The 56,125-nt window shown below is 61.6% G+C and carries 52 protein-coding genes, 6 pseudogenes, 1 riboswitch and 1 other annotated feature; of the genes and pseudogenes, 21 read left to right on the top strand and 37 right to left on the bottom strand.

Annotated elements, in window-relative coordinates:
- Positions 1–396: 396 nt before the first annotated feature.
- Together NKJ55_RS24575 and NKJ55_RS24580 are read right to left on the bottom strand one after the other, a co-directional pair.
- Positions 397–789: a GFA family protein gene (locus NKJ55_RS24575; RefSeq protein WP_352452141.1), complete on the bottom strand. Its 393-nt coding sequence runs from the start codon at positions 787–789 to the stop codon at positions 397–399.
- 167 nt (positions 790–956) lie between these two features.
- Positions 957–1,805 carry a beta-keto acid cleavage family enzyme gene (locus NKJ55_RS24580; protein ID WP_352452142.1) on the bottom strand — a complete coding sequence of 283 codons (849 nt, stop codon included), beginning with the start codon at positions 1,803–1,805 and terminating at the stop codon, positions 957–959.
- 96 nt (positions 1,806–1,901) lie between these two features.
- On the opposite strand from NKJ55_RS24580, the gene NKJ55_RS24585 reads away from it, so the two are divergent.
- The 10 genes from NKJ55_RS24585 to NKJ55_RS24630 all read left to right on the top strand — a co-directional run bounded on the left by NKJ55_RS24585 (position 1,902) and on the right by NKJ55_RS24630 (position 13,852).
- On the top strand, positions 1,902–2,807 hold the full coding sequence (locus tag NKJ55_RS24585) for a MurR/RpiR family transcriptional regulator (protein ID WP_352452143.1): 906 nt from the start codon (positions 1,902–1,904) through the stop codon (positions 2,805–2,807).
- The gene (locus tag NKJ55_RS24590) at positions 2,804–4,135 is read left to right on the top strand and encodes an aspartate aminotransferase family protein (RefSeq protein ID WP_352452145.1); all 1,332 of its coding nucleotides are present in this window, start codon (positions 2,804–2,806) and stop codon (positions 4,133–4,135) included. Before NKJ55_RS24585 ends, NKJ55_RS24590 begins: the two co-directional genes overlap by 4 nt.
- Before the next feature lie 93 nt (positions 4,136–4,228).
- Positions 4,229–5,182 (top strand): TAXI family TRAP transporter solute-binding subunit, encoded by a 954-nt coding sequence (locus NKJ55_RS24595; protein ID WP_352452198.1) that lies wholly within the window; start codon positions 4,229–4,231, stop codon positions 5,180–5,182.
- Positions 5,183–5,239: 57 nt separating this feature from the next.
- On the top strand, positions 5,240–7,840 hold the full coding sequence (locus tag NKJ55_RS24600) for a TRAP transporter permease (protein ID WP_352452146.1): 2,601 nt from the start codon (positions 5,240–5,242) through the stop codon (positions 7,838–7,840).
- Positions 7,841–7,928: 88 nt separating this feature from the next.
- On the top strand, positions 7,929–8,834 hold the full coding sequence (locus NKJ55_RS24605; RefSeq protein ID WP_352452147.1) for a DMT family transporter: 906 nt from the start codon (positions 7,929–7,931) through the stop codon (positions 8,832–8,834).
- 147 nt (positions 8,835–8,981) lie between these two features.
- On the top strand, positions 8,982–9,701 hold the full coding sequence (locus tag NKJ55_RS24610; RefSeq protein ID WP_352452148.1) for a FadR/GntR family transcriptional regulator: 720 nt from the start codon (positions 8,982–8,984) through the stop codon (positions 9,699–9,701).
- A 51-nt stretch (positions 9,702–9,752) separates the two neighbouring features.
- Complete coding sequence (locus NKJ55_RS24615) at positions 9,753–10,727, top strand: sialic acid TRAP transporter substrate-binding protein SiaP (RefSeq protein ID WP_502894239.1); 975 nt, start codon at positions 9,753–9,755, stop codon at positions 10,725–10,727.
- 96 nt (positions 10,728–10,823) lie between these two features.
- Positions 10,824–11,396, top strand: a complete 573-nt coding sequence (locus NKJ55_RS24620) for a TRAP transporter small permease (protein WP_352452149.1) — start codon at positions 10,824–10,826, stop codon at positions 11,394–11,396.
- Between the two features lie 3 nt (positions 11,397–11,399).
- Positions 11,400–12,806, top strand: a complete 1,407-nt coding sequence (locus NKJ55_RS24625) for a TRAP transporter large permease (RefSeq protein WP_352452150.1) — start codon at positions 11,400–11,402, stop codon at positions 12,804–12,806.
- Positions 12,803–13,852 (top strand): L-idonate 5-dehydrogenase, encoded by a 1,050-nt coding sequence (locus NKJ55_RS24630; protein ID WP_352452151.1) that lies wholly within the window; start codon positions 12,803–12,805, stop codon positions 13,850–13,852. The genes NKJ55_RS24625 and NKJ55_RS24630 overlap by 4 nt, the downstream gene beginning before the upstream one ends.
- Positions 13,853–14,040: 188 nt before the next feature.
- On the opposite strand, the gene NKJ55_RS24635 is transcribed toward NKJ55_RS24630, so the two are convergent.
- From NKJ55_RS24635 to NKJ55_RS24690, 12 genes are all read right to left on the bottom strand, one after another.
- Positions 14,041–14,349 carry a type II toxin-antitoxin system RelE/ParE family toxin gene (locus NKJ55_RS24635; RefSeq protein ID WP_352452152.1) on the bottom strand — a complete coding sequence of 103 codons (309 nt, stop codon included), beginning with the start codon at positions 14,347–14,349 and terminating at the stop codon, positions 14,041–14,043.
- Positions 14,346–14,606, bottom strand: a complete 261-nt coding sequence (locus NKJ55_RS24640; protein ID WP_352452153.1) for a CopG family ribbon-helix-helix protein — start codon at positions 14,604–14,606, stop codon at positions 14,346–14,348. The genes NKJ55_RS24635 and NKJ55_RS24640 overlap by 4 nt, the downstream gene beginning before the upstream one ends.
- A gap of 448 nt (positions 14,607–15,054) precedes the next feature.
- Positions 15,055–16,797 (bottom strand): relaxase/mobilization nuclease domain-containing protein, encoded by a 1,743-nt coding sequence (locus NKJ55_RS24645; protein ID WP_352452154.1) that lies wholly within the window; start codon positions 16,795–16,797, stop codon positions 15,055–15,057.
- The gene (locus NKJ55_RS24650) at positions 16,794–17,045 is read right to left on the bottom strand and encodes a hypothetical protein (RefSeq protein ID WP_156937256.1); all 252 of its coding nucleotides are present in this window, start codon (positions 17,043–17,045) and stop codon (positions 16,794–16,796) included. The genes NKJ55_RS24645 and NKJ55_RS24650 overlap by 4 nt, the downstream gene beginning before the upstream one ends.
- Positions 17,042–17,830, bottom strand: a complete 789-nt coding sequence (locus tag NKJ55_RS24655) for a lytic transglycosylase domain-containing protein (protein ID WP_352452155.1) — start codon at positions 17,828–17,830, stop codon at positions 17,042–17,044. The genes NKJ55_RS24650 and NKJ55_RS24655 overlap by 4 nt, the downstream gene beginning before the upstream one ends.
- A gap of 262 nt (positions 17,831–18,092) precedes the next feature.
- Positions 18,093–18,419 (bottom strand): DUF736 domain-containing protein, encoded by a 327-nt coding sequence (locus NKJ55_RS24660; protein WP_023674284.1) that lies wholly within the window; start codon positions 18,417–18,419, stop codon positions 18,093–18,095.
- Between the two features lie 45 nt (positions 18,420–18,464).
- A complete protein-coding gene (locus tag NKJ55_RS24665) occupies positions 18,465–19,025 on the bottom strand; it encodes a S26 family signal peptidase (protein WP_352452156.1) in 561 nt (186 codons plus the stop codon).
- Complete coding sequence (locus tag NKJ55_RS24670; RefSeq protein WP_352452157.1) at positions 19,022–19,453, bottom strand: replication initiator protein A; 432 nt, start codon at positions 19,451–19,453, stop codon at positions 19,022–19,024. The genes NKJ55_RS24665 and NKJ55_RS24670 overlap by 4 nt, the downstream gene beginning before the upstream one ends.
- A 17-nt stretch (positions 19,454–19,470) precedes the next feature.
- On the bottom strand, positions 19,471–19,761 hold the full coding sequence (locus NKJ55_RS24675; RefSeq protein ID WP_023674287.1) for a helix-turn-helix transcriptional regulator: 291 nt from the start codon (positions 19,759–19,761) through the stop codon (positions 19,471–19,473).
- Positions 19,762–19,875: 114 nt separating this feature from the next.
- Positions 19,876–20,400: a DUF2285 domain-containing protein gene (locus NKJ55_RS24680; RefSeq protein WP_352452158.1), complete on the bottom strand. Its 525-nt coding sequence runs from the start codon at positions 20,398–20,400 to the stop codon at positions 19,876–19,878.
- Between the two features lie 46 nt (positions 20,401–20,446).
- Positions 20,447–20,632, bottom strand: coding sequence for a transcriptional regulator domain-containing protein (locus NKJ55_RS24685; protein WP_352452199.1), 186 nt, complete (start codon positions 20,630–20,632; stop codon positions 20,447–20,449).
- A 169-nt stretch (positions 20,633–20,801) separates the two neighbouring features.
- Positions 20,802–21,080 carry a DNA -binding domain-containing protein gene (locus tag NKJ55_RS24690; protein ID WP_023674289.1) on the bottom strand — a complete coding sequence of 93 codons (279 nt, stop codon included), beginning with the start codon at positions 21,078–21,080 and terminating at the stop codon, positions 20,802–20,804.
- A 126-nt stretch (positions 21,081–21,206) separates the two neighbouring features.
- On the opposite strand from NKJ55_RS24690, the gene NKJ55_RS24695 reads away from it, so the two are divergent.
- The gene (locus NKJ55_RS24695; RefSeq protein ID WP_023674290.1) at positions 21,207–21,422 is read left to right on the top strand and encodes a helix-turn-helix domain-containing protein; all 216 of its coding nucleotides are present in this window, start codon (positions 21,207–21,209) and stop codon (positions 21,420–21,422) included.
- Positions 21,423–21,614: 192 nt separating this feature from the next.
- Here NKJ55_RS24695 and NKJ55_RS24700 read toward each other — a convergent pair whose 3' ends face one another.
- From NKJ55_RS24700 to NKJ55_RS24730, 7 genes are all read right to left on the bottom strand, one after another.
- A complete protein-coding gene (locus NKJ55_RS24700) occupies positions 21,615–21,944 on the bottom strand; it encodes a DUF736 domain-containing protein (RefSeq protein WP_352452159.1) in 330 nt (109 codons plus the stop codon).
- A 195-nt stretch (positions 21,945–22,139) separates the two neighbouring features.
- Positions 22,140–22,382 carry a hypothetical protein gene (locus NKJ55_RS24705; protein ID WP_352452160.1) on the bottom strand — a complete coding sequence of 81 codons (243 nt, stop codon included), beginning with the start codon at positions 22,380–22,382 and terminating at the stop codon, positions 22,140–22,142.
- A gap of 415 nt (positions 22,383–22,797) precedes the next feature.
- Positions 22,798–23,733 (bottom strand): SLOG family protein, encoded by a 936-nt coding sequence (locus NKJ55_RS24710; RefSeq protein WP_352452161.1) that lies wholly within the window; start codon positions 23,731–23,733, stop codon positions 22,798–22,800.
- 314 nt (positions 23,734–24,047) lie between these two features.
- Positions 24,048–25,094, bottom strand: coding sequence for a DUF7146 domain-containing protein (locus tag NKJ55_RS24715; RefSeq protein ID WP_352452162.1), 1,047 nt, complete (start codon positions 25,092–25,094; stop codon positions 24,048–24,050).
- The gene (locus tag NKJ55_RS24720; protein ID WP_352452164.1) at positions 25,094–29,452 is read right to left on the bottom strand and encodes a strawberry notch-like NTP hydrolase domain-containing protein; all 4,359 of its coding nucleotides are present in this window, start codon (positions 29,450–29,452) and stop codon (positions 25,094–25,096) included. The genes NKJ55_RS24715 and NKJ55_RS24720 overlap by 1 nt, the downstream gene beginning before the upstream one ends.
- A gap of 362 nt (positions 29,453–29,814) precedes the next feature.
- Complete coding sequence (locus NKJ55_RS24725; protein WP_352452165.1) at positions 29,815–31,935, bottom strand: ParB/RepB/Spo0J family partition protein; 2,121 nt, start codon at positions 31,933–31,935, stop codon at positions 29,815–29,817.
- A gap of 237 nt (positions 31,936–32,172) precedes the next feature.
- Positions 32,173–33,114, bottom strand: coding sequence for an ArdC family protein (locus NKJ55_RS24730; RefSeq protein ID WP_352452166.1), 942 nt, complete (start codon positions 33,112–33,114; stop codon positions 32,173–32,175).
- A 508-nt stretch (positions 33,115–33,622) separates the two neighbouring features.
- On the opposite strand from NKJ55_RS24730, the gene NKJ55_RS24735 reads away from it, so the two are divergent.
- On the top strand, positions 33,623–34,054 hold the full coding sequence (locus tag NKJ55_RS24735; RefSeq protein WP_352452167.1) for an excisionase: 432 nt from the start codon (positions 33,623–33,625) through the stop codon (positions 34,052–34,054).
- Positions 34,051–35,109: a tyrosine-type recombinase/integrase gene (locus NKJ55_RS24740; RefSeq protein WP_352452168.1), complete on the top strand. Its 1,059-nt coding sequence runs from the start codon at positions 34,051–34,053 to the stop codon at positions 35,107–35,109. Before NKJ55_RS24735 ends, NKJ55_RS24740 begins: the two co-directional genes overlap by 4 nt.
- A 228-nt stretch (positions 35,110–35,337) precedes the next feature.
- Here the strand turns inward: NKJ55_RS24740 and NKJ55_RS24745 are convergent.
- The 8 genes and pseudogenes from NKJ55_RS24745 to NKJ55_RS24780 form a co-directional block, all read right to left on the bottom strand.
- A pseudogene (locus tag NKJ55_RS24745) lies at positions 35,338–35,481 on the bottom strand (ribosome small subunit-dependent GTPase A); the annotation flags it as partial.
- The gene (locus NKJ55_RS24750) at positions 35,477–36,238 is read right to left on the bottom strand and encodes a hydroxymethylpyrimidine/phosphomethylpyrimidine kinase (protein ID WP_352452200.1); all 762 of its coding nucleotides are present in this window, start codon (positions 36,236–36,238) and stop codon (positions 35,477–35,479) included. The pseudogene NKJ55_RS24745 and the gene NKJ55_RS24750, both read right to left, overlap by 5 nt.
- Complete coding sequence (locus tag NKJ55_RS24755; protein ID WP_352452169.1) at positions 36,229–36,834, bottom strand: thiamine phosphate synthase; 606 nt, start codon at positions 36,832–36,834, stop codon at positions 36,229–36,231. The genes NKJ55_RS24750 and NKJ55_RS24755 overlap by 10 nt, the downstream gene beginning before the upstream one ends.
- Entirely contained in the window at positions 36,831–37,604 is a 774-nt protein-coding gene (locus tag NKJ55_RS24760; RefSeq protein ID WP_352452170.1) for a thiazole synthase, read from the bottom strand. Before NKJ55_RS24760 ends, NKJ55_RS24755 begins: the two co-directional genes overlap by 4 nt.
- Positions 37,605–37,607: 3 nt before the next feature.
- Positions 37,608–37,805 (bottom strand): sulfur carrier protein ThiS, encoded by a 198-nt coding sequence (gene thiS, locus NKJ55_RS24765; protein ID WP_031253541.1) that lies wholly within the window; start codon positions 37,803–37,805, stop codon positions 37,608–37,610.
- On the bottom strand, positions 37,774–38,775 hold the full coding sequence (gene thiO / locus NKJ55_RS24770) for a glycine oxidase ThiO (RefSeq protein ID WP_352452171.1): 1,002 nt from the start codon (positions 38,773–38,775) through the stop codon (positions 37,774–37,776). The genes thiS and thiO overlap by 32 nt, the downstream gene beginning before the upstream one ends.
- On the bottom strand, positions 38,772–40,607 hold the full coding sequence (gene thiC / locus NKJ55_RS24775) for a phosphomethylpyrimidine synthase ThiC (protein WP_352452172.1): 1,836 nt from the start codon (positions 40,605–40,607) through the stop codon (positions 38,772–38,774). Before thiC ends, thiO begins: the two co-directional genes overlap by 4 nt.
- A 105-nt stretch (positions 40,608–40,712) precedes the next feature.
- Positions 40,713–40,829: riboswitch (TPP riboswitch) on the bottom strand.
- 182 nt (positions 40,830–41,011) lie between these two features.
- Positions 41,012–42,556, bottom strand: a complete 1,545-nt coding sequence (locus NKJ55_RS24780; RefSeq protein ID WP_352452173.1) for a Fic family protein — start codon at positions 42,554–42,556, stop codon at positions 41,012–41,014.
- Positions 42,557–43,698: 1,142 nt separating this feature from the next.
- Here NKJ55_RS24780 and NKJ55_RS24785 point away from each other — a divergent pair.
- Complete coding sequence (locus tag NKJ55_RS24785) at positions 43,699–44,139, top strand: YybH family protein (RefSeq protein ID WP_352452174.1); 441 nt, start codon at positions 43,699–43,701, stop codon at positions 44,137–44,139.
- A 968-nt stretch (positions 44,140–45,107) separates the two neighbouring features.
- Here NKJ55_RS24785 and NKJ55_RS24790 read toward each other — a convergent pair.
- Positions 45,108–45,353, bottom strand: a complete 246-nt coding sequence (locus NKJ55_RS24790; RefSeq protein WP_352452175.1) for a DUF6074 family protein — start codon at positions 45,351–45,353, stop codon at positions 45,108–45,110.
- A gap of 451 nt (positions 45,354–45,804) precedes the next feature.
- Between NKJ55_RS24790 and NKJ55_RS24795 the strand changes: the two genes are divergently transcribed.
- Entirely contained in the window at positions 45,805–46,587 is a 783-nt protein-coding gene (locus tag NKJ55_RS24795) for a cysteine hydrolase family protein (protein ID WP_352452176.1), read from the top strand.
- Positions 46,588–46,614: 27 nt separating this feature from the next.
- Here NKJ55_RS24795 and NKJ55_RS24800 read toward each other — a convergent pair.
- The 3 pseudogenes from NKJ55_RS24800 to NKJ55_RS24810 all read right to left on the bottom strand — a co-directional run.
- A pseudogene (locus NKJ55_RS24800) lies at positions 46,615–46,758 on the bottom strand (transposase domain-containing protein); the annotation flags it as partial.
- A gap of 114 nt (positions 46,759–46,872) precedes the next feature.
- Positions 46,873–47,091 (bottom strand): annotated as a pseudogene (locus NKJ55_RS24805) (tyrosine-type recombinase/integrase); the annotation flags it as partial.
- A 390-nt stretch (positions 47,092–47,481) separates the two neighbouring features.
- A pseudogene (locus tag NKJ55_RS24810) lies at positions 47,482–47,988 on the bottom strand (IS3 family transposase); the annotation flags it as partial.
- Positions 47,752–47,868: a sequence feature (AL1L pseudoknot), on the bottom strand. Its footprint overlaps the pseudogene before it by 117 nt.
- Positions 47,989–48,131: 143 nt before the next feature.
- Between NKJ55_RS24810 and NKJ55_RS24815 the strand changes: the two are divergent.
- Positions 48,132–48,683, top strand: a complete 552-nt coding sequence (locus NKJ55_RS24815; protein ID WP_352452177.1) for a hypothetical protein — start codon at positions 48,132–48,134, stop codon at positions 48,681–48,683.
- A gap of 383 nt (positions 48,684–49,066) precedes the next feature.
- Here the strand turns inward: NKJ55_RS24815 and NKJ55_RS24820 are convergent.
- Both NKJ55_RS24820 and NKJ55_RS24825 read right to left on the bottom strand, forming a co-directional pair.
- Positions 49,067–49,275 (bottom strand): annotated as a pseudogene (locus NKJ55_RS24820) (IS66 family transposase); the annotation flags it as partial.
- Positions 49,276–49,473: 198 nt separating this feature from the next.
- Complete coding sequence (locus NKJ55_RS24825) at positions 49,474–49,800, bottom strand: hypothetical protein (protein WP_352452178.1); 327 nt, start codon at positions 49,798–49,800, stop codon at positions 49,474–49,476.
- Between the two features lie 497 nt (positions 49,801–50,297).
- Between NKJ55_RS24825 and NKJ55_RS24830 the strand changes: the two genes are divergently transcribed.
- A complete protein-coding gene (locus NKJ55_RS24830) occupies positions 50,298–50,597 on the top strand; it encodes a DUF1236 domain-containing protein (RefSeq protein ID WP_352452179.1) in 300 nt (99 codons plus the stop codon).
- Positions 50,598–50,830: 233 nt separating this feature from the next.
- The gene (locus tag NKJ55_RS24835; protein ID WP_352452180.1) at positions 50,831–51,088 is read left to right on the top strand and encodes a hypothetical protein; all 258 of its coding nucleotides are present in this window, start codon (positions 50,831–50,833) and stop codon (positions 51,086–51,088) included.
- Between the two features lie 77 nt (positions 51,089–51,165).
- Here the strand turns inward: NKJ55_RS24835 and NKJ55_RS35670 are convergent, their stop codons facing one another.
- Positions 51,166–51,399, bottom strand: coding sequence for a type II toxin-antitoxin system VapB family antitoxin (locus NKJ55_RS35670; protein ID WP_502901454.1), 234 nt, complete (start codon positions 51,397–51,399; stop codon positions 51,166–51,168).
- Positions 51,400–51,886: 487 nt separating this feature from the next.
- Between NKJ55_RS35670 and traG the strand changes: the two are divergent.
- Positions 51,887–53,302 (top strand): annotated as a pseudogene (traG, locus tag NKJ55_RS24840) (IncP-type conjugal transfer protein TraG); the annotation flags it as partial.
- A gap of 193 nt (positions 53,303–53,495) precedes the next feature.
- Here the strand turns inward: traG and NKJ55_RS24845 are convergent.
- Complete coding sequence (locus NKJ55_RS24845) at positions 53,496–53,807, bottom strand: hypothetical protein (RefSeq protein ID WP_352452181.1); 312 nt, start codon at positions 53,805–53,807, stop codon at positions 53,496–53,498.
- A 443-nt stretch (positions 53,808–54,250) separates the two neighbouring features.
- Here NKJ55_RS24845 and panB point away from each other — a divergent pair, with 443 nt between their 5' ends.
- Together panB and panC are read left to right on the top strand one after the other, a co-directional pair.
- On the top strand, positions 54,251–55,087 hold the full coding sequence (gene panB / locus NKJ55_RS24850) for a 3-methyl-2-oxobutanoate hydroxymethyltransferase (protein ID WP_352452182.1): 837 nt from the start codon (positions 54,251–54,253) through the stop codon (positions 55,085–55,087).
- The gene (gene panC, locus NKJ55_RS24855) at positions 55,084–56,052 is read left to right on the top strand and encodes a pantoate--beta-alanine ligase (protein WP_352452183.1); all 969 of its coding nucleotides are present in this window, start codon (positions 55,084–55,086) and stop codon (positions 56,050–56,052) included. The genes panB and panC overlap by 4 nt, the downstream gene beginning before the upstream one ends.
- Positions 56,053–56,125: the final 73 nt, after the last annotated feature.

Below are 56,125 nucleotides of genomic sequence, written 5' to 3' on the forward strand. Positions count from 1 at the left end.
CCTCCACTCCAGCCAGCATCTTGAATCACAAAACCGACTGATCCGGAATCCCCTTCGATTCCGTCAAATCAGGAACCGCTCTAGCCTGTGATCATCGTTTCGAGGCGGCGGGCCACTGGACCACGACAGAGCCATTCCACGACGCTGCGCTGCCTGGGCATTTCGTTGATGGCTTCCGCAAGGCCGATCTTCCAGCGTGACCTCCTAAACGGCCAGCATTGAACGCGGCGCTCTGTACAAAGCCTGCGTCAGGATCGCGACGATGAATCCCATCCCCTGCGATCCTCCTCTAAGGTACGGCGCCTTGGCTGTCATGGGTCGCCTTAGGCGCTCACGAATGCGCCTCTGAAACTCCGTGTTCTGATGTCGTTGCCTCCTCGGCACGGTTGGTGCGACCTATTCCTCAAAGCGACCCGTGGCGTCACGATCGCGCTCGTATCGTCTGGTGAGCGGAAACGGCGGCAACCAGGACTCGCGTCGGATGATCCAGCTTTCGTAGGTTGGCATCAGTTGGTCAGGCGCATCCAGGGACCCCAGGTTTACTTCGATTTCGTCTGCGGTGCGTCCGAAAACGGAGGAGCCGCAGCGGGGACAGAAAAACCGCCCGGCGTAGTCGCGTGTTTCGCCGTCGATCGTCACCGCATCCTCAGGAAAAATCGCGGAAGCGTGAAAAAGGGCGCCATGATGCTTGCGGCAGTCAAGACAGTGACAAAGGCCGACCCGGTATGGGCGCCCTGACGCGACAATTCGGACGTTGCCGCACAGGCAACCGCCGGTGAATCGGTCCATGCTGCGTCTCCTCCAAAATCAAGCGGCCGGAATGGTTACAACGACCGGCACTGTTGTTGCAATCGCCGCGCCGCGGGCGGGGACACGTCGTTCTTCCGTGGCGACGACATTGCAGCCGCCTCTCTATGCCTTGCGCGAGCTTGCCGCCGAAAATAGGCTTTGGTTTGTCATATGGAACGAAACGGCGCGTTCCATTGAGCCGCCAACTCGGCGGCCGAGGCGATCTTGACGCCGCAGTCGGCGAGTATGCGTGCGACGGTCGCTACCAGTTCGGCGTTGGACGAGGCTATGCTGCCGTCCGGAAGGAAAAGATTGTTTTCGAAGCCGACCCGGACATGGCCGCCAAGCAACGCGGCGGCGGTCACGCACGCCGCTTCGTTGCGGCCGAAGGCGCAGACGCTCCAATGGTCGAAGCGCGGCATGTTCGCCGCTAAGAACGGCAGGAGATCGGCAGGTACGGATGTCTGTCCCGGCGTGTAGCGGCCCAGCACGTAGAGAACCGGTATGCTTGCCCAGGGGATCAGTCCGCGCTGCTGCATGTCCGAAAGCCTGACGGCCTCCTCGGGCGAATAGAGGATGATCTGCGGCGCAACCCTCTCGGTGTGCAGCCAGGCCATGAAGCGCACAAAGGCGAGTTCCGATCCGGCATCAGGAACGATTTCGCGAAGCGCCAGCGAGACAGCTTGCGGCTTCACATCTTGTACGACGGCCATCTGTTGGGCCGGCGAATAGATACCGAGCGCTTCGGAGGTGATCTGAATTATCAAGCGGTCGCCGGCAGCACCGCGGATGGCGGCGATCGTCGGGCGGTAGGCGTCGGCGTTGAGCAGATGATTGCCGCTTCTGTCGCGGACATGGACGTGGATCATAGCCGCACCGGCATCGGCGCATTCCGCGGCCGTCCTCGCAAGTTCGGCTGGTGTCAGCGGAATCGCCGGATGGTCGGCCTTGCTGCGACGTCCCCCGTTCGGGGCGACGGCTATGGCGATGCGGTCGAGACCATGGGCCGGCTTCATGGGGACGTTCTGTGAGTGACAAGATTCATATGAATCAACCTTTGATCACACTGAAACAGACGTTGCAATCGCTGGTCTGGCGAGCTAGCAATATCCATGGACCAGGGAGAGCTTGCTGGACAGATCGTCACTGCCTTCGACGGCATGTCGGCGCAGCTTCGGTCCGCTGCGCGCTATGTCCTTGATAAGCCGTATGATGTCGCGCTGTTGTCTATGCGCGAGCAGGCCCGGCACGCAGGAGTGCAGCCGGCGACGATGACGCGGCTGGCCCAGCATCTCGGCCTTGATGGCTACGAGACCGTACGCGATATTTACGCCGCCGCGATCCGGGACGGCGAAATCGGTTTCGCCGGCAAGGCGGGCCTTCAGGTGGCCAGCCAAAAGCTCAAGGGCGACCACGCGCTGGCGGCCGATATTCTGGATTCGATTTCCAGCCAGCTTTCCCATCTCGCCGAAGGCAGGTCGATCGACCGTCTGGTCGAGACGGCCAGGGCGCTGAGTGCGGCAAGGCGCGTCTATTGCCTCGGCCTGCGCTCGAGCCACGCAGTCGCCTGGCATCTGCATTACATCCTGTCGCTGATCGGCGAGAAGTCGGTGTTGCTGCACGGCATCGGCGGAACCGATGGCGACGCTCTGGCCCATGCGACCAAGGACGACGTGCTGATCGCCGCCAGCGTCCTGCCCTACACGCGCTTCACCATCGAACTTGTCGAGTACGCTGCCGGCCGCGGCGTACCGGTCATTGCGATCACCGACAGCGGGGTAGCGCCCTTGGCGCTGCTTGCCGATCACCTAGTGGTCGTGCCGACGGGCAGCCCGTCCTTTTTCCATACTATGACGCCAGCTTTCATCGTTGCTGAGATCCTCGGTGCTCTTGTCGCAGGGCAGGCAGGCGAGGGCGCCGTTGAGTCGCTGCGACGTTTCGATGAGCAGGGCGCCGCTCTCAAGACCCATCTGAACCAACGTCCGCCGAAGAAAATGCCCATGAGGGACCGTCGATGACACACATTCTTCATCGAACCATCCACTCGACGCTGCCGGTCGCCATTCGCGGCCAAGGCATCGAACTGTTCGATGCCGAGGGCAAGTCCTATATCGACGCGTCGGGCGGCGCCGCCGTGTCCTGTCTCGGCCACGGCCATCCCGACGTGATCGCTGCACTGCACGCCCAGCTTGAACGCATCGCCTACGCCCACACCAGCTTCTTCACCACCGAGGTGGCGGAGCGCTTGGCGGATCGGCTGGTCGAGGACGCGCCGAAAGGCTTGGACCACGTCTATCTAGTCAGCAGCGGCTCGGAGGCGGTCGAGGCCGCGCTCAAGATGGCCAGGCAATATTTTGTCGAGAAGGGCGAGCCGCAACGGCGCCATCTCATCGCACGCCGGCAGAGCTATCACGGCAATACGCTCGGCGCTCTTGCCACCGGCGGCAACGAATGGCGGCGCGCCCAGTTCAGGCCGTTGCTGATCGAGACCCACCATATCGACCCCTGTTACGCCTATCGCTATCAAAAGCATGGCGAAAGCGACGAAGCCTATGCGGCGCGCGCCGCCCAGCAGCTCGAAGACAAGATCCTAGAACTCGGCCCGGACGAGGTCATCGCCTTTGTCGCCGAGCCGGTGGTGGGTGCCACGCTCGGCGCGGTGCCGCCGGTCGCGGACTACTTCAAGCACATTCGCGCGATTTGCGACCGCTACGGCGTGCTGCTCATTCTCGACGAGGTGATGTGCGGCATGGGCCGTACCGGCACGCTGCATGCGTGCGAGCAGGACGGCATCGCTCCCGACCTGCTGACCATCGCCAAGGGGCTCGGCGGTGGCTACCAGCCGATTGGCGCGGTGCTGCTCGGCCGGCATATCTTCGATGCCTTTGCCCAAGGCTCGGGCTTCTTCCAGCATGGGCATACCTATATGGGCCATCCAATGGCAGCGGCGGCCGGCCTTGCCGTGCAGGAGGTCATCCGGCGTGACGGTCTGCTCGACAACGTCAGCGCAATGGGCGCGCAGCTGGACGAACGCCTGCACCAACGCTTCGATAACCACCATCACGTCGGCGACATTCGCGGGCGGGGTCTATTTAGGGGAATCGAGCTGGTGGTTGATCGCGCCAGCAAGGAACCATTCGACCAGAGGCTTGAACTCAACGCCCGCATCAAGCGCGAAGCAATGGCCCGCGGCCTGATGATTTATCCGATGGCCGGGACGATTGATGGTGTGCGGGGCGTTCATGTGCTTGTGGCGCCGCCATTCATCATTTCCAAACAGGATATCGATCGGATCGTCGAACGGCTCGGTGAGGCGATCGACGCTGCGATCGCTTCAGCGGCCTGACCCGCACGACGCGGACCGCCTCAACCAGTTCCAACGCGTCATCGGCGACGGGCCGGGACACCCACCAGAGAGGTAGCAACCATGTACAGTTCAATGAAAACCCTGATCGGCGCGGCGGCCTGCATGCTGCTGGCGCTGCCATCCGTCGGAGCCGAGCAGCGCTTCGTCACGGTCGGCACCGGCGGGGTCACCGGCGTCTACTACGCCGTCGGCGGCGCCATTTGCCGACTGATGAACAAGGACCGGCAGAAAACCGGCATCCGATGCTCGACGGAGTCGACCGGCGGTTCGGTCTTCAACGTCAACTCCATCCAGACCGGCGACCTCGATTTCGGCTTGACCCAATCGGACGTCCAGTACCAGGCCCATGAGGGGACCGGAAATTTCGACGGCAAGCCGTTCAAGGATCTGCGGGCCGTGTTCTCCGTCCATCCCGAGCCGTTTACCGTGCTAGCGCGGCCGGACGCCGGCGTCACCAAATTCGAGGATTTCAAAGGCAAACGCTTCAACGTCGGCAATCCCGGGTCAGGCACCCGCTCGTCCATGGAGGAGTTGCTCAAGCAGATGGGCTGGACGCTCGGCGATTTCTCGCTTGCCGCGGAGCTGAAGGCGGACGAGCAGGGCAGCGCGCTGTGCGACAACAAGATCGACGGTTTCTTCTACGGCGTCGGTCATCCTTCCGCCGCGATCCAGGATCCGACCACGGCCTGTGGCGCCAAACTCATCCCGCTGACCGGTCCGGCAGTGGACGCGCTGTTGGCAGCTCATCCGTACTATTCAGTCGCCACCATCAAGGGCGGCATGTACGCCAACAATCCGGACGACGTGACGACATTCGGCGTCCGCGCGACAGTGGTGACGAATGCCAGCACGCCCGATGAGGTGGTCTACGAACTGGTGAAGTCGGTCTTCGAAAATTTCGACGACTTCAAGAAACTGCATCCGGCTTTCGCCAATCTCGATCCCAAGGAGATGGTCAAGACCGGTCTGTCGGCGCCAATGCATCCGGGCGCGGAGCGCTATTACAAGGAGAAGGGCTGGCTCTGAGGCCTTCAATGCGAGGCGCCACAGGCGCCTCGCATCGCAAAATAATTGTAGGGAACGATGACAGATCAAAGCCAGCGGGCGGCAGGGCCTGACCAACCCGTTATCGACATTGACAAGCTTAGCGAGATCGTCGCCGAGGCCGACACCGGTGGGCGCAAGCCGACCGGCCGCACCGCGAAGCTGATCCTCGGCGTATCGCTGGCATGGTCGCTGTTCCAGCTCTGGTATGCCTCGCCCCTTCCGTTCATGCTCAATTTTGGTGTCGTCAGCGACGGCATCGCCCGCTCCATCCATCTGGCCTTCGCCCTGTTTCTGGCGATGCTGACGTTTCCGGCCTTCAAGACCTCGTCGCGCAGCCGGGTGCCGCTGCCCGACTGGGTGCTAGGCATCGCCGGGGCGGCGTCCGCCCTCTATCTGTTGGTCTTTTACAGCGATATCGCCCATCGGCCGGGCCTTCCTACTACGGCTGACCTGATCGTCTCGATCGCCGGCGTCCTCATCCTGCTCGAGGCCGCCCGTCGCGCCGTCGGGCCTGCCATCACCGTCATCGCGGCGATCATGCTGATCTATATCTTCGCCGGGCCTCACCTACCTGGCCTGCTCGGCCACAAGGGCGCGACGTTATCGCGCGCAGCCTCGCAGATGTGGCTGACGTCGGAGGGGGTCTTCGGTGTTGCCCTCGGTGTGTCCACCAACGTCGTCTTCATGTTCGTTCTGTTCGGAACATTGCTGGAGCGCGCCGGCGCCGGCGGCTTTTTCATCCAGCTTGCCTTCTCGCTGCTCGGCAAATACCGCGGCGGTCCGGCCAAGGCCGGTGTCGTCGCTTCCGGCCTGACCGGCATGATTTCCGGGTCGTCGATCGCCAATGTCGTGACCACCGGAACCTTCACCATCCCGCTGATGCGTCGCGTCGGATATTCTGCGGTGAAGGCCGGCGCCATCGAATGCGCGGCCGGCGTCAATGGTCAGCTGATGCCTCCGGTGATGGGCGCCGCCGCGTTCCTGATCGCGGAATATGTCGGCATCTCCTATGCCGAGGTGGTCAAGCACGCCTTCTATCCGGCGCTGCTAACCTACGGCTCGTTGTTCTACATCGTCGATATCGAAGCGATGAAGACGGGGATGAAGGGCCTGCCGTCACGCAGCACGCACTCCGCATTTCAGGGTGCGCTGCGCGGGCTGATGGGCATATGCGGCTTCATCGTCCTCGCAGGGGTTGTCTATTACGGCATTGGCTGGACGAAGATCGTTTTCGGCGCGGCCGCGACCTGGATGATCACTGCCGCGCTGATCGCCGTTTACATCGGCCTTGTCGCCTACCGGGCGCGTTATCCCGACCTGCCGCTGGAGGATCTGGAGGGCGAGATCGTCAGGATTCCCCACTTCGGCGAGACGGCGCGCACCGGCCTGCATTTTCTGCTGCCTGTGATCCTGCTGATCTGGTGCCTGATGGTGGAGGAGTTGTCGCCCGGCCTGTCGGCATTCTGGGGCGCTGTCGCCCTTATGGCGCTGATCGTCACGCAGCGGCCGCTCACCGCCTTTTTCCGCAAGGACCGAGCGCTGGCGCAGCATTGGCTTCACGGTTTCGACGATCTGGTCGGTGGCCTGTCCACCGCCGCACGCAACATGACGACGGTCGGCATTGCCACTGCGACGGCCGGCATCATCGTCGGAACGGTTCTGCTCACGGGCATCGGGCTGGTAATGACCGAGCTGGTCGAATTCATCTCGGGCGGCAGCTTCATCGTCATGCTTTTGTTCACCGCGGTGATCTGCATCATTCTCGGCATGGGCATGCCGACCACTGCAAGCTATGTCGTCGTCGCCACCTTGATGGCGCCGGTCATCGTCGATTTGGCGGCGCAGAACGATCTTGCCGTGCCGCTGGTCGCCGTCCACATGTTCGTTTTCTATTTCGGGCTGATGGCGGACGTGACGCCGCCAGTGGGCCTGGCGGCTTATGCTGCTGCGGCAATTTCCGGCGCCGATCCGGTGAAGACCGGCATTCAGGGCTTCAAGTACGAGATCCGTACCGGCCTGCTGCCGTTCATCTTCATCTTCAACACCGGACTGCTGATGATCGATCTCGAAGGTCCGTTCGATTTCGTCGCGATGGTGGTGACATCGACGCTGGCCATGGTCTCGTTTGTAGCAGCGACGCAGAATTGGATGCTCGTGCGCAACCGCTGGTACGAGACGATTGCGTTGCTTGTGGCCTGTTTCATCTTGTTCAGGCCAGGATTGTTGCTCGATCAGGTGAGTGAACCGTATCGGGCAGTACCCGCCACCGAACTCAGCCGTATCGTCGACGAGACGGCCGAGGGAGGCGCGGTTCGCTTGCGCCTGACGACACTGAACCTCAACGGCGATGAGATATCGAAGCTGGTTCGGCTGCAGCTCGGGCCTGCAAATTCATCGGCCGAACGACTGAAGGCTGCGGGCCTGGACGTCAGTGCGCTTGGCGATAGCGTGACGGTCGGCGTCGTGCGACTGGGCAGCCAGGCGGCCAAATTCGGCCTGCAGCCCGGCGACGAAATCAACCAGGTGCTAGTCCCGGCGGAACGGACGTCGCGCTATTGGTTCGCCATTCCGGCTCTGCTGTTGCTCGGTCTCGTCGTCTGGGGCCAGAAGCGGCGAAGGCGGACGGTTGGTCTGTAAACGTCTTGTGAGCGGAAGCGTCTTGGCCAGCATGTCGGTAGCAAGAGAACCAAACGACGCCCCGGAGCCGGCTAACGCGGAAATGCGCATGCCGACGCGCGACCGCCCCTTCGAACCCGTCGACTACGGGCTTTACGCGCTGACGGTCATTGCCTGGAGCGCATCGTGGTTCGCGATCGAGCTTCAGGTCGGCAGCGGCGTGTCGAACGAGGTCAATCTGGTTTGGCGCTTCGCCATCGCCACGCTGCTGATGTTTGCCTGGGCAGGTTTTTCCGGCCGGCGTCTCCGCTTTTCGATCACCGATCATCTGCGCTTTGCAGTGCTCGGCATCCTCATCTTCTCGTCGAACTTCCTGTTTTTCTATTATGGCGCCGGCTATCTCGTCAGCGGCTTGCTCTCGGTCGTCTTCTCGCTCGCCTCGGTAATCAACATGCTGCTCGGTGCCTTGGTCATCGGCGAGCGCCCGGCGCCGCGCATTCTCGCCGGCGGCCTCATCGGCTTCGCCGGAATAGCGCTGATGTTCTTTCCCGAAATCGCCGCCAACGGGCTTTCCGGCGGCACGTTGGTGGGCCTTCTTCTGTGCCTCTGCGGCACGCTGAGCTTCTGCGCCGGCAATCTCGTCTCCGTCGCAAACCAGCGCCGCGGCCTGCCGCTCGTTTCAACGAGCGCCTGGGGCATGCTTTATGGCACTCTGTGGTCGACGTTCCTGGCCTTCCTGCTTGGTGAGCCGTTCGTGTTCGCGACGACGGCCTCTTATATCGGCTCGCTGGTCTTCCTCGCCGTCATATCGACCGTCGTGGCTTTCGCCGCCTACCTGACGCTGCTCGGACGCATTGGCGGCGCCCGCGCCGGCTATGCGACCGTCATATTTCCCGTCTTTGCGCTTTTGATCTCCACGGCGCTGGAAGGCTATGCCTGGACTGCGTACGCGATCATCGGGCTCGTCCTCGTCGCCGCCGGGAACGTCCTGGTCATTCGCGGAGGACGGCGCTGACGCATGGAATGCTTGCGCAATGCCGCCGCGTTCCGGTTGTGCGGGCCGCGGTTCTATCGAGCTTGACTCTCCGCATGCTCTGTCTAAGCTGCGGTCAATGGGTCAGACCAATGTACCAGGGTTGGCCCGGGAGGGAACTAAACGCGCATGCCGATCCAGGCCGTTGAACCACGCCGGCTTTACCGACAGGTCGCCGATCAGCTCAGGCAGCTGATCGATGCCGGCGAGTTTTCCGTCGGCGACCGCCTGCCAACCGAGCGGGATCTGGCCGATCAGCTCGGAATTTCCCGCCCGACAGTCCGTGAAGCGCTGATAGCGCTGGAGGTCGAAGGCCGCATACGCATCCGCGTCGGCTCGGGTATCTACGTCACCGATCCGCCGAGCGCCGCCGCCTCCGAACCCGAAGTCGAGGAAGGCCCGTTCGAGCTGTTGCGCGCGCGCGAATTCGTCGAAGGCGCGATCGCCGCCGAAGCGGCCCTCCATGTCCGGCCTGCAGATATCGAACGGCTCGACGACGTGCTGCGCCGGATGGAGGCCATGCGCCACCCCAACAAGATGACCATTGCGCTCGACCGGGAATTCCACACCGCTGTCGCCGGCATTCTCGAGAACGCGGTGCTGGTGCGCTTCATCGGCGAGCTTTTCGACCAGCGCATGAACCCGTACTTCGAACGCCTGTCGATCTATTTCGAGACCAGCGATTCCTGGCAGGTCGCGGCAAAGGAACATCGTGCCGTGCGCGATGCAATTGCCGCGCGCGACCCCGAGCGGGCCAAGGCCGCCATGCAGCAGCATCTGCGCCAGTCGCAAATCAGATTCTCACGCAATTTCGATGAGAGAGCCGCAGCCAAGGAGGTTGCGGAATAGCAGTTGGCCGGGGGGAGATCCGGCCGTCAAGTTCAACCAGGGAGGAATTAGATGCTGAGAAAATACGCAGTTCTGCTCGGTGCGATCGCCGCAATTGCCATACCCATGGCGTCGGCCTCGGCGGAAACGGTCCTGAAATGGGCACATGTCTACGAGACGACGGAGCCCTTCCACACCGAATCCGTGTGGGCTGCCGACGAGATCAAGAAGCGCACCCAGGGCCGCTACGCCATCGACGTCTATCCGGCCTCGCAGCTTGGCAAGGAAGCAGACATCAACCAGGGCCTGATGCTCGGCACCGTCGATATCATCATTTCCGGATCGAGCTTCGCGGCGCGCGAATATCCACCGATCGGCGTCACCTATTTCCCATACACTTTCCGCGATGCCGACCATCTGCTGAAATACACCAAGAGCGACGTCTACAAGGCCCTGACCAAGGGCTATGAGGACAAGACCGGCAATCATATCGTCGCCACCACCTATTACGGGACGCGGCAGACCACCTCGAACCGTCCGATCGCCAAATGCTCCGACATGCAGGGCCTGAAGATGCGCGTTCCCGACGTGCCCGCCTATCTGGCCATGCCGCGTGCCTGCGGCGCCAACACCGCGCCGATCGCCTTCGCTGAGGTCTACCTGGCCCTGCAGAACGGCACGGTCGAGGCCCAGGAGAACCCGCTGACCACCATCGAGGCGAAGAAATTCTACGAGGTGCAGAAGAACATCGTGCTGACTGGCCATATCGTCGATCATCTCAACACCATCATATCGGCGTCGCGCTGGGCCTCGCTTTCCGACGAGGACAAGAAGATCTTCACCGAGGTGATGCAGGAGGCCGCCGCCCGCGCCACGGCGAAGATCGTCGCCCGCGAAAAGGAACTGGTGCAGGTATTCAAGGACCGCGGCATCACCGTAACCGATGTCGACCGTGCCGACTTCGAGAAGAATGTGCTGGAGAAGGTCACCTTCGAGGAGTTCGGCTACAACAAGGCCGATTGGGAAGCGATCCGCGCCATCAAGTAGGGCATCGGGAAATCGGATGCTCAACCAAGAGAATAGGGCGGCAATCGGATTCCTTTCCAATCCTTGACGACCCACCAGCTTCGGGAGCCCGCGCCAATGGCCGAGGAACACCACACCAAGATCACCGTCGAAGAGATCGCGCACGCCTTCGAGGAGGTGCCGGTCGACGTCGACCTGTCGGACCACGGTATCGAGGATTGGGTCACGCTTGCCGTGTTCTGGGGCATGGTCGTCTGTGTCTTCCTGCAGTTCTTCACCCGCTATGCGCTGAACAACAGCTTTGCCTGGACCGAGGAGATCGCCATCAACGCGCTTGTCGTCGTTGTCTTTCTCGGTGCCGCCATGTGCGTGCGCCTTTCGCGCCATATCCATGTCGACGTGCTTTACCACTATCTGCCGGAGCGTGTCGGCCGCTGGCTGGCGCTCGCCGTCGATATTGTCCGCATCGCATTCTTCGCCTACGGAACATGGCTGATGTGGCGCTACGTCACGATCGTGGCGCATGAGCGCATGGTCACCGTCAACCTGCCGCGGCGCTGGTTCTTCTACGCCGTACTGGCCGGGTTCGTGCTGATGCTTCTGCGCTCGATCCAGGTCTTCATCGGCAATTACCGGCGCGGCTATTCGGTGCTCGAGCGTCCTGGTGCGTTCGAGACGGCGGGGGTCTGAGCGATGCTGCTTCTGGTCGGGGGCTTTCTTGTCCTGATGCTCATCGGCGTGCCGGTCGCCGTTTCGATGGCGGCCGCGTCGATCCTATACCTCGTCATCTACGGCGTCGCGCCCGATATCATCGCGGCCCAGCGCATGATCGCCGGGGTGGAGAGCTTTCCACTGCTCGCCGTGCCCTTCTTCATTCTGGCCGGCAACCTCATGAACATCGCCGGCGTCACCGGGCGCATCTATTCCTTTGCCCTTGCCCTGGTCGGCTGGATGAAGGGCGGCCTGGCGCAGGTCAACATCATCGGATCGGTGATCTTTTCCGGCATGTCGGGCACCGCGCTCGCCGACGCCGCCGGTATCGGCACCATCGAGATCAAGGCGATGAAGGACCACGGCTATCCCATCGACGCCGCGGTTGGCGTCACCGCCGCTTCCGCCACGCTCGGGCCGATCTTTCCGCCCTCGCTGCCCTTCGTCATCTACGGCATGATGGCCAATGTCTCGATCGGTGCCCTGTTCATGGCCGGCATCCTGCCCGGCGTGGTCATGACCGTGCTGATGATGATTACGGTTGCCATCTTTGCCTACAGTCGCGGCTGGGGTTCCGACACGCCTTTCGAGCTTCGGCGGCTGGCCGAAGCGGCGGGCGAGGTGCTGGTGGTGGCTGCCTTTCCGATTGGCTGTTACGTGCTTGTGCAGCTTGGCCTGTCGATCAACATCGCGGTCGGCATCGCGCTGCTGGTGCTGATCGCGGCGGACTGGTATTTCGATTTCTCCGCGGTCATGGCGCTGATGACGCCGGTCATCCTGATTGGCGGCATGACGATGGGCTGGTTCACGCCGACCGAGGCGGCGATGGCGGCCGTGATCTGGTCGCTTTTCCTCGGGCTGGTGCGCTACCGCACGATGACGCTGCGTTTGCTTGCCAAGGCCAGCTTCGACACGATCGAAACGACCGCCTCGGTGCTGTTCATCGTTACCGCCGCATCGATCTTCGCCTGGCTGCTCACCGTCAGCCAGGCAGCACAGCTGTTTTCGAACTTCATTTTCGCGCTCACCGAAAACAAGTGGGTCTTCCTGATCCTGGTCAACATCCTGATGCTGGTGGTCGGCTGCTTCCTCGATACGATCGCCGCGATCACCATTCTGGTGCCGATCCTGCTGCCGGTCGCCGCCGTCTACGGCATCAACCCGGTGCATTTCGGTCTGATCATGACGCTCAACCTGATGATTGGGCTTTTGCACCCGCCGCTCGGCATGGTGCTCTTTGTGCTGTCGCGCGTCGCCAAACTCTCGGTCGAACGCACCACCATGGCGATCCTGCCGTGGCTGGTGCCGCTTATCGTGGCGCTGCTTCTGATCACCTTCATACCCGCCATCACGCTTTGGCTGCCGACCGAGATGGGCTTGATCCGGTGAGCGGCCAGGTGATTGCCGCGACGCTGTTCGGCCCGCAGGACCTGCGCGTCGTGGAGCGTCCGCTTGAACCGCTGGCACCAGGTATGGTGCGGGTGCGCTTTGGGGCAGGGGGCATCTGCGGCTCCGACCTGCATTATTTCCGCCATGCCCGTACCGGCGACTTCGTCGTCACTTCGCCGCTTGTCCTCGGCCACGAAATCTCAGGCGAAATCGTCGAGATCAACGGCGCCGCGCCCGGTCTGGGCGTCGGCGACCACGTCGCGGTCAATCCGTCGCGCTGGTGCGGGCATTGCGCGCGATGCCTGGAAGGCCGCGCCAATCTCTGCGAAAACATCTATTTCATGGGTTCGGCATCGAAGACGCCGCATATGCAGGGCGGCTTCGCCAGCCTGTTCGACGCCACGCCCGCGCAATGTTTCAAGGTTCCATTTGATGTGGCCTACCAGGCGGCCGCACTTGCCGAGCCGCTGGCGGTCAGCCTGCACGCCATCGCGCGGGCGGGCGACATCAGGGGCCGCAACGTCATCCTGTTCGGTGCCGGCCCCATCGGTCTCTTGGCCATGCTCGCGGCCAGGCTTGCCGGCTGCGCTGAGCTTACGGTCGCCGATATCGCCGCCGCTCCGCTCGCCTTCGCCCGCCGGCTTGGCGCCGACAGGACGATCGACCTTTCCAGCGGCGACGCCGAGCTCCAGGCGCTTGCTGCCGGCGGTTCGCTTGATGTGGCGTTCGAGATTTCAGGCACTGCCGCCGGCCTTGCCGCGGCGATCGCCAGTGTCCGGCGCGGCGGCACGGTGGTCCAGGTCGGCAATCTTCCCGGTGGCCAGATCCCGCTGCCTGCCAATGCGGTGATGGCCAAGGAGATCGACCTCAAAGGCACCTTCCGCTTCGGCACGGAGTTCGGCCGGGCGGTCGATCTCATCGTTTCGGGGGAGGTGGATGTCCTCAAGCTGGTGACGGCGGAGCGCACGCTTTCCGCCGCCCCAGACGCGTTCCGTCTTGCCGCCGACCGTTCACAGAGTGTCAAGGTCGTGCTGACCGCCGACTGAATCGTGGTTTTGCCAGATCGTTAGTAGCCATAACTCATTGCGAACGGACGAAACTCAGAACGTGCTCGACGTATATGCTCCCACCCAGGTCTCCGGTTAAACTCGGGAGCAATACCCGGCAGCTTGCTGTCAAAATTGTTGGCAGCAAATCCGCTCGCGATTAAAGCCCCTTCGTCGCGAGATTTCGCTCAGTTCGGCCATTCCTCGTCCTGCCAACCGCGCGCTGCGTGGATCCCCCCCAAAATTGAAATGCTTTCCCGGCCGCCCTTGGCGGTCACGGCATAAGCGATGATGTAGGGCAGGCGACTCACAGGCTTTTCATAGGTGCCGGATACACGGCCGGGTCGCCCGGTTGCCATTTCCCCAAGCGCGGCCCCTGCGTCCAGAATCCGGTCTGCTACCAGGCGCGCAGCGCGCGGATTATCCTGCGAGATATAGGCGATCTGTTCCTTGATGTCGTCCAGCTCACCGCGAGACCACTGAACGGCTCGCGTCACACCTTGCGGCCCGTGCCGGCATCAATCGCAGCATAAATTTCTGCCATAGCCTTATCATGAGACACGATGCGCCCAGCTTCGACATCAGCAAGGCCGCGCTTGATACCTTCAATGATTTCAAGCTCGCGATCGACATACGCTGCGACGGCTTCACCTGCGAGGAACGACTTGCTACGCCGGGTGTCGGTTGCGATCCGGTCGAGCTTTTCCTTTACATCGGGACTGACGCGAATTGTCATAGTGGTGCTAGCGGCCATAGCGGTGTCCTGTGTTGATCTGTGTACACCTTAGCACAGAGCGCCGCGCTGGTCCATTATCCCTTGACCGCCGAGCCGACGATCGAATCCACGAAGAAGCGCTGCAGGAAGGCGAAGAGCATCAATGGCGGCAGCACGGCGAGCGTGGCGCCGGCCATGACAAGTCCTGTATTGAGGGCGCCTCTGTTGTAGCTGAGCAGGCGGCTGAGGCTAATGACGATCGGATAATCCTCTGCATTGCCCTGCAAAACTGTCAGCGGCCACAGATAGCTGTTCCAATGATAGACGAAGGCAAACAGCGCCAGTGCCGCGATCGCGGGCGCCAGACTGAATCGAGGATGCGCAAAGTCCCTGTTTTTTGCCAGGCAATCGGCGCTTCACTGTGCGGGTACAAATAGAATGTGCGACCGTGCTGGCTTCCCAGCATCAGAGCATACGCCTGTAACCTTCATAGCCCGATGCCGCGCTTCTTTCCCAGGTTCCAATCCACGCCCCCCGTATCCGAGCACACGACCCCGATGACTTGATTACCCAATCGCTTTTCGAGCGACGGCGACCAGGGCACGAGCTTGAATTCGAGCCCATTGTCGATCATCGCGAGCCGGCCTGAAGCCAGCGAGAAACGCCGCCGGTAAATCCCAGCCACATGATCGCCGTTGGCAGCCTTCGTGAATGAGAGGCCCGTCTCGGCGGCGAGGCGGGCACCGAGCGATTCCACCTCATGATCGTGTAGAGTATCGATCAGATTGCGCACAAGAATGACGCGCTGTCCCTCGCGCCTGGCCAGATCGCGGCTGACAAGGTGGTCGACCCGATCTTGCAGTGCCTGTCTTACGTCCCTGCCAAAGCCGCCGTCACCGAATTCGGCAGGCTCGCGTGCAACGAGTTGGCGATCGAGCCAAGTCGCGCCGGAAGCATGGACCTGCTGTTCGATTGAGAGGTCGGAGCGGACCGCGAGCGTGACCCGGCCACCGCCATTTGCACTCGCATCGCGGCACAACTCCACGACCGAGCCCGGGTCGGAGTCTCCGGCCGCATCAGGGTCATGGAAGCGAATGTGGTGCGTGCGTCCATCAATGCCATCGACGATGGCATAGGCCGCGCCGCGCCGTTCGTCATCAAGGCCGCCTTCGAGCAGTCGGCCGATCACGGGCGCATCAATCTTTTCGGCGGCCAGCACATAGTCGGCCGTCCCTTTTTCTAGCCCATGCACAGTGAGGCTGCGGTGCATGCGCTTGATGATGTCGCCGCGTTCACCGAGGGTGCGCAAAGTGGCCTCGGCCTCTTCGACCACCATCCACTGGCCGGGACGGATCTCGTTCGCGAGGCCCAGGCTTTCCAGTTGCCGCAGCCGGCCGACTTTTAGCCCCAGGAACTCGTCGGGCCGGCGATCAGGGTGTGGCGCGAGATCAATGATACCATGACGGTCGGCGTCACGAACAAGCTGGCGATCGAGCTGCGTCCAGCGCTCAGTGTCGACCTGGTGCTCGATGGCCTGGCGGATGTCGAGGTCCGTGCGGAGCCCAAGCGTCTGGGTGAGAATGTCGCTCGCCCGATCGCGCATGCCCTGGCGGATGTAGTCGCGCGAGATGACAAGGCTCTCGCCATCGTCGGCAACGCCGCGAACGAGGATGTGAACGTGCGGATGTTCGGTGTTCCAGTGATCGACGGCTATCCAGTCGAGCTTCGTGCCGAGGTCGCGCTCCATGTCGACCATCAGGTCACAAGCGAAGTTCTTGAGGTCGCCGAGCTCCATTGCATCCTCCGGCGAAACGATGAAACGGAAGTGATGCCGATCATCCTTGCAGCGGTCGCAGAAGGCGTCATGATCTGCATCTTTGGTGTCGGGACCGAACATCCTCGCCTTCTCACCGTCACGTGTAACACCTTCGCGGCGAAGATATTTGAGATGGGTGGCGAGTGGCGCAGACCCTCTGAACTGCCGTACCACACGGGTCTTGACGACGGCGCCGCGTGAGCTGTCAGAGATGAGGCGACTGGCGCGGATGCTCGCTGACCTGCCGCGGCCAAACGTTGAAGCTCGCGGGGAGGTGATCCGACCCTCGCGTGTAAGGTGCCCGCCGGCGCGCTGTGTGGCCGCAAGAGCCTGGAAGATGAAGGGTCGTGCGCGCTGGCCGGCGCGGGAGCGGATGCGACCGGGGCGGACGCGAAAGCTATCGTCACGCTTCATGCTAGACGGCCACGAGGTGCGGTTTCCATTGAAAGACTGAAAAATTGGGAATAGCGCACATCGCTGATTGTGCCAGCACATTGCGAAATGAGACGAAAATCGTAAGGAAAACAATCGGCCGAACCGAGCCGCACCTCGCGGCCCTTTATCCTGCCAATCTCTCTGTTCTCATCCACAGCCAACCCTTCCGCCGCAATTTCCGCGACGGAACAGGCCGGAATGCAATTGAGGAGGAACGTGGCGATCATCGCGATATGGCTAAAGAGGGTTGAGCGAATAGGCCGGAAACAGCGTGGTTCGATTGGAAATCGGTTTCACTCGGCCGTGGCTCGATCGCGGTCAGGTCCGCAACAGGATTGCCCATTGGCGACCCCATTGCGGACGAATGAATCGCCGCAAAGATCGTCTCGCCATAACCATTGCCATCCGATGCAGTGGCGTTCCGAATGTCATGGGGATGCGCAAAGATCGTTGCACGGAGCGAGCTGGCTCTGCCCCTTCCTTGCCGCGCGCGCCGCGGACTGAGAACTGCACCATCGAGCAGCGGCGCGAGTTTCCTGACGTAGTCGACCGTCTCGCGTGGCAGCGGACGGCCGGTTAAGAGATGTTCGGTGTACCGACCAGGACCGGCATTGTAAGCGGCAAGAAAGCCGCTGCGCCCGAAGCTGTCGAGCATTTCGCGAAGATATGCTGCACCTGCAAGAATGTTGTCACGCGGTTGATAGGGATCGTCACCGAGACGGTATTTGATGCGCAGTTCTTCCCACGTCGCCGGCATGATCTGCATCAAGCCCATTGCGCCCTTGCTTGAAAGCGCACGAACATCGCCGACGCTCTCAACATGCATGACGCCGCGCAGCAACCGCTCTGGAATGGCGAAGCGTTTTGACGCTTCTCGAATATGCCGCGACCACGGGCCAGCCGACAAGATCGTCGACTCGGAGTGCGCCGGCCGTTCACCATGAGAGGAAGCCGCTGCACCAGTTTCGGGCGCCACGAAGCCAAGCATGACACATGCGGCAAACGTCGTCATGCCTCTGTGGGCTGCATCCCGCAGACCGCAGAACCGATGCGCCGCCAGCCTGCGACGGTGTTCGCTTCCGTTAAGGGCAGGGGCTCGCCGATCGAACCGGCTTTGCCAAAACTGTGATGAAATCGGCGTCCGCAACCACAAGCAAGTGTCAGGCCCCCTCTGGGCTGCGTCGCGGGCGGTCGGGTCGAAGGGTTTGACCGGCGCGCAATGGATCAAAAGGGTTGCCGAGAAAGATTCGTCGAAGGGCTCCAGAAGCATCTGTTCAGCCTCGCCCGTCGCGCTTCGATGATCGGTTCCAGTGCAGGCTCCAGACGCTGTTCTCTGCATCGGACCGGAACAGCTTGGCGCGGATCGGCTGCGTAAAGGACGGGTCGTCAATTGAGACGGAGAGGTAATCCCCAGCCTTGTCTCCGGCGCGGTCCCAAGCCGCACCGACCGCCATCCCTTCGCAATAGATCAGATGGTCGGGCGCGTTTTCGGTTTTGGATTTCTCGGCAGGCAGAATGGCAATCTTCGCCTCGATTGTTAGCGTGGAGAGATTGCCGAAGAAGCCGTCATCATTGCGCGTGAAGGTTCCGATCTGGGTCATTGCAGTGCTCCTTTCATGGGTGTTAGTGCGCGCCGAGCCGAGCCGTCACGGCTCGCTAGCAAGGGGATCGTTGGTGATATCCAGCACCGGAGTGGTGCGCTCCGTGGTCCAGACGGGAACCGCACGGCCAACGATCGATGAGAGCGGGAGCGGGCCGAAATAGCGGCTGTCAAAACTGTCGGCTGCACCCGGGTTCATAAGGAAGACGTCGGCCTCGGCAATGTCGCGGCAGCCCTGCCAGATGGGCAGGGCTCGACCGCGCCTGTCACGCTCGCGCGCATGTCCATACGTCTTGCCGTTGACGATGATGGTTGTGCCTTGGCGACAGACGGTTGCGCCCCCGAGTGCCAAAATACGCTTCAGGAGCGGCACATTTTTCGGCAGATACCCGCGTCTTGCCATGAAGGCCGCCAATGGCTCGGGCGGCATGATGACGGCGATATTGGCAATACCGATTTTGTCGGCCGGCTGGACGCGATAGAGCCCGACGGGGATGCTCGCCGATGCATTCCAGATGGACAGCGGCGGATGGCTAATCCATGCCGGCGCCGCGGCGAGCACTACGCCGCCAACCATCGTGGCGATGATCTTTGTGCGCTTGCTCATGACCCGATCCCGGGGCGCAGCAGGCAAGTTTTACGACGCTTGGCCGTGTATGGACTCGGCTGCTCGCGTGCGGCTATCCGGCTGTGGACGTGCCGCCGTTTACGCGGCGACATGAAGGTCAGGGTTTGCTGCTGTTTCGCCGCTACCAGGCGGCGCGGTTGCAATCTCCTGGCTTGCGCGTGGATGGTTTGCGACGCAGCCCAGACCAGGATGGTAGCGTTCCAAATCGTTGCCATGCCGTGCACACCTGCCGCCTCAACGCAGGTCGATTCTTCGCGCGCATGAGAGTGGATCGGTGTCAGGTGGCGGGATTTCACCAACAAGACGAGCTGCCACGCCACGACGTCCCGCGTGCCGGGTGGAGGGAAGCCGGATGAGGGGACATGAGGCAGCGCAAATTGCTGCTGAACGGTCTCGCGATACTGCATTTTCGGTGCGCCACAGATCAGGAGCTGCGGTCGCGCCTGCCGACATAGGCGGGCGCGCGGGCTGCATGGGGTTTTGCCGGCGGAACATAGGTCGCGTTGGCATCGCTGGTGGAGGTGCGTGCGCCCAGCTCTATCCAGGCGTGCAGGTCGTTGATGTCGTAGAGAACGCGCCCGCCGACCTTTCGGTATTTTGGGCCGGTGCCGTAGGTCCGGTGCTTTTCGAGTGTGCGGGCGCAGAGCCCGACGATGGGTGCTGCCTCCTTCGTGCGCAAATACTTTTGGGGCGCGTCCGCGGGACCCTTCGACATCGCTCGATCTCCATTCGGTTCTGCTGTCGTCCTGGCCTGCCGGGACGCGCGAAGTGGACCATGATCGAAATGAGGAAAGGCGAGGGAGGGCAAAGATTGGGGGGCGCGTTTTTGCTACCCCGAAGAAGGACTTCGGCGGCCGGACTTTTCGCTGCGGTTGTGGGGGTAGAAGAGAAGATCGCGATAGCCGCCGGCGACTAAAAAAGCTGCACGGCGTAAGATAGCTCGGACCTTGTGGCGGAGGTGATGATCACGCCAATCTCGCGGCACAATCGGCTCTTGCGAAAACAGCACCTCCGCGAGCTGACGATAGGTTGCACCCGTGCGGTGACCATCATGTGCGCGTAAATTGAGGATATGCCTGGTCTTGGTCTGTTGCGGCAGCGCGCCGTAAGATGGACTGGCTGCCCGGCCGTTCAGTGCGCGCCAGAACCGGCGCGCTGCATCGAGCCGCGTCTCGAATGCAGCATCGAGCGGCAGAAGGATAGCGTTGAATTCACCTGCGCGGTCATCAGCGACGAGATGACTTTTCCCAATTAAGGTAGACCAAATAATGTGAAGGCCTTCGTCCTGCGGCCAAACGCTGGCTCCGGCAAGGCTGGAAGGTCGAACTGTTTGATGGGATGCAGATACCCGCATGACCCGGAGCACGCGCGGCGAGGCCTGTTCCGTCCAGATGATATTGTCAGCTTTCGGAAGTCCGGCACCGGCAGTTTTGAAATCGCGCGCCCCAACGGGCGGCGAGATCGGGCTGACCGGCAGGTTCTCCAGAACCAGCGAGTTGCGATGCAAGCTGGCTGCACTCTGCCACGAATTCGTCATTCCGGATCAGATACTCGGCAGCGAACTCCGTAGCCTGGTAGCTGCACATGTGTGCATACGCCGCCGGATCGGTCCAATCGCCTTGCACTGTTCCTGTCCTCTCCGCGTACCCGGATGTGAGGCGTCGGCATCAACATTCCCGGCGGATAAGGAAGTTGAATAGTTGGAGAGTCGGCAAACCATTATGCTGACTCAGCAAAGTGGAGCGCCGGCCCGCGTCAGTGCGGAGCGCCGCCAGCGAGAAGATATCGGTAGCCGCTGGTCGTCATCCATCGCGCGCGGGCAAGATGGGTCTCCCAGGACCGGAACGCTCGTTCCGGCTCCTGCTCCGGGTCTATATGCAAGACGATCCTGGCCACCTCTCGCCAATCGGCATCTTCCGCTGCCGCGTCAAGGAGGCGAATGTAGGTGAGCAGACGCTCCTCGTCATAGCCGGTCAGGACCGGGGCATCCGGCGCAATGTCGGCGACATCAGGATCGAGCAGCGGTTTAAGCATGGTATTTGACCGTTCATATTTCGATCGCGATCTCGAAGGAGCCGTCCTTTAGATCGAGCACCAATCATAGCGAATAGGAACGATCATTCCTAGAACGATAGTTCCCTTTCTGGTCCCTAATCCGTCATGAATCTCAAGGAGATCATGGCGGCCAACATGCGTCGTCTGCGCCATGACCAGAACGTGACGCAGGAGGAACTGGCCGCCCGCTCTGGACTGAGCATGCGTTACGTCGGATCGATCGAGCGCGCTCGGGTCTCGGCCAGCATCAGTGTTCTTGGGAGGATCGCAACTGCGCTGAATGTGGACCCATGCGAGTTGATCAGAAAATCGGCACCGTGAGTTGACGCGGGAAACACCGCGAATTTTCGATGATCGGCGAGGCAACATGCAGGAATGAAGTCTCCAGTCGCGAACACGACAGGTAGTCGCCCCAAGTCCGACGGAGCTGGTTGCGCAGCGACTGCGCTCATCTTGTCGTGAAAAGGAGGACGGCCCCGCCCTGTTCGTCCGGGCGGAGCCTTGGTCGGGGCCTTACTCCGCGTTGCGGCGGCCGTTGGGGCGCGACCAGATGAGGCTGTAGCCTTCGCCTTCTTCATCGTTGAAGAGGTTGGCGTAGATCGGAGCAGCGAAGCTCGGATCGTCCAGCTTCACGCCGAGATAGTCGCGGCCGTCATTGGAGCGCTTGGACCATGCGGCGCCGATCTCGACCCGCCCGACGAAGACACGGTGGCTGGGGGCGCTGTCGCCAGAGCGGTTGGTCTCGGGCACGACCCGGACGTTCTTGGTCTGGAGCGAGAGAGTGACGATTTCGCCGGTGAACTCGTTGTTGCCGGTCCTCTTGAAGGTTCCGATTATCGCCATGAGTTTTCTCCTTGAACTCTGTTTCGAGCCCGCACCATTGCGGCCTCGATGGCGATCGGCGGGCCGGAGGCGATCGACGCCGCATCGCTTGCGACCGCAGCGCCAGCGGAGGATGGCAGCCAAGCGACTTTGTTGTTTGGCGAGGAATGACGGCGCAGCCGGCAGGGGAAGAAAGTCGATCGGCGCCATTGCGGCTTAGGCGATCGAGGCGCAGCCGACCTTCGGCCAGATCAGCCCATTAAAGAGGCCGTTTGGAGCGGCCCACCAGATAGAGACATCAACGGAGAACCTGGCGATACCGTCGCTGGCGAAATCCCGGCTACGACGATCACCGGCGTCGATGCTCCTCTGTACAGGCATCGCGAAGTCGCAAGCTGTTGTCGGCACCGCGCTTAAGACACGCACGTGATGGTCAAAGTCACGGCTGACGTGCATCACCGGATATCCGCTATCTTTGGAACGAGACGGCACGCCGTGGTGGATTCGAACTGTGCGTCGCGCGATGCCGTGTCAGCGACAACGCTAACAATGTGACGGCCGGTCAGAAAAAAGCATCCTGCCCACGCCGGTTGTTCTGTGAGTTCGCCCAGATCCAGCCCTGTTCGGTTGAACGGGCGTCGTTATTCGCAGCTGTGATGCCAGCTGCGACGCAGCTGAAACGTTGACGGCAAGCGTGACGGCGTCGCGCGCCTTTGCTAGAGCGCGCGGACTTGAGTATCGCAAAAGACGGGCGGCGCCGGGAGCCGGAGATACGGCATCCCGGGCCAAGCACTCCAGCGAGCTGCAAATACAGTATGCGCTGCCCGACCGCGGCCGTATCGTACAATCGAAAAAAGGTAGGGGCGGGCAGCGCTTACGCGCCGCCTCCCTTGGGGCGGAAGTCGAGGACTGGGATGCCGAGCTTCTTTGCCTTGTCTGCAAGATTGTCCTGAATTCCGGTCCCGGGAAAGACGATGACGCCTATTGGCAGTACCTCCAGCATTGCGTCATTGCGCTTGAACGGGGCGGCTTTGGCATGCTTTGTCCAATCAGGGGCAAAGCCGATTTGGGGTACCTTGCGGTGGTCTGCCCAACAGGAGGCGATCTTTTCGCCACCCTTCGGCGATTTCCCATGCATCAAGACCATGTCGGGATGCCTGGCGTGGACCTGGTCGAGCTTGGCCCAGATCAGCTGGTGGTCATTGAAGTCGAGCCCAGCGGTGAAGGCGATTTTCGGGCCAGGTGGCAGAAGGACTTCCTGCGAGGCGCGTTTCTTGGCGCTGAGAAAGTCGCGGCTGTCGATCAGCGCAGAGGTCATGTTGCGGTGGTTGACCATCGATCCGCTGCGCGGTCGCCAACTCGATCCGGTGTGGCGCTCGTAGTGATCCGCGGCCTGATCACGCATCAGTTCGAAGGCGCTTTGGCGTTCGATCAGCGTCTGCCCTTCGGCCGTCAGGCGTTCCAGCTCGACGGATTTCACTTCGCTGCCGTCCTGCTCACGCTGGCTGCGGCGTTGCGCCTGCTCGTTGTGGTCGAGTTCGCGCTCGATCCGATCTGCGGCGCGGTGAAAGATGTTGACGGTCGACCACAGAAGATCGTCGAGATCGGGCTCGAGGCGAGTGTCTTGCAGTGCCACGATGAGGGCGTCGAAGATGTCGGCGATCGCGCCGGCGACGCAGTGGCCCTCTGGAAGCGGTCGAGGATCAGGCTCATCCGCGAAGGGTCGGTAGCCATAGAGCTGGAGTTCGGTGAGGACGTGGTCGATGGGTGAAGACGAGTGCTGTGGTTCGTAGTCGTCATGCTCGCTCATTGGATGCTCCGCCGGTTGGACCGCGACCCTCGCGGCCTTCATGGCGACGGAAGCCGGCGGACGGGACGGACCTGCACCCGCAGCGAAGCGAAGGGCCGGAGTGTCAGCGGAGGAGGGTGAAGGCCGGCTATTTTGCTTCGCGATGGAAAGCGCTCCCTTGGGGAGCGCGCCGGAAAATAGTCGGCCGAAGACATTGCGGGTCCGGGTCGTTTGCTGGCCGATCGCCCTCTCGAAGGCCCGCAGGCGCGGTTCTCTCCGACTTCAGGAGCATCCAAGCGATGCAAGCGACAGCGGACAGATTGTTTCGTTCCGAGTTATCCCGCCACTGCCATGAAACGGGTGATGTCCTGCGGGGCGAGCTGAACACGGACTGCTGCTCGAACGGCATCCACGCCTAGCGTACAGAGATCTTCGTTGAGGTCCCCAAGTGCCGGCGAGAGCACGACCGGCTCGATCCCGGCAGCATTCGCTCTTTCGATCAAGGTGTCACGCGCGCCGTTACCGGCTGGATCGGCGTCGCGCACGATGTAGAGCCGTCTCAGCGTGAGGGGGAACAGCATGGCAGCAAGATGGGCGGCCGAAAGTGCCGCTGCCATAGCCATATCGGGCAGGATGCACCGAAGCGACAAGACGGTCTCGATGCCTTCGCCGCCCGCCATGACGTCGCCCGGCAGGCCAAAGCGAACCGCGTGACCGAGAAGATCGCCCATCGCGCGCCTCGGCGTACCGACCGATGCCTTGCCCCTGCCGGAAGGATCAAGCCAGGTGCGATGTGCGCCAGTCAAATGGCCGTCGAGATCGGTGACGGAAGCGATCATCGCCGGCCAGGTCTCAGTCGGCGCGTGTTCGTCGGGCCGGTAGTAGCAGCGCGGGTGAAAACGCAGGCTTCCGGTCCCGTGCAAAGGGGTAATACTGCGGTTGCGCAGATACGCCTCTACGACCGTACCCGCAATCGGCTGCGACATCGCAAACAGCCGACGCGCTGCCTCCGATGATCCGGATGGCGTGTCTACCGATTTCGGCCGGGGAGAAATCTGCTCTGGTTCGGGATGCGGCAAGCCGAGAAATGTCATTGCTTCATTCGCAACGTCCTTGAAGTTGCTGAAGCCGCGGCTTTCGCGGATGACGTCTAGAAGGTCGCCATGCTCGCCAGTCGCCGCATCGGCCCACTTGCCGGCTGCTCCTTTTCCGTTCGCTGACCCGACGAGACGCACGAACATTGAGCGGCCCGGCGTGTTTTGCACATCGCCGACAAGCCAGTAGCGGCCCTCGCGATGCCCGTTCGAAAGATAGTAGCGACAAACCGCCTCAGCCTGCTGGCCGAGGCGGTGCGCCAGTTCTGACGCATCGTGGCGGGCCATCACGCACCCTCCCGCGTGTCGATGCGCTGGACTGGATAGCCCTTCAGCAACTTGCCCAGAATTGCGGGTCCAGATGCGTCGGCGGGCACGAACATGCGCAGCTTCCAGGAGATGATCTCTCGGAAGAGGCCGTAAGCCGAAAGACGGTCGCGCATTGTGTCGTTGAAGCCCGTCAGCTCGATTCGGCTAACGCCCATGAGGCGGCTGCGCCGAAGCTGCAGACCATCAGCGAGGTCGAGGATCGTTCGACCGCCCAGTAGCGCAACGAAAGCATCACTGGCTGTGATCGAAGGCGAGCTTGTTGCCAGTGCGCCCGCGATCCATGCTGGCGGGACCTGACGACCGATGATGCGCTCGCCATCGTCAGTCTGGAGCCGGTACACACGTGAGAATTCCCTAGGCAGACGCTTCCAGATCGGCAGCAGCATGCCGGCAACGACATGGATAGTGCTGTCCGTGAACTCGGGCACGTCAGCCGTCTCGGCACTCCAGGCGTCAGCGAACGCAGCCTGCTCAGCCTCAACCCAGTGGCTCTCCGCCATCATCTTCAATGAGGCCTGATGGTGCTCCATCGGCCGGATCAGCCGGACGCGCCATTCGATCTCGCCGTTGTCGAGCATGAGTGCGGGCGCTGGCACCTGTACGGCGGCGCGGCCGGATCGGTTGTTGACCAGGAGCTTCGCGCGGGGATCGTGAAGCTGGGCAAGGGCATCGGCAAGTGAAACGGGTCGATTGCGCTTGCGCTGGGCGATGGTCAGCAGTCGCGTTTCCGCACCGGTGGCCGCATGGACATGGATGACGCGTCGCTCGGTGACGACGAAGCTCTCGGCACGCAGTGTTTCCAAGCCGATGTCGTAGGCACCGGAGGCAATGGCGCCCTCGATTTTCGCATTTAGCAATTGTTCGAAGGCTGTAAACAGGACGGTTTGAAGTGCGATGGTAAGCGCCAGCAGCCGATTGAGGAAGGTCGTGATCGGTGGCAGCTCGTCCTTGATGCCGATGGACTCCGTCAGTGTGAGGCCGGTCGCTTCCTCGAACATCTGGAGTGAGCAGCCGTCCACCTTGCCGCGAACCAGCAGCAGGTAAAGCTGCCGCAGCGCGTCGCGGGCATAGTGCGACTCCAGATTGTCCTCAGGGCGAAATACGCCCTGACCGCCGGTCTGGCGCTGGCCGCGCGTAATGGCGCCCAATGTGTCGAGCCGCCGGGCTATCGTCGAGAGAAAGCGCTTCTCAGCCTTCACATCGGTCGCAACCGGCCGGAACAGCGGCGGCTGCGCCTGGTTCGTGCGGTTGGTGCGCCCCAAGCCCTGGATGGCGGCATCGGCCCTCCAGCCCGGCTCAAGCAGATAGTGAACTCGAAGGCGGCGGTTCTTCGCAGTGAGATCAGCGTGATAGCTGCGGCCAGTGCCACCGGCGTCGGAAAACACCAATATGCGCTTACAGTCATCCATGAATGCCTGTGCCTCGGCGAAATTGGCCGATCCGGCGCGGTTTTCGACGACAAGGCGATCGATGCCTCGAGTGCTGGTCTTGCGAACGACGCGGCGCGACCGGCCTGTCACTTCCGCTACGAGGTCGGTGCCGAAGCGCTGTACGATCTGATCGAGTGCCCCCGGGACGGGGGCCAGTGAAGCGAGTTGCTCGATGAGGCGATCGCGGCGGGCGACCGCTTCGCGGCTCTCGACGGGCTGGCCGTCGCGATAGACCGGACGTGACGACAAATTGCCTTCGCTGTCGGTGAACGGCTCGTAGAGTTGCACGGGGAAGGAATGCTGCAGATACGAGAGGACATATTCGCGCGGCGTGATGTCGACGCGAACGTCGTTCCATTCCTCGGTTGGAATTTCCGCGAGGCGCCGTTCCATCAGTGCCTCGCCGGTCGAGACGATCTGGATGACGGCGGCATGGCCTTGATGGAGATCGCGCTCGATCGAGCGTATCAGGGTCGGCGTCTTCATGCCGGTGAGCAAATGCCCGAAGAAGCGCTGTTTCGTGCTCTCGAAAGCCGAACGTGCAGCCGACTTTGCCTGACGGTTCAGTGTCCCGGTCTCGCCTGTGACGTTGGCGGCCCGCATTGCGGCGTCGAGATTGTTATGAATGACGCTAAACGCTCCGGCATAGGCGTCGTAGATGCGGGTCTGCTCGGAGGTAAGCTGGTGCTCGACCAGCTCGTATTCGACACCATCGTACGAGAGCGATCGGGCCGTGTAGAGACCGAGTGCGCGAAGGTCTCGGGCCAGCACTTCCATGGCGGCAACGCCGCCGGCCTCGATCGTCTCGACAAATTCGGCCCTGGTCGCGAAGGGCAAATCCTCACCACCCCACAGGCCCAAACGCTGCGCGTAGGCGAGGTTGTGGACGGTGGTTGCGCCCGTCGCCGAGACATAGACGACGCGGGCGTTCGGCAGGGCGTTTTGGAGGCGGAGCCCGGCGCGTCCCTGCTGTGAGGCGGCGACGTCGCCGCGTTCTCCCTTGCCGCCTGCGGCGTTCTGCATGGCGTGGCTCTCGTCGAAAATGATCACTCCGTCGAATTCGGTGCCCAACCATTCGACGATCTGCCGCACGCGCGAGACCTTCTCACCGCGTTCGTCGGAGCGCAGCGTGGCGTAGGTGGTGAATAGGACCCCTTGATCGAGGCGGATGGCCTTGCCCTGCGGGAACCGCGACAGCGGCGTGACCAGCAGGCGCTCCATGCCGAGAGCAGACCAGTCGCGCTGGGCGTCTTCGATCAGCTTGTCGGATTTGGAGATCCACACCGCCTTGCGGCGGCCCTGCATCCAACTATCCAGAATGATGCCGGCCGACTGGCGGCCCTTGCCGGCGCCCGTCCCGTCGCCGAGCATGAAGCCCCGGCGGAATCGCACGGCGTGCGCGGCATCGTCGCGCGCGGCAGAGACAAGATCGAAGGTCTCGTCCACCATCCAGGAACCGGCGAGGAACTCCGAATGGGCCTCGCCGGCATAGATGACTGTTTCTAGCTGCGCGTCGGACAAGAGGCCGTCGCTGACAACCTTGGCAGGAAGAATCGGCCGGTAGCTCGGCTTCGGCGGAGCAACGGATGCCATCGCCGCCGATTGAACCAGCTTGGTCGGATGCGGATGGGCGCCCGGAATGCGGATCGCCTGCAACCCGTACTCCTCATAGATGCCATCGGTGATGTGCCTACTTTCGGCAGGCCTCCAGTCCAAAGTCTCGTAAGCAAGCTCGGCGCCTTCCGGCTCGGCGAGGCTGCGCACCGGAGAGGAAGCCGCGGATCTGGCGAGATCACCGCGCACGGTGCGGGCTGTGGGCCCCAGTGCCTTGACGGCGGGCGCAAAAGTCGAAGCGCTGACCGGCAGCCGTGCGGGAACGTGCTCGCCAATCCTGGCGATCAGTGTGGCGATATCGGGCGCCGTGCCGGCTGATGCTGGAAAGCTGCCTGGATTGTCGGCCGGCAGTTTGTCGATGACGGTCAGCCGGGTCTCGACGGTGGTGCCATGCCTGGCGTAGACGGCGCCGTCGATCGCGGCGGTGAACACCACGCGACCGCGCTCCTGGAGCCTGACGAAGGACTCGCGCCAGATGGGCAGCTCTGGGGAAAAATTTGCGCCAGTGATTGCGACAAGCCGCCCGCCCTCGGCGAGCCGGGCCAGCGCAGAGGCGACGTGACGATAGGCAGCGTCGGACACGCGACCCGAGACATTGGCCAGAACCGAGAACGGCGGGTTCATCAGCACGACGCTCGGCACAATGCCGGGATTGAGATAATCATCGATCTGCGCTGCGTTGAAGCGAGTGACGGGGATAGCCGGAAAGAGCAATGAGAGAAGCCCGGCGCGGGCCTCGGCCAGTTCGTTGAGCAGCAACGTGCTGCCGCTGATCTCGGCCAAAATAGCAAGTAACCCGGTGCCGGCGGAGGGCTCAAGCACGCGGTCGGCAGGGGTGATTGCCGCGGCAGTCACGGCCGCCAGACCGAGCGGAATGGGGGTGCTGAACTGCTGAAGCGCTTCGGTCTCTTCGGAGCGGCGCGTGTGAGTTGGGAACAGGCCGGCAATCTTGTCCAGCATCGGAAGTGCAGCGGCCGCAGAACCGGCTTTGCGGAAAAGCGACTTTCCGTATTTGCGCAGGAACAGCACCGTCGCGACTTCGCAAGCGTCATAGGCTGATTTCCAGTCCCATGCGCCGGACGCATCGGAGGCACCGAAGGCAGCTTCCATGGCCGAGCGAAGGCTCGAGGCGTCGACGCGCTGACCGCGTTCGAGATGGGGCAGAAGAAACTGCGCCGCGCTGTGGATGGCGGCAGCTGGTTCGACAGCCGGGGATGAGACAAGCGGAAGCGGCACTGCCGGAGCGGCAGTCTTCGAAGAAACATCAAGCATGGAGAAAACCTCGAGGAGAGCGGAACGGGAATGAACCGGGCGGCCCTCTCTCTCGACCAATCCGGCTCAAATCCGCCTTGGCCGGCCTCTCCCCTCTGGACTGCGGTCTTGCCGATAACGATCCTTCTTCGATCCAGGCGCTGCGCCGCTACCCGGTGTCAGCCCAACGACGACAGCGGCAACGCGGTTGGCAGCCCGGGGGCGATATCTTGGCAGGCAGTGGGGACGGCGGGGCAGCAGCCGCCGACCGAGAAGGACGCGGCAGAAGCGGCCAATTGGCTTTGCCCGTGTGCGAGAAAGTGAGCGCCCGGCAGGGGTAGGAAAGGGCGCGGAGCGGCCGAAGCCGCTCCGCGCGAGGCGATCTATTCAGCGGCCATGTGCGGTTCGCTGTCTTCAATCTGCGCATCGTCGTCTGAGAGGAATTCGGGCAGCTCTTCCCCATAGCCGTCGGCGCCGGCGCCGCTATCAGCGCCAGCACTGCCGTCGAGGTCGACCAGGCGCAGCGGCTCGGGCAGCCAGCCACTATCGGTCAGCAAGCGCTCGGCTTCCTTCGCCATATCACCCTTCTTCAGATGGTCGATAAGCTGTGCGGCCTGTTCCCCCTTCGCCTCTCGCACTGCCTCGAGAATGCGAGACTTGGTGATGCGGCCGAGATAGTTTTCGACTGTCGGTGTCCAGCCGGCGTCGACCATATCGAGACCGACCGCGCGTGCCAGTCGATCAGCTTGCGCGATCCGCTGCCGAACCCCGTGTGCCGAGATAGCGCCGCCATAGCGGTCGGCTTTCTCGTGGAGCGCGTTCACGCCGTAGCTGACGCAATGGGCGAGCAACGCCGCGCGGCTGGTCTCATCAAGTGAGGCGATCCAGTCCCAAAGTGCATCGTCCTCGGTCGGCAGGTCCGATTTCCAGGCCTCATGGCGTTCGGCCACCGATTTCGCCGAGGGGCTGTCCTTCAGGTCACCTGCCTGCAGAGGAAAGAAGACGTGACGGATCGAGGCCTCCAGGCACCCGTTCGTGGTGCGGTGCTGGAACGTGTCGGTGACCAGCTTGTGCAAGAGCGCTGTCATGGCGACGTGAGGGTTGCCGGCAACCGCATCGCGCAACGCCAGCGTCCGGCGTGCGGTCAACTCTGTCACCAGTCGGTCCGGCAGAGGCTTGACCGCATCGTCCTCGTCTTCCTCGCACTCGACTGCCTGGCCGCCAATGGTGACAACGGCACGGTGCACCGACGAACTGTCGGCAGCCCCGGACCCGCCGTCCCTGTTCGATTCATTCGCGCCGTCGAATGACATCGGCGGCACGTCCTCAGGCCGGAGAAAGCCGCGGTCGACCGAGAGCGAGCCGTCGGCGTCGATGCTGACGAACGCGCCGGCGATGGCGATGTCGGCCGGATCGAACTGCCTTGGGCGCTTGTCGAAATTGGCGAGCGCGGTCTCGATTTCACCGAGTCGCTGATCGACGTCTTCGGGCAGCTCGTCAGCACCCTCAGATTCGGTTTCAAGCTTGGCATGCTCGGCGTTGAGGGCATCGATGGTAGCCTGCTCCTCGGCAGAGAGATCGAGCGGATCACTCTGCAGCTGATACAGCCCACGCGTTGCGTCGTAGGGGAAGCTGACAGCGACCTCGACCCACTTCCAACCCTCGGCTGCAACTTCCTGGGCAACCGCCTTGAGCTTCTCGGTGACCAGGCGGTCCAACAGCGCTGCATCCTGCAGCCAGCCGCCGTCATCCGACTGGAACAGGTCGTGCATGACGATACCACCCGCGGCCTCATAGGCGTCGGTCCCCACGAAGACGGCGCGCTTGTCGGAGGCGCGCACCGTCGTTTCGGTCAGCATGCGCCGGATTTGATAGGGCTCTTTCGACCAGGCATCCCTGATTGCCTCCCAGATCTGCTCCTGGCGAGCGCGGTCTTCAGAGACCGTGAAAGCCATGAGTTGCTCCAGCGTCATCCCGTCATCGGCATACACATCGAGCAGCACTGGGGAGACAGAAGCCAGCCTAAGCCGTTGCTTAACGACGTTGACCGGCACGAAGAAGGCTGCGGCAATCTCCTCCTCGCTCATGCCTTTTTGGCGCATGTCCTGGAAGGCGCGAAACTGATCGAGCGGGTGCAGCGGCGCTCGCTCAATGTTCTCGGCGAGCGACACCTCCTCGGCAACGATCGCGCTGTGACGGGCGCGCACGACACAGGGCACGAGGGCGGTCTTGGCGAGGCGCTTTTGCTTCACCAGCAGCTCAAGCGCGCGGAAGCGCCGGCCTCCGGCAGGTACCTCAAACATGCCAGTCTCGTTGCCGTCGCTGTCGACGACGGACAAGACGCTGAGGCTCTGGATCAAGCCGCGGCGGGCGATCGAGGCCGCAAGATCCTCGATCGAGACGCCGACCTTGACGCGCCGGACATTGGACTGGGAGAGCACCAGCTTGTTGAAGGGAATGTCGCGCGAGGACGACAGGGTGATCTTCTGAACGGCAGTAGCCATCGGGATGTACTCCGCGACGGGCGGCCGAGAGCCTCTCTCTCGACCTCCAAACCCGTCATGAGAATTCCGTCACTCCCCGCCCTCTGATGTGCTCTGCAGCCAAGCGACACTTGTCGCGGAGCAGCCGGTCGGTCCTGGCGCTCTGCAACGACTTCGCCGCAGCGGGGTCCGGCATCGAGGCAGACTTCGGTCATGAACGCATCCGCAGGAAGACGCCGAACTGGAAGCGGGCGGCCATTACGCTGCCTCCCGCCGATCGTCGTCAGCGGCGACTTTGTCGGGCAAGAACCCCAAGAGATAATCCGCAGCCCTGCTTGCCAGAGAGGCGGCGCGAACGATCGCACGGTTATCCTCGCGCAGGACCTCCAGCCACGAGCCGATATAGTCGGCGTGACGCACGGTCGGAGTGATGCCCAGCGAGGCGCAGCAGAAAGCCGCACTTATCTCGGCAACCAGCTCTTCGAAGGCATACTTCTTGGTGCCGAAGGAACCAGACAAATCCCGGTTGAGGCGTGAGGCATGACCGGTGGCGTGCCCGAGTTCATGCAGGGCGGTCCGGTGCCAATTGATCGGCTCGAAGTAGGCTTGGGGTGGCGGGACCCGCACATAATCGTGGGCCGGAGCGTAGAAGGCGCGGCTGCCACCAACCCGGAAATCGATCCCCGTCTGCTTGATCAGCCTCTCGACCTTCGGCTCGATCAGGCCGGGTAGGGGCGGGTGCGTGGCCATCGCAACATCGTCGGGCAGCCCGTCGCACTGCGCGGCGTTGAACACCGTGAAGCGTTTGAGGAATGGGATCGATCGGGCTTGCTCGCCGGTTTCGCGGGTACGCTTTTTCTCGTCGTCGGGCACGAACCGATGGGCGTAGACGACTGTCGTTCCATGCTCACCCTTGCGGACGCTACCGCCAAGCGCGAGCGCCTGGCGGAAGGTCAGCCAGCTCTGTCCTGAAAAGCCCTGCTCGATCACCGAACCCCAGAGGATCAGGACATTGATTCCAGAGTATTGCCGGTCGGTGGCGGCGTTCTTCGGCATGGCGAGCGGCGCCTTCGCAGCTGCCATTCCCCATGGCTGAACCCAGGGCAGCCGACCGGCCTCCAGCTCGCCGATGATCTTGCTGGTGATGTCGTCATATACGCTGGCCCGGGTCGGGGCAGCTTGGTGCCGATGCTTGGTCATTGCGAGTCTCCGCGTCGGGCGCCGGGAGCCTCTCTCCCAGCCTTCAACCCGTCAGTGCGCCAAGCGCGGCGCTCTAACTCTATGGACTCGAACGAAGATTGCGGTTGCTGACCAACTCCGAGGTGAAAGACACCGTTCGAAACCGCAGCGTGAGGCGATCAGCAGAACCCACTAAAGCCGGGCGCGCGGGAGTAGGCCCAAGAGACCTGGCAGTGAGTCCATGGAAACGGAAGCCGCACAGATAGCCGAAGCCAGTCAGGAGCGGTTTCACCGGCCACGGAAGTGGGGAGCCAGCCGAAAGGCTCGTGGAGTGCGCGTCAGCGCAACCGTTCCGATTAGCAGGTCAAAGGAGCATCTTTGCCGCAGGCGCTCCAGTCGGCGCTTTTCGCAGCCGTATATTCAGAGAAAAGATCGTGCGGCAGGGCATCCGGAATGGCGAGACAGAAAAGTGTGCTCAATGCGACCCGCGATCCGTCTGTTTCCGAGCGAAACTATCGGACCATAGAGATTGGCTGAGGGCTCCGTTTTGAAAATCCCCGAACAATTCGACGAGACCACGCCCCTGCGCGTCGCGATTGCAGCACGAATTGCCTTTCCCGATGGCTCGATGTGCGCAGCAGGCCTACGCAAGGAACGTGACGCCGGCCGACTTGAAACCGAGCTAATCGCAGGAAAGGAGTACGTCACCTTGCTGGCGATCACCAGAATGAGGGAACTATGCCGCGGGCGTCGAAAGGGCCACGCCTCGTCTGGCGCGGCGAAAGCTGGAAAAAGGACGGAACACTCCGAAACAAAGCTGGATGGTTTATCCGCGATCGAACAACGTTCATCAGCGCTGGCAGCGGCGAAAAAGGCCATCCAGGACCTGAAGCTGAAAAGGCGCTCGCGGCCTACATCGCAAGCAAGTACCACCGAGCGCGCGGTGCCGAAGATGTCTTGATAGCCGATGTCGTCAGCGTCTACCTGAGAGAGGTTGCACCGAAGCATGCCGCGCCGGAAGAGACGGCGGCTCGGCTGGACAACGTCCTCGATTTCTTCGGTGAAAAGACCCTCGCCGCTATTAACGGCAAACTCTGCCGCGACTACGCCGCGTCCTGTCCCACAGAAGCCGTTGCGCGCCGCCAACTCGAGGATTTTCGTGCAGCCATCAACTACTACCGCAGGGAAGGTTACACGACTGCCGCACCGACGATTGTCCTGCCCGACAAGGCTGGTGCACGCGAGCGCTGGTTGACGCGCAGTGAAGCGGCCGCTCTCATCTGGGCAGCTTGGCGTATGAAGCAGAAATGGAAGGGCCAGGAGAGCGGCCGGCGTACCGGACGACACCTCGCCCGCTTCATGCTTGTCGCGCTTTATACAGGAACACGCTCTGCCGCAGTTTGCGGCGCCGCCGTCCGTCCAACCAAAGGGCGTGGTTATGTGGACCTTGACCGCGGCATCTTTTACCGCCGTGCCGATGGCGCAAAGAAGACCAAAAAACGCCAGCCGCCCGTGCGCCTGCCGGACCGGCTATTGGCTCACCTCCGCCGCTGGGCGTGCACGGATCTCGATATCAGAACCAAGGCGCGCGGCAAAAGCGCAAATATCGGCCGAAAAATATCGCAAGATTTTGTCGTGGAATGGAATGGAAAGCCGGTGGTGTCGGTAAAGAAGAGCTTCAGGAGAGCTCGCGAGGCAGCCGGCCTCGGTCCCGACGTCACTTCGCACACGCTTCGCCACACCGCTGCGACCTGGCTGATGCGGGCCGGCGCCGACATGTGGCAGGCGGCGGGCTTTCTGGGCATCACCGTGGATGTCCTGATCGATACTTATGGCCACCATCATCCCGACTTCCAGGTAGACGCCGCCGAGAAGATCGCCAAGAAGCAGGTCGCCGCCGAGGCGACGAAATCGGTCTCAGGACAGATGACAATGAAACATGAACTCGGCAGGGGGGGCCCTATGTTTCCCACCCAAAGCTCGAAAGGAAACGCGATCATTGCGAAGCAAGCGTGACGATCGGGCCCAAAAAGCTGCGGCTTTGCTGGTAGCGCACATCGTTCGGGACGATGGGGTCGCAGGTTCACGCTGCCACCCGCGCCACTTTCTCTAATTTGGGTTGGGCGGTCACGCCGTTCGAATCCACTCCGACTCCCCGGACTGAACGAAACTGCGAACTACGAGCTGCCGATCCCCTCGAAACAAGAGGACCAGCTCTCCTCCTTCATGAATGATCGCCGCGACCGCGGCCGAATTGCTGCCACGAGGTCCGGTTCGAACCGCCGTGTTGTTGCGATTTTCGTCTAAGAGTTTGCGCCAGCGAGCAAGACGCTCAGGATCCAGCATACTAGCGGCCAAAGCTGCTTGTACCGCATAGCCGGGTTCATTCTGCTCCATTCCTCTGAAACGTGGCGAAGACAAGCCGCTTGCTTTCGCGCACGCAGTCTTCAAGCGGCTTCGCCTTCGCCAGATGCGCCGCAATCGCGCTGGCCAGTATGCAACCTGTTCCGCGCATTGATGTGGCAAGGCGCGGTGTATCGACGTGGATGGGTTCATGATCGGAGCGTAATAAAATATCGGTCGATCGGAGTCCCGAGGCATGCCCACCCTTGATCAGCAGCGCCTGAGGGCCGGCGGCCAACAGTCTTTGTCCTTGTCGGAGCGCATCGTCCTCATCCACTGCCAGTTCGGAGCCAATAAGGTGCGCCAGTTCGGGAAGGTTGGGCGTGACAAGGCAGCAAAGCGGCATCAGATCGCGCTTCATGACAGCGATAGCGGCTGCCTCTAAGAGCGCCCGGCCTGAGGTGGAGGCCAGCACTGGATCGAGTACTGCCGGCACCTGTCGATTTTCGCGCAGTACGGCGGCAACCGCAGCGATGGTCTCGGCTGTTCCGAGCACGCCGATCTTGATTGCCGCCACTTCGTTGGCCTGCAGCGCGGCGCGCATCTGATCAGCCACCAGGCTTGGTGGCGAATGAAGGATTTCCAGTACGGCGTCGTGCGTTTGCACTGTGAGCGCGGTGACAGCGAGACAGGTGCGCACGCCAAGGGAAGAGATCGTCTCGATATCGCGTGCAATTCCAGCCCCACCGCTGGAGTCAGATCCGCCGACCACGAGCACATGCGGTTCTCGCCTCAGCGCCATGGCTTTGTCTTTTCGATCCATTCTCGCGTGCGCGCTTCGGGATCGGCATTCAACGTGATGTCGGTGACCACCGCCGCGCTGTCCGCACCAGCCTTGAAGACACCGTCGAGCCGGTCAGGGGTGAGGCCGCCTATGGCGACTAGGGGAATGGGTACCACCCGATGCTTCCACTCGCTGATCCGCTTGAGCCCTTGCGGCGCCCATTTCATCTGCTTCAGGACGGTCGGATAGATGGGGCCGAGCGCGATATAGTCGGGCTCGGCAGCGATCGCCGTTTCCAGTTCGGGATGATCGTGCGTGCTGAGCCCGAGCTTCAATCCGGCGTATCTAATCGCCAGCAGGTCGGCCGCAGCCAAATCCTCTTGGCCGAGATGGACGAAGTCGCAGCCTTCCTCAATGGCGAGCCGCCAATAGTCGTTGACGATCAGTTGGCAGCAGTGCTGGGCGCATAAACCCTTCGCCTTGCGGATCTCCGCGCGCAACCCGGCCTCATCCAAGGTCTTGATGCGCAACTGAACCAGCTTGACGCCAAGTGGCACCAGCCGTTCGATCCAGGCGGCGCTGTCGACGATCAGGTAGAAGGGATCGAGCTTCATGAGAAAACCGCCCTGCCGATCGTCGGCGTCGAGGGCACGGCGACCTCGCGCGGTTCGAGCATTCCCGAGCTGAAAGCTTCACGACCGGCCTCGACCGCCTTGCCGAACGCACGCGCCATGCCGACCGGATCGGCCGCCTTGGCAACTGCGGTGTTCAGGAGTACGGCGTCAAAGCCGAGCTCCATGACGGTTGCCGCGTGCGATGGCCGTCCGAGACCAGCATCCACGATCAGCGGGACATCAGGGAAATGTCCGCGCATCGAGCGCAGCGCCATGATGTTGACCGGCCCGAGGGCGGAACCGATCGGTGCGCACCAGGGCATCAAGACCTTGCAGCCCGCCGCAAGCAGCCGCTCGGCGACGACAAGGTCGTCGGTTGTATACGGGAACACCGCAAAACCGTCCTCGCACAGGATGCGGGCGGCTTCGAGCAGACCGAACACGTCCGGCTGCAGCGTGTCGTGATTGCCGATCACTTCGAGCTTGATCCAGGGCGTGCCGAAGACTTCGCGCGCCATTTGTGCGGTCGTGACCGCTTCCTTGACGGAGTGGCAGCCAGCAGTGTTGGGCAGGATTCTGACACTAAGCGAGCGGATCAACGACCAGAATTTTTCGCCAGCCCTGCCGCCTGCCATTTCACGGCGCAACGAGACGGTCACCACCGCCGTGCCCGAAGCCCTGACTGCATAGGCAAGGATGGCCGGCGAAGGATATTGAGCCGTGCCAAGAAGCAGGCGCGACGGAAGCTCGGCTCCATAAAGCTCGATCATGGCCTAGCCGCCCTGCATGGGCGAGAGGATTTCAATCCGGTCGCCGTCGTTCAACTGGAATTCCGCCCGGTTGGCTTTGTGCACGAGGTCATTGTTGACGGCCGTCGCCAGCCAATCGCCCTCATAGTCAAGCGCGGCAAGCAGCGCCTCCAGCGTTGTGGCGGCAACCTCATGCGCTTCGCCGTTGACCATCAGTTTCATGAGCAAGCTCCTTGGTTCTGTCTTGAGTGAAAACCAGATCGGCAGCCTGGCGCGCCATGGCGGGAGCCAGGAGAAAACCGTGACGATAGAGCCCGTTGATCGCGATGATTTCACCCTTGATTTCGACGCGCGGCAAATTGTCGGGAAAGGCTGGGCGGACGCCGACACCGGTTTCAACGATCTCGGCCTCGCCAAAGGCCGGGTGGAGGGCATAGGCGGTACCCAGCAGTTCCATCATCGAACGCGCCGTAACCGGTCCGACGGACTGGCTTTCAATCATCGTCGCACCAATCATGAAACGGTGGTCGGTGCGCGGCACTGCATAGAGTGGAAAGCGCGGATGCAGCAGCCTGACGGGGCGCGACAGCGAGATATCAGGGATACGCAGGGTGAGCATTTCGCCGCGAACGCCGCGCAGCCAGTCATTTTGCGCCGCCATTCCTGTACAGTCGATCTGACGATCGAAACCAAAAACATGCTGGGCGTCGGCGCCGAAGCGGAACTCGACCCCCGTGGCCGCGAGCTTATCATGAAGTGCTGCCATCGCCTGGCGCGGATCAAGATGGCCCTCAGCGGGGAAGAGCAATCCGCGGCGGAAGCGGCCGGCTAAGTCGGGCTCCAGCAAGGCAATTTCATCTTCCTCGACGCGCCGATAGCCCGTCGTGCGGCTGGCGAACCGGTCGAGCTCGCCCGCATCGCGCGGCGCGGCCACGACCAGCGTTCCGGCCCGCGTCACCTGGCCGGGCGTTGCGGCATCCCACCAGTCGGCGGCACCGCGCCCGAGATCCAGCACCGGCTGCTCGGCGCTTTCACGCTCGCACCATGGCGCCAGCATGCCGCCGGCGAACCACGACGCATTGCCCCCAAGGGCAGGCCTTATCTCGGCAACGGTAACCGCCGCGCCGCGTGCGGCGAACTCGAAGGCGGCGGTGAGGCCGGCGACGCCGGCCCCTTTGACCAAGACCCTCATGATCGCTCACGTGGCTGAGGTATGAGCGGTGCGCCGGTCTCGTCCGCCGGCACGTAGAGATCGCCGCCCTCGCGGTATTTCGCCGCCATCGCCGCCATGCCCTCTTTCTGTGCCTCGGCGCGGATGTCGTGAGAGATACGCATCGAGCAGAATTTCGGTCCGCACATCGAGCAGAAATGCGCCACCTTGTGCGCCTCCTTGGGCAAGGTCTGGTCGTGGAAGGACCGCGCGGTTTCCGGGTCGAGCGACAGATTGAACTGGTCCTCCCAGCGGAACTCGAAGCGCGCGCGGGAAAGCGCATCATCCCTGACTTTCGCTGCCGGATGGCCCTTCGCCAGGTCGGCGGCGTGGGCGGCTATCTTGTAGGTGATCACGCCGATCTTGACGTCGCTGCGATCGGGAAGGCCGAGATGCTCCTTGGGCGTGACGTAGCAGAGCATGGCGGTGCCGAACCAGCCGATCATCGCGGCGCCGATGCCTGAGGTGATGTGGTCGTAGCCCGGCGCGATGTCGGTCGTCAGCGGTCCAAGCGTATAGAACGGCGCCTCGCCGCAGACGGCGAGTTGCTTGTCCATGTTCGCCTTGATTTTGTGCATCGGCACGTGGCCAGGCCCCTCGATCATCACCTGGCAATCCTTCGCCCAGGCGATCTGCGTCAGCTCGCCGAGCGTTTCCAGCTCGGCGAACTGCGCCGCGTCGTTGGCATCGGCGATCGAGCCTGGACGAAGGCCGTCGCCGAGCGAGAAGGAGACGTCGTAGGCTCTGGCGATGTCGCAGATCTCGGCGAAGTGCTCGTAGAGGAAGCTTTCCCGGTGATGGTGCAGGCACCATTTGGCCATGATTGAGCCGCCGCGCGAGACGATACCCGTCACCCGGTCGACGGTCAGCGGGATGTAATGCAGCCGCACGCCGGCGTGGATGGTGAAATAGTCGACGCCTTGCTCGGCCTGTTCGATCAGCGTGTCGCGGTAGACCTCCCAGGTCAGATCCTCGGCAATGCCGCCGACCTTTTCGAGCGCCTGGTACAGCGGCACCGTGCCGATCGGCACCGGCGCGTTGCGGACGATCCAGTCGCGGATGTTGTGGATGTTGCGGCCGGTCGACAGGTCCATCACCGTATCGGCGCCCCAGCGGATCGCCCACACCATCTTTTCGACCTCTTCCGCCATCGACGATGTGACGGCGGAGTTACCGATATTGGCGTTGATCTTGACCAGGAAATTGCGGCCGATGATCATTGGCTCGCTCTCGGGATGGTTGATGTTGGCGGGAATGATCGCCCGTCCGCGCGCCACCTCGTCACGCACGAATTCGGGCGTGACGAAATCGGGCAGTGTCGCGCCGAAAGCCTCGCCGTCGCGCTCAAGCTTGCCGTGCAGGATCTCGCGACCAAGGTTCTCGCGGATGGCGACGAACTCCATTTCGGGTGTGATGATGCCTGCGCGCGCGTAGGCAAGCTGCGTCACCGCCTTGCCTGCTTTGGCCCTGAGCGGTCGGTGGCGCATGGGAAATTCCGGCGTCAGGCGTTCGCCCGTCGCGAATCCGTTGTCCTCCGGCCGGACATGGCGACCGTCACCGGCCTCGACATCGCCACGCGCCAAGATCCATTCGTGGCGAAGCCGGGCCAGGCCCTTTTCAATGCTGGTTTCGACAGTCGGGTCGGTATAGGGGCCGGACGGATCGTAGACGGTGACGGGCGGCTCGCCGGCTGTCGGATGGACGGAGATTTCGCGCATCGGCACCCTGAGCTGCGGGTGGATGGTACCGGATTTGTGGATTTTGCGTGAGGCAGGCAGCGGTCCCGTCGAGACGGCGGGGGTGAGGGCATTCATCTTGAGGCTCCTTTGCTCGTTGCATTGGAGACCCAGTTCTGTGCCGGAAGGATGAAAAGACGCTTTGGTCGACCTGCTCGAAACAGGACCTCGGGCGTGAACTCCCGCAAAGCGCTTGCACCGTCCCTACGCCAGTATGAACTGGATCAGGTTCAACGGGTCACTGCGCCGCGAAAGCCAGCAGTATCTCAGCCCCTTGCCGGGACTCCCCTGGTGAATGCGTGAGGTTGGACGGGACGGCTCCGGTTTGTCAAGCGCGTTCTGGCCGCGGCTGATCGGCGGCCGGTCAGACCGTGCGGAAAAAATCGTGCATGTCTCGGCGACAAGTCAAGCGTCGGAGATGAAGGCAGGGACAAGGGAATCGCAAACCGTCGGACTAAAAATCGATCCTGATGATCACACCTTCAATGGGCACCAAAGGTTTGCGCGTAGATCGCCTCGATTCTTCCTGCCTCGTCACTGGTCAGCGCGGCGAATTCCTTTTCGCGCGCGCGATTCGATAGATGTCCATCATTCTGGTGAAGAAAACGGAAGAGCAGATCGGTCAACCGCTCGGGCATGTCGATAAAGGCGTCCACCTGCTGCCGGAACTGATCGTAGCGCTGCAGAAATGCGGTTTCCTCGGGAAGGTCCCGTTCGATCGTTCGCTGAACGCAGGCATAGAGGAATTCGGCGTGCGGGGTTGCATCGAAGAACCGGTAGAAATCACCGGTGTCATTCAGCACCCGGACGTTGAATTGCGGCGTCGGTTCCCATTCCACCAACGGCAGAAGGCGCTGCGAATAGCTCTCGAGCACGCCCCTGTACTCGTTGATCTGGTCCAGGATCGCGGCCGAGACGGGAAAGACCACTCCCGGCGGATTGAAGCCGCGCATGGCAAGGACGTGGTGGATTAGGTAGCGGTGAATGCGGCCGTTTCCGTCCTCGAATGGGTGAATGTAGACAAAGCCGAAGGCGAGGATTGCGGCGGCTACGACTGCATCAAGCTTTTGCGCGGGGCCCTGATCGAACGCTGCCATTCCATCGATTAGCCGCGGCAGGTCCTCGGGCCGAGCGCCGATGTGATCGGGCAAGGGCGTGCCGTTGTCTCGGTCATGCTCGCCGACGAAACCTCCTTCTTTTCGGAAGCCAAGTCTTACGAAACGGGCGTCGCCAAGTACAATTCTTTGCAGACGCAGCAGCTCATCGCGATCGATCGGCCAGCGGCCGGCTTCGCCGATGGCGCGGCCCCAGCGCTGGATGCGATCTTGCGGCGGGTGCTCGCCCTCGATCGCATAGCTTGATCGCGAGTCTTTGAGCAAAAGAAAGGCGGCGGTCCGAGCAAGGAGGTCGCGCGGCACGTCCGCTACGATTGCCTCCGCGCGCCGCGGTAGTTCAAGGCCGATGAATTTTTCCAGAATCTTGGTGCGGAACACCAGAGGGCAGAACTCACGCGTGCCGGGGAGATTGTCCCTTACGCGGTAGCGCGAAGCGGTCTTGTCGGGTCCGGGCCACTGCAGCTCGGGATCGAGAACCGGAATGTATCGTCCGGCCGCCGCGTCCGGCAGATCGATACGCGCGCCCCTCAGCCATTCATATAAAAACCAGATGCGGCGGGCATAACTGCCGGTCGGGCTTTCACGGACCAGCGCCTCGATCGGCGCGGGACCGGTCACTTGGAACAGCCGCTTGAGGACGGCAAGGTCCAGTCCCTCGTACTTGAGCGCAAAGGTCAGGTGGCCCTCGAGGGTAGGATTTGGGGCGTGGCGGGGGGTCATGATCCGCCAGCCATCCCGTTCGGTAATGCGATGATGCTCGCCAGTGGCGAACAACCTACGGGGCAAGGGCACGGCGAGCCTGTAGGCTCCGATCAGGGCGCTGTACCCGGCCGGGGTCGCCGTTTCAGGAAGGCGGAGTTCCTGAAAAACGGTAACAGGACCTGAAAATTGGTGCTGTTGCACCGCAGGCATGAAAAGCGAATCCTTCCATCGAATTTTGGTTTAGCCGGCCAAATCCTATGAAAAATGATCCTATTCCATGAAAATTGATGCTACAAGACAAATTTTCCGAAAACCGATTCTAAGACGGTGCTGAAGTCGATCAAGCAAGAACTCCGCCACCGGCTCAAGGAAGCGACTTCAGACAAAAAGGTGAGTCCAGGAACCGCCATTCGCCCGTCTCTTAGTCACGAGGCCGGCACGGATGGCCCGCCTTACGTCGAGCCGGATTGCTCGAGGAGCAGCGCGCCGTTCGGGGCTCACTCATAGAGCGCTCCGGCGCGCGATCCCGATTTGATAGCCGCGATCACGCTCGCGACTGATCTTGGTGACGTGGCGGCGTCGGAGTAGAAAAGTGATGCAGGATCTCGGTGGCGTCGTGTGTGTGTGTGTGACCTGAAGTGAGTTCTCTGCGGTATGGGGCGGCACGCAGCGCGCGCGTCTTCTCGGCAAACAGATCGACGAAGCGGCACCGAAGGGAAGTTCCTGGCATTCATTCTCGCCATCGCTGCCCCAATTTGCCGACCGGACTGCCGATCGATCTCGCCCAATACTTTGCGCGCGCAAGAGCCGAAGCTGAACTGGGCGGCACCTGCTCATTCGGGAGCTAACTCATGCTTGGCGCGCTAGCCCGAGAGAGCTGTGCCTGATCGAATGCGTGAAATCGTAGCTCGGGGTGGAGAGGCTGACGCGGTCATCTGTCACCCGCCTTCGGGCTGTAACGGAAAGCGCGACATCGTCTCCAATGCTCGTTCCCCACGTCGAGGGGCCCAGCGGCTTGGCTGCGGGGGGACTGTCAGCTAGTGGCCGCCTTGACGACCAGCGAGCGTAAGAGGAGGCCCTGTGCTGGCTGACGAAAACTTGCGAGCAAAGCCACGGAAAAGCATCATTCGAACGAACTCTTTCGTCGAGACGAGGAGGGCAGTGAGGCGGTAGCCGCCGCTTTGAAGCTCTCCGGCAGCTGCTACGCTGGTCGTTCAGAGGGTCGCAGCTGCGCTTGCGCCGTCATATCAGATAAGTCTAATATGATCCGCGCCTGGCCATCGAACGCCGCGGCGCCCTCGGGTCGGCGCTATTCATCGGGTGGGCATGTCGGGCACGCAAGGGAGGACGAAATGAGACTGGTTCAGTCATTTGCATTTGCTGCTGTGCTGCTTCTTTCGTCTGCATTGTCTGCGGCCGCCCACTCGGCTCGTGAGGACATCGAAGCGGCGTTGGTAAAATTCATGGACGCCTTCAACAGCGGAAACGCAGCAGCGTTAGGTCAAATGTATACCGACGATGCCGCCCTGCTGCCACCCGACGGCAAACGCGTCGATGACCGCAAGGGCGTGGAAGAATTCTGGCAGGGCGCAATCAAGGCCGGGATGAAGAATCTCACCCTGAAGGCGCTGGAAGTGGAAGGGAGCGGGAATCTCGCCTACGAAGTTGGCGCATTTACGCTCGGTGTGCCGAGCAAAGGCGGCGCCCTCTCCACCGTCGCGGGCAAGTATCTCGTCGTCTGGAAAAGGGCGACGACGGGACATGGCGCCTACATCGGGACATCTGGAACTTAGGTGCGGCCGAATAGGGATAGATATCCAGGCCCTCATCGACTGTCTTGCGAAGGGTAGGGCGGCTGTATTGACCGGGATCTGGTGCTCTATTGCCAGCGCTGTCGAGTGGCAGGACGATGGGACCGGCTAACCGCGCGGTATAGCTTCGGTCTGGCGCGCTTTCCAATGGATTTGCCGCCAATTTGGCGGATCGCTGATCAGTCGCGGTGATTGCGACCACGTCACCAATTCCAATTCCCCGCTTCATGAAACGAGTCTGGAGCGTGCTTAAGCAAGGGATTGCTAATGTGCGAGACAGCACGCTTCGCTCTAGCGGGTATGGCCCAGCGGCTTGGTTGAGGGGGGACTAGCAGCTAGAGGCCGCTGGGCCTTGACCAGCAGCATGCTTAAGAGGAGGCGCTGGCTGGCTGGCCAAAAACTTGCGCTCAAGGCAACGCAAAAGCATCATTCGAACGGACACTGCCCGCCAGAAGCTTATTCGAGCGAATACCACCATGGAATGCAAGCCCAGCAACCGGATTCACCAAACATCGCATCAGGACCTGCGCTTGCCTGTCCATGGCCGCGCCAGTCCTTCGGCATTCAGCATTGCGACGCGGAGCAGCCAGCCGACCCATTATAGACCGCGACGGACGGTGATTAGGGCCAGCGCGGCGATAGGCAGCGAGCGTAACCATTGGCGTAAGTGGAGTGTTTCACGATCTCAATTGGTTGGCTCCGCCAGGTTTCCAGCTGGCTGCCACCGGGCACGTGCCAGCTGGAGTAAACAATGAAATATTCGAAACTGGCTTTTTGGGCGGGAGCCGCGCTAGCTGCCTGCCTTTTGCCGAAACCGGCTTGGCCGAGCCAGTTCGGCTGCGCATATTGCAATGAGGGGTGAGAAACCTGGCATTCGACGGGAGCAGTGCAGTAACATGTGCGAAGCCTAGTCGAGTCTGCAAGCGGCAATCATTCGTCGTGAGTCGACGCTAGAGTGTGCGTTTCGCAGCACTCCGGCTGGCTATCTCGCGTAAGACGGCATGAAGAAGCGTTCCAATTTCCTGTTCGGCGCGCCCGGGTGCAATTCCTGATTCGGACAACTGAACGAGAATTGTCTTGGCGGTGCAGCGCCAGAACGCATTCGCCTCCTCGCCGTTCTTGGATTCCAGCACGCGGGCAACTCCCTCGACCAACTTCCGCCGCCGATACAGCGGAAACGCCCTTATGCTTGACACCGATCACCTCACCCATTCAGTCTCGCGATTAAGCATTGGCGGGTTAGAAAATCTGGTTAACGGCGTATTCTTTTTGGTAGTAGTAAGAGTTCTGTGCGGGCGCTGAACGGTGCCGCGATTAGCCAATGAGCGCGATGGCTTGGGCGCAAACTGTCGGGCAGGAATGGGTAAGAGCGGACATTGGCCGATCTCCGCTCTTCAGGGCCGGAAAAATCTCGACAATGCTCCCAATCGATTCCAGAGCCGGTGTCATTGGCTGGCGTTCCGGAATAGCCGATGTCGTCACGATAGGATTTGATCGTCGCTGCTGCGCGAACGGAGCAAGCCGGCACGCTCCGGCATCGTCAGCCGATCGACTTCATTGCCCCGCGCAGCAGTATAACCGCTGTTCCTGGGGCTCCCAAGCAGGATGTAGCTCCCCCTTTTGTTGACGCGATGTAGGTGGCCGATCATGATAACCAAGGGCGCAAAGAGCGACCCTCATGCTGGTGGGAGAATAAAAATGCAGCCACTTGTCATAGACGCGAAGCCTCAACCTATTTCAATTGATCCCGCTAACGCTGCAGTTCTCGTGGTGGACATGCAAAATGACTTCGGCTCCAAAGGTGGAATGTTCGACAGAGCCGGAATCGATATCTCCGGGATTCAACGGGCTGTCGACCCTACTGCCAGCGTAATAGCTGCCGCTCGCAATTTGAGAGTGCCCATCGTCTATCTGAAGATGGGGTATTATTCCGACCTCTCGGACCTTGGGACATCGGACGCCCCCAACCGTATCCGACATCTCCAGATCTTTGGGGTCGGTGAGAGCATGACAGCCCCGGACGGTAGCGAGGGCCGGATTCTGATCCGCGACACCTGGGGAACAGATATCGTTAACGACCTCAAGCCAGAGGCAGGGGATGTCGTCCTCTACAAAACGCGGTTCAGCGGTTTCTACGAGACCGAACTCGATTCTGTTCTGAAGACCGCAGGCATCAAACACCTCATCGTGACAGGATGCACGACCAGCGTGTGTGTGGAGTCGACAATTCGGGATGCCTTCTTCAGGGACTATCTCTGCATACTGCTAACGGATTGCACTAGCGAGCCCATCTCCTGGGATGCCTCAAGGAGCAATCATGACGCCTCGATCACGCTCGTGCAGATACTCTTTGGATGGACATCGACGTCCGACCATTTCCTGAAGGCGATCGAGGAGCGAGTTCAGGGGGGTCTTGAACTAGCCGAATGAACTGGCGAGGCCGCGTATCACCCGAATTCAGATCACGGCCTTGAGATTGGGTGCGGTGACGTAGGCCCATGGCAGGAGATCGTCGATTCGGCTGTTGGGATAGCCGTTGACGATCCTAGTGAGGACGTCGGCGAGATAGCCGAGCGGCTCGATGCCGTTAAGTTTGCATGTTTATGGCGACCGTCGAACTATGCCGAGTGCCTCTTTCACCATGGCGGTCAGAGCGTGCTTCTCCCGCCGTTTTGGCCGCAGGCCAGTCGTTGACACTCGGCATAATTCTCATGCTCAAAGGGCGTTCAGGAATTCCAGAAGCCGGTCGTTTGGTCGAAATCGCTCGGCTTTGGCGCGTTCGTACGGCTTCAGCTTGGCGAGTGCGGATTCCTTCAGCTCAAGATGTGCGTGAAGATAGATCAGCGTCGTTTCCATCGTCTCATGGCCCAGCCACAGGGCAATGACCGAGCAATCGACACCGGCCTGCAGCAATTCCACGGCGGCGGTGTGCCGCTTATGTCTTGGTCGACATAGACGGCACACCTGCGCCATGCACACGCTGCAGGCGACCCGGGATGTCCGCAAAGTCTCGCTCTGGCTCGGTCACGCCAGCCTCCAAAGCACTGAAATCTACCTGCGGGCCGAGCCGACTGCTTGCCGCGATGGCGCCCCCGTCGCTCAAGTCGGGTCGCTTCCGCACTCCCGCCAGGCTGCTGGCAGTGCTGAAGTCCGTCAGCCGATCGGCAGATTATGTCGAGTGATCGCTGCTCAAATACCGCAGGCGGCAAGCAATTGCCGCTGCGGACTCCGCATAATCAGACGCTCAACGTAATTCCGGAAGTCGATTGGCCTCGTCGCCACGATGACCTTGACCGCACCAGTCGGCCCGATCACGACGTCACCGGGCGCGGCCTTGTCGCTGATCGTGGTTCTGAACGGCCTGCCGCGGATGGCGCCGTTCAGCCCGGTCTCCCGCATCAATCGTTCAATGGTGCAGCGGGCCACATCGAAGCCTTCGCGCTTCAATTGCCGCCACACCTTGCGCACGCCATAGACGGCGAAGTTCTCTGCAAACACTCTTGTGATCTCCGGCTTCAGAGCCAAATCCCGTTTCGCCCGCAATGACAGGCGGGAAGGATCGTGGTGCTGTGCCGCACGCGCGTGATAGGTGGACGGGGCAATCGGCAGAACCCTGCAGATTGGCTCGATCCCGTAGTCGCCACGATGATCATCAATGAAGGCGATCATTTTTTGAACGGGCGGTCGAGCTCCCCCTTGGCAAAATAAGCGGATGCTTTCCGCAGGATCTCATTGGCCTGCCGAAGCTCCCGGTTCTCCCGCTCCAGAGCCTTCATCCGCGCCGTCATTTCGGTGGGGAACCCCTGCACGTTGGCCGCTGTCCACCTCCATCCGCTTCAGCCAGCCAGTGCGGCTGGCGTGAGATAACGAGCCGCCACGTTTCACTCAGAACCCCGGCCCCGGCCGGGGTTTTCATTTGCCCGGGTGATGCTAGGCTTGATAGTCTCTCTTCCGCATTTGCTTCGGGGGATGCCATGCGCACGATCGTTTTGCTGTGCAGTGCCGTGCTTTTCTCGCTCGCCCACATCCCGGCCCGCGCCGAGGAACCTTCGGTCGAACGCGGCCTCTACGTCTCGATTACCGGCGGCTGCCACGACTGTCACAGCATGGGTTATCGGGAAAGCGGCGGGAAGATCGACCCGGAGAAGGCGCTCAAGGGCAGCAACATCGGTTTCCAGGGTCCATGGGGGACGAGCTATCCGGCCAACCTGCGGCTCATGGTGGCAGACGACGGCGAAGATGAGTTCGTGCGCATTGCCCGCTTTTTCGACGCAGTGCCGCCAATGCCCTGGTACAATCTCCGCAAGATGGACGAAACCGACGTGCGCTCGCTCTACCGCTATATCCGGTCGCTTGGCCCCGCCGGAGCGGCAGCACCGCAGCTGGTTGCGCCCGGCGAAAAGGTGATGACGCCCTTCATCGTGCTGGAGCCGCCGCAGATGCCGCCGCCCTGCAGTCGCGATCTCGATTGCGGCATAGGTGAAATCTGCGGCACAGCGGAACCGCGGATGTGCGTTAAGCGGTAGGCCTCAGAACAGCCGTCTGGCTCCGGTCGAGTTTTTTATTTGTCGCCATGGTGATATGTTGCCCGCATGGCGAAGTTTCGCAGGTTCTGGAGGCCAGGGGAAGGGGGAGAGGCAAAGATAGCCCCGGTCATAATTGCTCCCATCATGACCGAAATTGCTGCGGCAATGGACGTCCAATTTGCCCACACGGCGCCGGCTTTTAGTGTTTGACCGTGCCTTCAACTCTGCTGTCATACACGGATATCGCCACTCTCACGCTGCTGACGACGCCATGCTTGGACCAATGGGCACCTTCCGGTTGCGTTTCGAACGCTTCGGCGCCCCATGTTTTGAGGCACAGCGCTGCCATGGAGCTGCTGCAGGCGGGCGTCGATTGTTCGGTCCCGCTCGACGGTGTTACTGTCAATCTCGATGCGACCGTCGTCGAGGAAGCGCGAGAGGCCTTCCCCAGCGGGTGAGAGTGTAGCGGATCGTCTCGGCGAGCTTTGTCTTGTGGCTGATCAGGCCGAGCTTCTCGCGCAGCCAAGGTTCGAGATCGGCGACAATAGCGCGGCTCCTTTCCTGGCGACGCACGGCGTTCGTCTGCCGACCTCGTCACTCCAAACCTGGTCGAAAACGCGTTGGCGAAGCTCAGGATCGGACGGGTATAAACCGGCCTGTTGAAAGGGATTTTTGGAACCCCCATGCTTCAGAAAGGCCGTCACTGGTGATCAAAATTAGCGCCCGTCGGGATGAACGAGTGAACGGTGTGTAAAAGGAGGACATTTGCAATGATTGTCCGCCCCACCGGCTACGAAAATTGTCCCCAACTGGCGGTTGGTAGACGCCAAGCAGCCGCGCACGTATCGTTTGTTACGATCGGGCCGCACCGGGCACAGCCCACCCCAGCGCCCACGCCCGTGCTCGGCGCAACGCTCGATCGACCCGTCGTGCTGTAGAGTGCGGCGGGTTTTTCAATGCCGATCGCGCAGCTCTTCACTGCCTTGGTGAGGGTCAGACGGTCGTTGCCGTTCTCTTTGATCAGCTTGCTGACCTGGCTCGGCCACACGCCATTTTCCCGCGCGAAATGTTCCACCTCATAAAGCGCATCGACCGACAGGCGGCCTCGGTCGAACAAGTGAACAAGTCTCGATTGCTTTTGTTCTCGTCCATTTCCGTTCCTACTCACTCGACATCCGACGCAGCTGGGAAATGAGGATCCGTCCGCCAATCGAGGAATGGCGGGCGGATCCTATCAGCGCAGGAAGGGACTTTTCTGCGCAGATACAAATTCGGGGCTGTTGGAGCGTCATTTCTGGCTAGCGAGCATCAGCTAGCAACCATTCCTATCACCAAGAAGGTGATGGAGACGGCGAAAACCGGTGCAAGCAGCCAGCGAGCTTGGTGGACACTGTTCTCCATAGGCTCCTCCGTTGACCGACGCCAACGAGTACGAACAGACACAGTTCCGCGTGGCTGCATGTGCGGGGCTATTGCGCACTGCAGCGAAGACTTTGGTCCCACGCACGGCTAGACCGAAGGCTCAGTGAGGAACGTCTGCACAAGCTTCATGTTTGGGGGAGCTTTGGCGCAAAGTTTCGCGTCCAGTGCAAGAGAGCTCACAAGGAGATAGCTATGAGAATGCGTTTTTCCATCGCAGCCGCGGGATTTCTGCTGCTGGCTGGTGTCGGTGCTGCCGCCGCTCAGGACGTGGTGATCAACCCGGAACAGGAGACGGTGATTAAGGAATATGTGAAAAAGCAGCCACTCGCTTCGGTGAAAATTCCTGGAGTGGAGCTCAATATCGGCTCAACCCTGCCCGACACAGTCGAGCTTCATGAGGTCCCGAACGTCAAATACCGCTACGTCGTCGTCGACAACCGGACCGTTGTCGTTGATCCAGGCACACGCAAGATCGTCAAAGTCATCCAGTGACCTGAACGATTTGGGGAGGAGAAGCCCGCCGTTACCAAGTTAGGCGGCGCGGGGACGAAGCGTGTTTGATAGGCTGTCGGGCGGCAATCGATCTATAGATCTGCCAGCACCAGGCCTTGGGCAACGCTTGATCAACCCGCCGTGCTGATGGGCACGGCGGGTTTTTCCAGATGAAGGCGGGTTAGAACAGGTTGTTAATTTATGATAGCTTTGCCGCGGGAGGCGATCAAATCATGGACAAAAGGGTCGAGGGAGACTCGGAGGAACTGGCGCGGGGCGAATTCGAGCTCAGAGCCGAACGGTATGGCGTGAACGCCTTCATTCTCGTTGTCGAACTTTTAAACCTGCTGGAAAAGCGCGGAACCATCAGCAGCGACGACGTCGCGAAAATGGCCGATGCCGCAGCACTGGCTGTTGCCGCATCCAGTCAACCTGACATGAGCAGCATTAATCTCTTGCAGGCCATCGCTGCCGCGCGCCAGTCCAAATAACGGCTGTCGAGAGCGTTTTTCAGCTATTCCAAGTCCATGTCCAAACGGGGTTGCGAGGAGGTCCTATCGATTGCGCACTAAGCGTCCTTGCTGGCCGCGCCCCCGATGATCTCGTCGGCGCTGCGAGCATTGAGCACGGGCAGGGCGGCCCAGCGCCGGCGGCTGGCAGCTAGGTCTTCCAGCATTGCCGGCTTGCGAGCGTCGGATCCGAATCGACGTAGGCGCTCCTCCAGCGCGCGCTGCGAAGCGGAGCTAAACCCAACGCACGGATTCGTTCCCGATAACGTCGCGCTTTGGCGCGGTTGCGGCAGTCTCCATTGAGAACCAGCGACGGTCCTGCAGCCGGCTTTCGTCGACAAATAGCCACCGCAGCCGCGATCATCTTGCAATTTGCGGATCTTATGTGCGGCTGCACGTGATCAGGTCGTCGGCAGACAGTGCGATCGGGCACAAGAGATCGAGCGGCTCTGGGCCGGACGTTCCATGTGCCAGGTGTCGGACCCCTTTCCCATTCGAGGCGCAAGTGGGATAGTTGTGCAGATCTGCGATTTAGTTGATCTCCTTCACGACCACCAGAATGAGAACAGTCACGATTGTTCCATGGTGGCGCAATGGCAACGACCCGACTCTGATCTCTCTGCCCAAATGAAATACTTTCCAAAGAAGTCTCGGATCGAATTCTGCAAGTCTTTCTATCTCACAGTACGTCCTGCCGCTTTTGACAACTCCTTCCCCTTGCATATCTCGACACTCGGTCTTTCTTCGTTGTTCGGGTCATTCAGATCGGAGAAACGACAAGTGCCGGCAACCAAGATTTTGTGGGGACAGGTCCTCACCACCCTTGGGTTCGTCCTCGTGACAACATGGGCAGCGACACAATGGACGGCATGGCGGCTCGGCTTTCAGAGCCAACTCGGTCCGTCCTGGTTCGAACTGGCGGGACAGCCCATTTATCCCCCGCCGGCATTTTTCTGGTGGTGGTTTTTCTATGACGCCTACGCGCCGAAGGTCTTTGTTGAGGGCGCGGCGATTGCGGCAAGCGGCAGCCTGATGGCGATCGCCACCGCGATCGGGATGTCGGTATGGCGCGCGCGCGAGGCAAAGGACTCCGCGACCTATGGCTCGGCACGCTGGGCGACGCGAGACGAAATCAGAGCCGCAGGCATAGTCGGTCCTGATGGCGTGGTGCTCGGCAAGCTCGACCACGACTATCTACGGCATGACGGTCCCGAACACGTGCTGTGTTTTGCGCCGACCCGAAGCGGCAAGGGTGTTGGCTTGGTCGTGCCGTCGCTGCTGACTTGGCCGGGTTCGGCAATTGTCCACGACATCAAAGGCGAAAACTGGGAACTGACGGCCGGATGGCGCGCACATTTCGGCCGGGTGCTTCTGTTCGATCCGACCAATGCCGCATCCGCGGCCTATAACCCTCTGCTGGAGGTGCGACGAGGCGAGCGGGAAGTTCGAGATGTGCAGAACGTGGCAGATGTCCTGGTCGACCCGGAAGGCACATTGGAACGCCGCAACCACTGGGAGAAGACCAGCCATGCGCTGCTGGTCGGCGCCATACTGCATGTGCTCTACGCGGAGAAGGACAAGACCCTTGCCGGCGTGGCAAACTTCCTCTCCGATCCACAGAGCCCAATCGAGACGACGTTGCGCGCCATGATGCTGACCCGGCATTTGGGCGATGCCGGCCCGCACCCGGTCGTGGCGTCGGCTGCCCGAGAACTGCTCAACAAATCCGAAAACGAGCGCTCCGGCGTGCTCTCGACGGCCATGAGTTTTCTGGGCCTCTACCGCGATCCGGTTGTGGCCAAGGTAACGTCATGTTGCCACTGGCGGATCGCCGACCTTGTCGAGGAGAGACGGCCGACGACCCTCTATCTGGTCGTGCCGCCATCGGACATCAGTCGCACAAAGCCTCTCATCCGCCTCGTGCTTAACCAGATCGGCCGCCGACTGACGGAAGATCTCCATGCGAAGGATCATCGACAGCGTCTGTTGATGATGCTCGACGAGTTCCCGGCGCTCGGCCGGCTCGATTTCTTCGAAAGCGCGCTGGCCTTCATGGCCGGCTATGGCATCAAGTCGTTCCTGATCGCACAATCGCTCAATCAGATCGAGAAGGCCTACGGACCGAACAATTCCATCCTCGACAATTGTCACGTACGGGTGAGCTTCGCCACCAATGACGAGCGGACAGCTAGCCGTTCAACTGTTTCAATGATAGCCGTGGCAAGCGCCTCATCCTCATGCATGGGCTCTTGGCCATAAGAGCAGGAAGACAGCCTCCTCGATCGGCAGCACGCCGGCCGGCAGGTCTCCTCGATGCCACGCGCACCAGAGCAAGGGCGGCCAGACCTAGCGGACTTGTCTTCGGCATCGATGGTTTGATCTGCGTTCGCTAATCCGCCTCATCTGTGAGCGACATCTTTTTGCGGCGGACAGGCGTCCAGTCGGTGATCGTATCGGCATCCACGGTGATTAGCCCGCCAGCTTTCACGGTCACCCTTCGATTTTCCTCGTCGACCCGCGTGACCTCGCCAGTGAGCTGGAGCTCGTCACCTGGTTTGGCCTTTTTAGGAGCAGGGATCGAATGCGGAAAACCATAGGAGGGGATGCTGACGCTAGCTCTTCCGTCGTCCAGGAGCTTCAGCACCGTCACGGTGATCGCCACCTCATCGCCGATATTGATGTCCGCAATTTCCCAAGCCATGCCCATGATTCTGGAGCGGCTTTGACGATAGTCAAGGGATTGCTAATATGCGGAAAATGCCAACGCCGCCAGCGTGCACCTTGTTTCGGAAACCGATTCGAACCAGCGATATTGATTCAAATGGTAGTGTCTGGAGTGCGGGCGCATGCTTCCGTCACAACGCATTTCGGATAGGCTTGCAACCAAGGTCGCTTCTGGCGTGAACCGCCGTGCGGCAGTTAAACGGTTCGAGTTGAAAACGACCGGAGCCCGATTGCTCAGCCGATCAGCAACACGGTTGTGGCGCACCGAAGCAGAGGAACGCTGGCCCTCTGTATTTGCTTTGCCGAGAGCCTGCTTCGCGACGCACAAACTTTTCTGATGCAGTGCGGTTTTGGCCTTCGCACCTGCACAGAACTATGCAAAACCGTCACCGCTGGAACTTGACCCGAGGGAATGTGCCCATGAGTGTGGCGGTTGAGACAAAGGCGCTGACGCCGTCGGACATTGCGGCCCGAAAGCACAAGAAGCCGATTGTCTGCTTAACAGCGTATACAACGCCCGTTGCGCGCCTCGCCGATAGGCATTGCGACGTGGTCCTGGTCGGCGACAGCGTCGGCATGGTGCTTCACGGCCTGACGTCAACCCTCGGGGTTACGCTGGAGATGATGATCATGCACGGCAAGGCCGTGCGCCGCGGTCTTGAACGAGCGCTGATGGTCGTCGACATGCCGTTCGGCTCCTATGAGGAGGGCTGCGAACAGGCCTTTCGCAACGCCGCCCGGCTGATGGCGGAGACCGGATGCGCCGCGGTCAAGCTGGAGGGCGGCGAGAGCATGGCTGACACGATCCGCTTTCTCGTTGCCCGCGGCATCCCCGTCATGAGCCATGTCGGGCTGACACCGCAAGCGATCAATGTGCTTGGCGGCTACAAGGTCCAGGGCAGGGGCAGAGACGGCGACAGGATTTTGCGGGACGCTGTTGCTGTTGCCGAATCCGGCTCATTCTCCGTTGTGCTGGAAAAAGTGGCCGAGCCGCTCGCACGAAGAATAACCGAGGAGGTTACGATTCCAACCATCGGGATCGGCGCCTCCGCCGCCTGCGACGGCCAGGTTCTGGTCGTCGACGATATTCTGGGCATGTTCACCGGTTTTCGTCCGAAATTCGTCAAGCGCTATGCCGAACTGGGCTCAGAGGCCGAAGCTGCCATTGCGGCTTACGCGGCTGATGTGCGGGGAGGGCGCTTTCCGGCGGCCGAACATCTCTTCGCCGACGCGCCGCAGGCCGGAGAAACCGCGTGAGCGTGCCGATCGTCCGCACCATTGCCGAGCTTCGTACCGTTGTGGCGGGATGGCGCCGTTCTGGTGCCAATATCGCCGTGGTGCCTACGATGGGAGCCTTGCACGAAGGGCATTCGAGTCTCGTGCGTTCTGCGCTTCAAAAGGCCGATCGCGTGATCGTGACGCTGTTCGTCAATCCCAAGCAGTTCAACAGTGCGGCGGATCTTGCCGCCTATCCCCGCATGGAAAATGAAGACGCTGCAAAGCTTACGCTGCTGGGCGCCCACCTGCTTTATGTTCCGGATGCGACTGAGATGTATCCTGACGGCTTCGCCACGACCGTGTCCGTGTCCGGCGTCAGTGAAAGCCTGTGCGGTGCGTTCCGGCCCGGCCATTTCGATGGGGTGGCGACCGTCGTTGCAAAACTCTTCCTGCAGACCGGCGCTGATTTCGCCTTTTTCGGAGAGAAGGACTTCCAGCAGCTTCAACTTATCAGGCGCATGGTCCGGGACCTGGATATTCCGATCACCGTCGTCCCCTGTCCGACAGTCCGGGAAGCCGATGGTCTCGCTTTGTCATCGCGCAATGTCCGGCTCTCGCCGGCAGAGCGCGCCGTCGCCCCAAGGCTAGCATCGGTCCTACTCGATACGGCGTCGGGGCTCTCGAACGGCTCTCCCGTCCTGCCAACGCTTGCCGAAGCGCGCGCAGCGATCCTGTCCGCAGGCTATCGCGAGGTCGAGTACCTGGAACTCCGTGGCGAGGCAGATCTGCAACCGATAGCAAGCCTGGATCGGCCGGCACGCCTGTTTGCAGCGGCCTGGCTCGGCGAAACGCGGCTCATTGATAACGTCAGAACACTGCCGTCCCCCCTTCTCGTTGACAAGCCGCCGCCATCAATCGGGCATGCCTTCACCCGTGCCGACGGTCACACCGCAACGCCAGCATTAAAGGATGAGCTTGTAGGCTCTGGCAAGCGCTACCCCTGACCAACTCCGCCCTGTGAGCGCTGGATCGTCCCCTCTGGATGAATCACCGCAGCAGGGCGCCGGAAATGCCCGC

The sequence above is a fragment of the Mesorhizobium sp. M0106 genome, assembly GCF_040322715.1.
GTDB lineage: Bacteria > Pseudomonadota > Alphaproteobacteria > Rhizobiales > Rhizobiaceae > Mesorhizobium.

Bases quoted from the DNA above. Each gene is read 5' to 3' on its own strand.
- NKJ55_RS24815 (WP_352452177.1), top strand. From the start codon at position 48,132: ATGCGCACGATCGTTTTGCTGTGCAGTGCCGTGCTTTTCTCGCTCGCC.
- NKJ55_RS24610 (WP_352452148.1), top strand. From the start codon at position 8,982: ATGCCGATCCAGGCCGTTGAACCACGCCGGCTTTACCGACAGGTCGCC.
- NKJ55_RS24785 (WP_352452174.1), top strand. From the start codon at position 43,699: ATGAGACTGGTTCAGTCATTTGCATTTGCTGCTGTGCTGCTTCTTTCG.
- NKJ55_RS24715 (WP_352452162.1), bottom strand. From the start codon at position 25,094: ATGGCCCGCCACGATGCGTCAGAACTGGCGCACCGCCTCGGCCAGCAG.
- NKJ55_RS24725 (WP_352452165.1), bottom strand. From the start codon at position 31,935: ATGGCTACTGCCGTTCAGAAGATCACCCTGTCGTCCTCGCGCGACATT.
- NKJ55_RS24830 (WP_352452179.1), top strand. From the start codon at position 50,298: ATGAGAATGCGTTTTTCCATCGCAGCCGCGGGATTTCTGCTGCTGGCT.
- NKJ55_RS24620 (WP_352452149.1), top strand. From the start codon at position 10,824: ATGGCCGAGGAACACCACACCAAGATCACCGTCGAAGAGATCGCGCAC.
- NKJ55_RS24690 (WP_023674289.1), bottom strand. From the start codon at position 21,080: ATGCTTAAACCGCTGCTCGATCCTGATGTCGCCGACATTGCGCCGGAT.
- NKJ55_RS24755 (WP_352452169.1), bottom strand. From the start codon at position 36,834: ATGAAGCTCGATCCCTTCTACCTGATCGTCGACAGCGCCGCCTGGATC.
- NKJ55_RS24625 (WP_352452150.1), top strand. From the start codon at position 11,400: ATGCTGCTTCTGGTCGGGGGCTTTCTTGTCCTGATGCTCATCGGCGTG.
- thiC (WP_352452172.1), bottom strand. From the start codon at position 40,607: ATGAATGCCCTCACCCCCGCCGTCTCGACGGGACCGCTGCCTGCCTCA.
- NKJ55_RS24780 (WP_352452173.1), bottom strand. From the start codon at position 42,556: ATGCCTGCGGTGCAACAGCACCAATTTTCAGGTCCTGTTACCGTTTTT.
- NKJ55_RS24710 (WP_352452161.1), bottom strand. From the start codon at position 23,733: ATGAGCGAGCATGACGACTACGAACCACAGCACTCGTCTTCACCCATC.
- NKJ55_RS24615 (WP_502894239.1), top strand. From the start codon at position 9,753: ATGCTGAGAAAATACGCAGTTCTGCTCGGTGCGATCGCCGCAATTGCC.
- panB (WP_352452182.1), top strand. From the start codon at position 54,251: ATGAGTGTGGCGGTTGAGACAAAGGCGCTGACGCCGTCGGACATTGCG.
- NKJ55_RS24665 (WP_352452156.1), bottom strand. From the start codon at position 19,025: ATGAGCAAGCGCACAAAGATCATCGCCACGATGGTTGGCGGCGTAGTG.
- NKJ55_RS24700 (WP_352452159.1), bottom strand. From the start codon at position 21,944: ATGGCGATAATCGGAACCTTCAAGAGGACCGGCAACAACGAGTTCACC.
- NKJ55_RS24835 (WP_352452180.1), top strand. From the start codon at position 50,831: ATGGACAAAAGGGTCGAGGGAGACTCGGAGGAACTGGCGCGGGGCGAA.
- NKJ55_RS24720 (WP_352452164.1), bottom strand. From the start codon at position 29,452: ATGCTTGATGTTTCTTCGAAGACTGCCGCTCCGGCAGTGCCGCTTCCG.
- NKJ55_RS24845 (WP_352452181.1), bottom strand. From the start codon at position 53,807: ATGGCTTGGGAAATTGCGGACATCAATATCGGCGATGAGGTGGCGATC.
- NKJ55_RS24590 (WP_352452145.1), top strand. From the start codon at position 2,804: ATGACACACATTCTTCATCGAACCATCCACTCGACGCTGCCGGTCGCC.
- NKJ55_RS24645 (WP_352452154.1), bottom strand. From the start codon at position 16,797: ATGAAGCGTGACGATAGCTTTCGCGTCCGCCCCGGTCGCATCCGCTCC.
- NKJ55_RS24595 (WP_352452198.1), top strand. From the start codon at position 4,229: ATGAAAACCCTGATCGGCGCGGCGGCCTGCATGCTGCTGGCGCTGCCA.
- NKJ55_RS24640 (WP_352452153.1), bottom strand. From the start codon at position 14,606: ATGGCCGCTAGCACCACTATGACAATTCGCGTCAGTCCCGATGTAAAG.
- NKJ55_RS24730 (WP_352452166.1), bottom strand. From the start codon at position 33,114: ATGACCAAGCATCGGCACCAAGCTGCCCCGACCCGGGCCAGCGTATAT.
- thiS (WP_031253541.1), bottom strand. From the start codon at position 37,805: ATGAAACTGATGGTCAACGGCGAAGCGCATGAGGTTGCCGCCACAACG.
- NKJ55_RS24685 (WP_352452199.1), bottom strand. From the start codon at position 20,632: ATGTGCAGCTACCAGGCTACGGAGTTCGCTGCCGAGTATCTGATCCGG.
- NKJ55_RS24675 (WP_023674287.1), bottom strand. From the start codon at position 19,761: ATGTCGAAGGGTCCCGCGGACGCGCCCCAAAAGTATTTGCGCACGAAG.
- NKJ55_RS24660 (WP_023674284.1), bottom strand. From the start codon at position 18,419: ATGACCCAGATCGGAACCTTCACGCGCAATGATGACGGCTTCTTCGGC.
- NKJ55_RS24650 (WP_156937256.1), bottom strand. From the start codon at position 17,045: ATGATCGCCACGTTCCTCCTCAATTGCATTCCGGCCTGTTCCGTCGCG.
- NKJ55_RS24680 (WP_352452158.1), bottom strand. From the start codon at position 20,400: ATGCGGGTATCTGCATCCCATCAAACAGTTCGACCTTCCAGCCTTGCC.
- NKJ55_RS24580 (WP_352452142.1), bottom strand. From the start codon at position 1,805: ATGAAGCCGGCCCATGGTCTCGACCGCATCGCCATAGCCGTCGCCCCG.
- NKJ55_RS24670 (WP_352452157.1), bottom strand. From the start codon at position 19,453: ATGCAGTATCGCGAGACCGTTCAGCAGCAATTTGCGCTGCCTCATGTC.
- NKJ55_RS24695 (WP_023674290.1), top strand. From the start codon at position 21,207: ATGAATCTCAAGGAGATCATGGCGGCCAACATGCGTCGTCTGCGCCAT.
- NKJ55_RS24575 (WP_352452141.1), bottom strand. From the start codon at position 789: ATGGACCGATTCACCGGCGGTTGCCTGTGCGGCAACGTCCGAATTGTC.
- NKJ55_RS24585 (WP_352452143.1), top strand. From the start codon at position 1,902: ATGGACCAGGGAGAGCTTGCTGGACAGATCGTCACTGCCTTCGACGGC.
- NKJ55_RS24760 (WP_352452170.1), bottom strand. From the start codon at position 37,604: ATGATCGAGCTTTATGGAGCCGAGCTTCCGTCGCGCCTGCTTCTTGGC.
- NKJ55_RS24605 (WP_352452147.1), top strand. From the start codon at position 7,929: ATGCCGACGCGCGACCGCCCCTTCGAACCCGTCGACTACGGGCTTTAC.
- NKJ55_RS24600 (WP_352452146.1), top strand. From the start codon at position 5,240: ATGACAGATCAAAGCCAGCGGGCGGCAGGGCCTGACCAACCCGTTATC.
- NKJ55_RS24795 (WP_352452176.1), top strand. From the start codon at position 45,805: ATGATAACCAAGGGCGCAAAGAGCGACCCTCATGCTGGTGGGAGAATA.
- NKJ55_RS24655 (WP_352452155.1), bottom strand. From the start codon at position 17,830: ATGACGACGTTTGCCGCATGTGTCATGCTTGGCTTCGTGGCGCCCGAA.
- thiO (WP_352452171.1), bottom strand. From the start codon at position 38,775: ATGAGGGTCTTGGTCAAAGGGGCCGGCGTCGCCGGCCTCACCGCCGCC.
- NKJ55_RS24750 (WP_352452200.1), bottom strand. From the start codon at position 36,238: ATGGCGCTGAGGCGAGAACCGCATGTGCTCGTGGTCGGCGGATCTGAC.